The organism is Streptomyces sp. NPDC057438, assembly GCF_042802995.1.
Classification (GTDB): Bacteria; Actinomycetota; Actinomycetes; order Streptomycetales; family Streptomycetaceae; genus Streptomyces.
Genome location: NZ_JBHVDD010000072.1, coordinates 1 through 53221 on the forward strand (window position 1 = coordinate 1; position 53221 = coordinate 53221).

The following is a 53221-nucleotide window of genomic DNA, read 5'->3' on the forward strand; positions in this document are numbered from 1 at the left end:
ACGCGGATCCGCGTACGGGCACGGCAAAAAGCCGGCCCACCTCACGGTGGACCGGCTCTGAGCAGCGAACCAGCAGTGGCCGCGCGCTGGCTGAGCGTCAGCGCGAGACCTTGCCGGCCTTGATGCACGAGGTGCAGGCGTTCACGCGCTTCGGCGTCCCGCCGACCACGGTACGGACGCGCTGGATGTTCGGGTTCCAGCGACGGGACGTACGGCGGTGCGAGTGCGAGATGTTGTTGCCGAAGCCCGGCCCCTTGCCGCAGACGTCGCAGTTGGCAGCCACGGGTCACTCCAAAGACTTCAGATGCACTTACGGTTGATCCCGGCATGCCGGGATCACGATCCCAGGAACTGGAATCTGAGTGGCGGTGCCAGGGGGAGAGTCCGGTCTGGATCAACGATCCGAATCGGACAACCGGAGCAGCATACAACGACTGCGTCCGTACAACGAAACTACCATGGCTGGTCGGGGCCTCGCCCCGGCCCCCTTACCGGCGGTCACCACCGCGGGTCTACGCTGCGTGGCGACGTGCGGCGTCCCCCGGGCCCCCGTCCAGCAGCCAGGCAGCCCATCAGCTCAAGGAGGCACAGGTGCCGCAGGCGCCGCAGACGTTCTTCGATGCTCTCGCGGTACGCACCTGGTGCGCACTCGCGCTGGCGGCACTGGGACGCGCGCGCGAGGAGATCGACGCCATCAACGTGTACCCGGTGGCCGACGGTGACACCGGCACGAACCTGTACCTGACGATGGAGTCGGCGGCGGCGGCCGTGGAGGCGGTCTTCGCGGGCCACGAGACCGGCGCCCCGGCGGGCGCGGGCAGGCCCAGCCTCGCCGAGGCGGCGCGCGCCATGGCACATGGGGCCCTCATCGGGGCCCGGGGCAACTCCGGGACGATCCTCGCCCAGCTCCTGCGGGGCATGGCCCAGGTGCTCTCCGACGACAGTGGGGCGGTGCACACCGACGGCCGGGGCCTGCGGCTCGCGCTGCGGCACGCCGCCGACTCCGCCCGGGACGCGGTCGCCCATCCCGTCGAGGGGACCGTTCTCACGGTCGCCTCCGCGGCGGCCGACGCGGCCACCGGCGCCGAGGGCGACTGCGGCACGGTCGCCCGCGCCGCCTACGAGGGCGCCGGGGCGGCCCTGGCGGCGACGCCGGGCCAGCTGGCGGCCCTGGCCCGCGCCGGCGTCGTGGACGCGGGCGGACGGGGCCTGGTGGCGGTGCTGGCGGCACTGGTCGAGACGTTCACGGGCGAGGCGCCGAGAGCGGTGGCCGGCGGCGTCGGCCACCCGCGCGTGGCCGAGGTCGCCGAGGACGCGGAGGTGTGCGCGGACGACCGGCCCGACGCGGGCGGTCCCGCGTTCGAGGTGATCTACCTCCTGGAGGCGCAGGACGCGGCCGTGGCCCGTCTGCGGAGCCGGCTCGACGCGCTCGGCGACTCGCTCGTGGTGGTCGGCGGGGACGGGCTGTGGAACGTGCACGTGCACGTCGACGACGCCGGCGCCGCCGTCGAGGCGGGCGTCGAGGCCGGGCGGCCGTACCGCATCCGGATCACGCACTTCGGGGCCGAGGACGCCCATGTGACGGGTGAGGTCCGGCGGCCGCCGCGCGAGCGCGCCCAGCGGGCCGTCGTGGCCGTCGTACCGGGGGAGGGACTGGCCGGGCTCTACGCCGAGGCGGGCGCGACCACGGTCCTGGCCCGCCCCGGGGAGCCGCCCGCCAGCGGGGAGCTGGTGGAGGCCGTACGGCGTGCCCACGCGCGCGAGGTGGTGCTGCTGCCCAATGACGCGGACCTCCGCCACACGGCGGCGGCCGCCGCCGAGCAGGCCCGCGCGGAGGGTGTCCGCGTCGCCCTCATCCCCACACGCTCGGCCGTGCAGGGCATCGCCGCCCTCGCCGTCCACGAGCCCGACCGCCGCTTCGACGAGGACGTCGTCTCCATGACGTCCGCCGCCGGCGCCACCCGCTACGCCGAGGTCGTCATCGCCGAACGCCAGTCCTGGACCATGGCCGGCATCTGCCAGGCCGGCGACGTCCTCGGCCTCGTCGACGGCGACGTCGCCGTCATCGGCTCCGACGTCACGCTGACCGCGGCGGCGGTGGTCGACCGGATGCTGGCCGCCGGCGGCGAGATGGTCACCCTGGTCCTGGGCGACGAGGCCCCCGACGACGTCGTCGACCACGTGGAGAGCCGGGTACGGGAGTACCTGGCGGTGGACACGGTGGTGTACCGGGGCGGCCGGCAAGGGGCCCTGCTGCTGATCGGCGTCGAGTAGGCGAGCGGCCGAGCAGCCGGAGGGGCTTCAGCCCTCTCCCCGCACCCGCGACGCCTCCGCCAGCCGCTCCGCCTCGGCCCGCCGGGCCACCGCCGTCTCGTCGTCCCGGTCGCCGCACGCCGCCAGCACCCCCCGCGCCCGGTCCGCGGCGGCACCCGACCGCCCCAGGGCGGCCTCCAGACGGCCCGCGGCCAGTTCGGCGGCGGTCCGGGCGTCCAGGAGGTCCGCCCCCAGGGACGCGTACACCGACACCGCCCGCTCGACGGACCCCAGCGCCTCCTCGAACACCGGCCCGAAGGAGACGCGTTGCGCGTCCTCGGCCACGGAGCGGGCCAGCAGATCGCCGAACTGCAGATACGTCTCGGCGAGTTCCGCGAGGATCCGCCGCCGGTTCTCCTCGCCGTCCACGTCCGACAGGGCCGCCTCGCAGCCCGCCACCGCGTCGCCCATCAGCTCCCGCGCCGCGTCCGGGACGGAGCCCTCCGGCCCCTCGTGTCCCTCTTGCGCCGCGTACCAGGCGCGCGCCCGCAGCGCCCGGACGTACCCGTGGACGTTCCCCAGCTCGCCCCAGAGGTCGACGGCGCGGGCGTACGCCCGGTCGGCCTCGGCGGGCAGCTCCGCGCGCGTGAGCGCTTCCGCGGTGAGATGGGCGAGCAGGGCGTGGTCGTGCTGCTCGGGCCAGTGCCGGGCGATGTCGGCTGCCCGCAGCCACCGCTCGGCGGCCTCGCGGTGCTCGCCCAGCTCGGTGTGGCAGTCGCCGAGCCACCACAGGGTCTGGGCGAGGGCCCCGTCGCCGTGCGTCTCGGCGCTGAGATCGACGAGGGCGGACTCCAGCACCTCGGCGGCCTCCGCCCATCGCCCCAGCCGTAGCAGGAACCCGCCGAGCAGATGCCGGGCCCAGGCACCGAGCGTCGGCCCCTCTCCCGCCTCGTCGGCCCAGTGCGTCGCCTCCAGGGCGTGCGCGAGGGCCGGCTCCACCCGGTCGTCGGCGCCGAGCAGTTCGGCCAGCTGGAGACGGAGCTGGGCGTGGCCCACCGGCTCCAGGTCCGGCCCGCCGTGCTCCAGCGCCGCCAGCGCCGCCCGTTCCGCCGTCGCCAGGTCCCCTAGCTGCTGCGCGACCCCGGCGAGCCGGGCCTCGTACTGCACGGCGAACCACGGCAGCCCGGCCGCCACGTACCGCTCGGCGGCCTCCGCGAACAGATCGGCGGCGGCCGCCGCGTCCCCGCCCCGCGCGGCCAGCTCCCCGAGCATCGCCCGCGCCTCCGCGGCCCGTGAGGCCAGGCGTACGTCCTCCTCGCGGCGCGGTTCGACGAGGGCCGCCAGCTCGCGCACGGCGGCCTCGGCGGGGGGCACCGCGTCGGCGTCCTCGGTCTCGTGCATCCGCTGCACCAGTATCCGGGCCCGCCCCACCAGCACGGACGCCGTCTGCCGCGGACCCGTCCCGCCGGCCGCCCAGAGGGCGAGGATCTTCTCGTACGGCCCGGATATCAGCTCCAGGGCCGTGTCCGAACGGCCCGTCAGGGCGTGCACGTGCGCCTCGCGCGCGCGTGCCGCCAGCGCCTCGCCCGGGTCCCCGGCCTCCTCGTACAGCTCGGCCGCCCGTGCGAACAGGGTGTGGCCCTCCGGTCCGAGACCGATCGCCTCGTGGTCGACGAGCTCCGCGCGGTCCCGGGCGTCCAGCTGCGCGCCCTCGGCCCCGGCGGCCCGCGCCACGGCCGCCCAGGCCCCGACGGAACCGGGATGCAGGCACGCGGAGAGCCGCCGAGCCTCCGCGAGGAGACCGGGCAGGCCTTCCGGCACGGCGGAGCTCTCCGTCCCCTCCACGGCGGCCGGCGGCCGGGGCGCCGGCACCGCGACCGCGGGCCGTGCCGCGCGCACGCCCAGCGGCAGCCGGTCCAGCAGCGGTGCCCGGTCCATCCGCTCCCGGGCGAGGCCGCTGACGTACGACGTGCCGTTGCGCCCGTCGAAGAGGGCGGCCAGCGACAGGGCCTCCTCGCGCGCGTGGGCGGCCAGTTCGCGGGCCGTCCAGGTACGCCCGGCGGGACCGGGAACCGTCTGACCGGCGAACCCACGCGCGACCAGCCGGTCCATGAGCAGCGCCACCACGCTCAGGAAGTCCAGCTTGCTGCGCGGGTCGCCGGAGTCCGTGAAGTACGCCGGACGCTCCGCCAGCAGCTCAAGACCCCGCGCCTCGTTGCCGGTCAGGGCGCAGAACTCCACATGGTCCGCGTACGCGCCCCGCATGCTCTCCATCGCCCGCACCAGCCGGAAACCGCGCAGATGGTGGGCCCGGGCCTCCTCGGGACGCCCCAGCCGCAGCAGCGGCAGCAGGGAGGACGCCAGGACGGTGTGCGGCTCATGGGCGCACGTGTACGCGCCCTCCAGCACCGGCGCCCACAGCTCCAGTGCCTGGGCGTCCTCGCCCCGCCGGGCCCGCCACCAGCCCTGGCCGTGCAGCTCGCACGCGAGACAGTCGGCCATCGCGTCCCGGTCGGCGGCCAGCCACGCCCCGTAGGCCCGCTCGGCCCGCGCCAGGTCGCCGACGTGCGCGGCCACGCTGAACTCGGCAGCGCGCACCGCGCGTTCCGAGTGCCCGGCGAGCCGGTAGCGGCGTTCCATCTCGCCGAGCCACTTCTCGACGGAGGCGAGCGGGACGTGCGGCTGGTTCAGCATGCCGGCCGACATCCACTTGAACACCCAGTGCAGGGAGTGGATCTCGTACTCGTCGAAGTCCTCCGGGTGCTCGTCCCACATGCGCAGCAGGCGCGCGAAGGGGACGAACATCCTGTCCTTCTCGGAGCTGTAGTTGTAGACCTTCAGCTGGTGCCCGAGCGCCTCGATCACGGCGAGCGGCACGTTCAGCCGCTCCGCCTCCGCGAGCAGCACCTCCGCGCGCGCGTTACGGGCGGGCCCCTCCGGCTGCCCGTGGTTCTCCGCCATCGCCCGGCGCAGCTCGTCGAAGTCCATGACGTCTCTCACGGGCGGCCGTCCCCCTCGGTGTGCGTGGCCCACTCCAGCAGGCCGATGAAGGCCCGGTTCAGCAGCGCCGAGTCGGCGGGCCTGAGCGGCCGCTGCGCCCTCAGCAGGGCCTGCCCGTACAGGGACTCCGTGGCCGTGCCGATCAGCTCCCGGTCGGACAGCGAACCGATCCGCCGGACCAGCGGGTTGAGGTGGTTGAGCACCAGCTTCGCGCGCGGGGCACCGCCCCGCAGCGAGCCGAGGATGCCCGCCCACAGGTCGTCCGCCCGCTCCTCCGCCTCCGCGCGCGCCTGCTCGTGCCGCGCGGAGCGGTCGTCCAGGTGCAGCGCGGGCACCGACAGCGGGTGGAAGGCCCGCAGCACGACATCGCACCCCAGGGGGTCGAGCCTGGCCCGCGCCGCCGACAGGAAGCCCGCCAGCGCCAGTTCCTCGTCCGGGTCCGGCGCGTCCAGGTGAGCCGTCACCGTCTCGGCGTCCAGCTCGGCGACCGCCGTCCCCGGCCGCACCGAAGGCAGCGCCTCGACCAGCTCGCTGTCGTACGTGTAACCGCCGTTGACCACCCCGACGCCCTGCGCGGACGCGATCGGCGCGACCTGGCGGTACTCCTCGACCGTCCGCGTGAAGTGCACCACCGGGTGCCGCTGGGCGAACTCCTCCAGGGACAGCCGGCCGTCGGTCGTCTCGAACGGGAGCCACGGCAGCATCGTGCGCAGCATCTCCCGGTCGTGCCGCGCCAGCGACTTCACGCCCAGGTGGTGCACCGACAGGAAGGCCGCCAGCCGCTCCGGATCGCCCGCGGCGAGCCCGGTGAGCCAGCCGCGGATCCGCTCGCCCAGCGCCTCCCGCACGGCCGCCAGGGTCTCGTCCTCGTACAGCGACTCCCGCGACGCCGTCGGCCGCAGACTGTCCGTGTCGAGCACGCACCGCACGAAGAACGCCCAGTCCGGCAGCAGCTGTTCGGCCCGCTCGGTGAGCAGCATGCCCTTCAGGTGCACCCGGTGACCCGCCCGCTGGGCCGGGCTGACGGCGGCCGGCAGCACGTACGCCACCCCCCGGATCCCGGCCAGCGGCACGTTCAGCTCGACGGAGTCCAGCGGGGTGAACCCGAACAGGTCGTGACAGTGCCGGGCCAGGGCCACCCGCCGGCCTGCGGGGGAGGGGTACGCGCGGTCCCAGGGGGCCGGCAGATCGGTGACCGCCTCGTCGCCCACCCGGACGTCGTACGGCAGCAGCGACCCGAAGTCCCGCGCCAGAGTGAGCACGCGCGCGGGGGCGAGCCATTCGGCAGCTCCCGGCCGCGCGACCAGATGCACGGTCGTGCCCGGTTCGGGCCGCGCCTCGTCGGGCAGGGTCCGCACGGTGTACGAGCCGTCGTCGGCCGCCGTCCACTCCACCGGCGGGGCGCCCGGCGTACGGGCGCTGCGGCTGACCACGCGGATGCGCTCGGCGACCACGAAACACGCCAGCAGCCCGATGCCGAACTGCCCCAGGAAGTCCGAGCGGACCTCCTGGATGCCGCCGTCGCCGCGCTTGGAACTGCGCCCGATCGTGGCGAGCAGGTCGTGCACGTCGGCCTCGGTGAGCCCGATGCCCGAATCCTCCACCCGCAGCGCGCCGCCCTCGGCGAACAGCCGGACCCGGGCGGGCGCACCGGGCTGTGCGGCACGGCGGGCGGTGATCGCGTCCACGGCGTTCTGCAGCAGTTCGCGCAGGTAGACCTTGGGACTGGAATAGAGGTGATGCGAGAGCAGATCCACCAGGCCACGCAGATCGACCTGGAACGTATGAGGCGACGGGGACGCCTCGGGAGTCTGGGGTGCCTGGGATGACTGTGAGGTCATTGAATCCATCGTCGCAGCGCCGGGGGGAGGGGATTCTGGCGACGGCGGCGGGGTCGGGCGGTCCCGGAAGACGGTGACCGCGGACGGGAGGCGGTACGGGCCCTGCCGCGGCTGGGTCCGGGAGAGCGTCATCCTAGGCCCGAACGACCCGCCTGACCAGCGGATTTCCAGGACGTCTACGGGATTGTCAGTGCGGTGGTGTGCAATGGATCTCGTGCCCGCGCTCGAAGAACCGCTCAAGAACTCGCTCGGCGCCGCCACCGCGAAGGTGATGGCCGAGCACCTCGGCCTGCACACCGTCGGGGACCTGCTGCACCACTACCCCCGCAGGTACGAGGAGCGCGGCCGGCTCACCCGTCTCGCCGACCTGCCCATGGACGAGCACGTCACGGTGGTCGCCCAGGTCGCCGACGCCCGCCTGCACACCTTCGCCTCCGCCAAGGCCCCCCGGGGCAAGGGCCAGCGCCTCGAAGTGACCATCACGGACGGCAGCGGCCGCCTCCAGCTCGTCTTCTTCGGCCACGGCGTCCACAAACCCCACAAGGACCTCCTCCCCGGCACCCGCGCGCTGTTCGCCGGCAAGGTCTCCGTCTTCAACCGCCGCCTCCAGCTGGCCCATCCGGCCTACGAGCCGCTGCGCGGGGAGGGCGACACCGAGACCGTCGACACCTGGGCCGGCGCCCTCATCCCGATCTACCCGGCCACCGCCAAGATGGAGTCCTGGAAGATCGCCAAAGCAGTCCAGACGATCCTGCCGAGCGCCCAGGAGGCCGTGGACCCCCTGCCCGAGTCGCTGCGGGAGGGCCGGGGTCTGGTCTCGCTCCCGGAGGCCCTGCTGAAGATCCACCGCCCCCACACCACGGCGGACCGGGACAGCGCCCGCGACCGCCTCAAGTGGGACGAGGCCTTCGTGCTCCAGGTCGCCCTCGCCCGCCGCCGGCACGCCGACTCGCAGCTCCCCGCCGTCGCCCGCCGCCCCGCCCCCGACGGCCTTCTCACCGCCTTCGACGCCCGCCTCCCCTTCACCCTCACCGACGGGCAGCGGAAGGTCTCCCGGGAGATCTTCGACGACCTGGCCACCGAGCACCCGATGCACCGGCTGCTGCAGGGCGAGGTGGGCAGCGGAAAGACCATGGTGGCCCTGCGCGCCATGCTCGCCGTCGTCGACGCGGGCGGCCAGGCGGCCATGCTCGCGCCCACCGAGGTCCTCGCCCAGCAGCACCACCGGTCGGTGACCGAGATGATGGGAGAGCTGGCCGAGGGCGGCATGCTCGGCGGATCCGAGCACGCCACCAAGGTGGTGCTCCTCACCGGGTCGATGGGCGCCGCCGGCCGCCGACAGGCCCTGCTGGACCTGGTCACCGGCGAGGCCGGGATCGTCATCGGCACCCACGCGCTGATCGAGGACAAGGTGCAGTTCCACGACCTGGGCCTGGTCGTCGTGGACGAGCAGCACCGCTTCGGCGTCGAGCAGCGCGACGCCCTGCGCGGCAAGGGCAAACAGCCGCCCCACCTCCTGGTCATGACGGCCACCCCCATCCCGCGCACGGTCGCGATGACCGTCTTCGGCGACCTGGACACCTCGGTCCTCGACCAGCTCCCTGCCGGCCGCTCACCCATCGCCAGCCATGTCGTCCCCGCCGCCGACAAACCGCACTTCCTCGCGCGCGCCTGGGAGCGCGTGCGCGAGGAAGTGGAGAACGGCCACCAGGCGTACGTCGTCTGCCCCCGCATCGGGGACGACGCGGACGAACCCGCTGACCCGAGGAAGGGCGGCGGGAAGTCCCCCGAGGACGAGGCCGAGAAGCGCCCGCCCCTCGCCGTCCTCGACGTCGCGGACCAGCTCGCCAAGGGCCCCCTCGCCGGTCTGCGGGTCGAGGTCCTGCACGGCAGGATGCACCCCGACGACAAGGACGCGGTCATGCGCCGCTTCGCCGCCGGCGAGACGCACGTCCTGGTCGCCACCACGGTCATCGAGGTCGGGGTGAACGTCCCGAACGCCACCGCCATGGTGATCATGGACGCCGACCGCTTCGGCGTCTCCCAGCTCCATCAGCTGCGCGGCCGGGTGGGCCGGGGCTCCGCCGCGGGCCTGTGCCTCCTGGTCACCGAGATGCCCGAGGCGAGCCCGGCCCGCCGGCGCCTCGGTGCCGTCGCCGCCACCCTCGACGGCTTCGAACTCTCCCGCATCGACCTCGAACAGCGTCGCGAGGGCGACGTCCTCGGTCAGGCCCAGTCCGGCGCCCGCACCAGCCTGCGCATGCTGACCGTCATCGACGACGAGGAGATCATCGCGGAGGCCCGCGAGGAGGCGGCCGCGGTGGTGGCGGCCGACCCGGACCTGGAGCGCCTGCCGGCGCTGAGGACAGCCCTGGACGCCCTCCTGGACGAGGAGAGGGAGCAGTACCTGGACAAGGGCTGAGCTGCAGCGCGCCCGAAGGGGCGCGGGGAACTGCGCGAGCAACCACGACGGACCCGCGGTCGCTTACGTGGATCGAGAGGCACCCCCACCAGGCGATCCCGCCGCTCCGCAGCCGCCCACGGCAGAACGCGCCCCTCACCTCCGACTGTCAGACTGGACCCACAGTCGCCTCCTCCCCAAGGACCCAAGATGACCCGCGTGATCGCCGGCGCAGCCGGCGGACGCCGCCTCGCCGTCCCGCCGGGCAACGGCACCCGCCCCACCTCCGACCGCGCGCGCGAGGGCCTCTTCTCCACCTGGGAATCCCTCCTCGGCGGCCCGCTGGACGGCGAACGGGTCCTGGACCTGTACGCCGGGTCGGGCGCCGTCGGTCTGGAGGCCCTCTCCCGAGGCGCCGGCCACACCCTCCTCGTCGAGGCCGACGCGCGAGCGGCCCGTACCGTCCGCGACAACGTCCGATCGCTCGGCCTCCCCGGCGCCGAGGTGAGACCGGGCAAAGCGGAGCAGATCATCCAGGGCCCGGCGCCGGACGAGCCGTACGACCTCGTCTTCCTGGACCCCCCGTACGCCGTCCCGGACGACGATCTTCGGGAGATCCTGCTCACACTCCTTACGGGGGGCTGGCTTGGCGACGAGGCCCTCGTCACCGTGGAGCGCAGCACCAGAGGCGGTGAATTCGCCTGGCCGACCGGTTTCGACGCCATCAGGGCCCGTCGCTACGGCGAGGGAACGTTTTGGTACGGTCGCGCCGCCGCTACGTGCGAAGACGCACGATGACCGCCGGACCGGAGAGCGAGGGACCCCAAGTGCGCCGTGCCGTCTGTCCCGGGTCGTTCGACCCCATCACCAACGGACACCTCGACATCATTGGCCGCGCCTCCAAGCTGTACGACGAGGTCTATGTCGCGGTGATGATCAACAAGTCCAAGAAGGGCCTCTTCGAGGTCGAGGAGCGGATGGAACTGATCCGCGAGGTCACCACCGAATACGCGAACGTACGGGTGGAGGCCTTCCACGGTCTGCTCGTGGACTTCTGCAAGCAGCGCGACATCCCGGCCATCGTCAAGGGGCTGCGCGCGGTCAGCGACTTCGACTACGAGCTGCAGATGGCCCAGATGAACATCGGCCTGTCGGGCGTGGAGACCCTCTTCGTCCCCACCAACCCCACCTACAGCTTCCTGTCGTCCTCCCTGGTCAAGGAGGTCGCGACCTGGGGCGGCGACGTCTCCCACCTGGTCCCCCCGCTCGTCCTCGAAGCCCTCGGCGAACGCCTGAAGCGGGACTGAGCGGACGAACCTCCCCCGCTGGCCGTACAGTCGACCCGACCGTCTCCAACACAGTCGTAGAGAGTGGCGAGCACACGGTGGACCACACGGTGGACGTGCAGAAGAAGCTCGACGAGATCGTCTCGGTGGTCTCCGGCGCCCGATCCATGCCCATGTCGGCCTCGTGCGTGGTCAATCGCGCCGAACTGCTCTCCCTGCTCGACGAACTGCGCGCGGCCCTGCCCGACTCCCTCGCCCAGGCGCGGGAGCTGATCGGCGACCGTGACCACATGGTCGAGCGGGCCCGTCAGGAGGCCGAGCGGATCGTGGCGAACGCGCACGCCGAGCGCGGCTCCCTGATCTCCGACACCGAGGTCGCTCGCCGGTCCCAGAACGAGGCCGACCGCATCCTGGGCGAGGCCCGCCAGGAGGCCGAGGACGTCCGCGCCGAGGCCGACGACTACGTCGACTCCAAGCTCGCCAACTTCGAGGTCGTCCTCACCAAGACCCTCGGCTCCGTGGGCCGCGGCCGCGAGAAGCTCCTCGGCACGGGCCCCGGCCTCGACGAGCAGGGCTACGCGGACGAGGACGCCCCCGAGCGCAGCCAGGACCCCGAGACCCTGCGCAAGGACGCCGACGCCTACGTGGACGCCAAGCTCGGCGCCTTCGAGGCGGTGCTCGCCAAGACCCTGGAGGCCGTGGGCCGCGGCCGCCAGAAGCTGCACGGCCGGATCGCCACCGACGACCTCGGTGCCCTCGCCCTCGGCGACGACGGCACCTCCCCGCGGCCCACCAGCGACGCCGACTACCTGGCCGACCTCGCCGCCCTCTCCGACATCCCCGCCGAGCAGTCCCGGCAGGTGCCGGAGCAGCAGCCCTACGGCGGGCAGCAGGACGCGTACCAGGCGACGGCGTACCAGCAGGATCCGTACGGCGGCTACCAGCAGCAGTACACCCAGCCCCAGCAGGCCGCGGACCCCTACGGCTACCAGCAGGCCGACCCGTACGCGGCCGGCTACCCGCAGCAGCCCGCGTACGACCCGCACCAGGGGCACCAGGACCGGGTGCCGCAGGACCAGCAGGGGTACGCGCAGCAGCAGGCGAACGTGCTCGACGAGACCAGTCTCTTCGACACCACCATGATCACGGCGGAGCAGCTGCGCCGGTACGAACAGGGCCGCTGACCGCGGATTGGGCCGAGAGCGAAAGGTCCAGTATCCTGTTTCTTCGGTCGCGCGTGCGTTCATGCTGTCCGCAAAAGACGCCCGCGATCGAGCGCTGCCCGGAACACCAGGGGTGGCGTCCTCCTCCGAGTCCCGAAGACCGAAAGCAGAAATGGCTCTGAACGCCCGCCTCGACCACCGCAACCCCCTCGTGTTCGACACGCACGAGCTGGGCCGGCGGCCCGGTGCGCAACAGCGTCTGACGCGCTCGGTCGACGCTCCCAGGGACCTCGGGATCAAGGGGGTCGTCGGAGTGCCGGAAGGCGCCCCGGTGGAGCTCGGACTCCGTCTGGAGTCGGTCATGGAAGGGGTGCTCGTCACAGGCACCGCCCGTGCCGACGCCAAGGGGGAGTGCGTAAGGTGTCTGGAGCCGGTCGAGCTGGAGCTCGTAGCGGACTTCCAGGAGATGTTCTCGTACCCCGACGCCGATGAGCGGGGCCGCGTGATCGCGGAACCCGACAGCGACGCCGAGGACGACGAGGACAGACTCTTCATCGAGGACGGCCTGTTCGACCTCGAACCCGTGCTGCGCGACGCGGTGGTGCTCGCACTGCCGATGCAGCCGGTGTGCCAGGACGACTGCCCCGGCCTGTGCTCCGAGTGCGGAGCCCGGCTCGCGGACGACCCGGACCACCACCATGACGCCGTCGACATCCGTTGGGCGGCACTGCAGGGACTCGCCGGTTCACTCGAAGACGGCGAGAAGGACGAGATGAGCGGCGCCGAACCCGGTGTCGACGAGAAGCAGGAGAAGTAGCCGTGGCTGTTCCGAAGCGGAAGATGTCGCGCAGCAACACGCGCCACCGCCGGTCGCAGTGGAAGGCTGCGGTCCCCACCCTGGTTGCGTGCGAGCGCTGCCACGAGCCCAAGCTGCAGCACATCGCGTGCCCGTCTTGCGGCACCTACAACAAGCGCCAGGTCCTCGAGGTCTGAGCGGCTGGTGAGAGGCTCTATGTCTGACGCCAAGGCGGAGACCAACGCCAAGAAAAAGGCGGAGAACACAGCCTCGTCCCACACGCTTCTGGAAGGGCGGCTCGGCTACCAGCTCGAGTCCGCCCTTCTGGTGCGTGCGCTGACCCACCGTTCGTACGCGTACGAGAACGGCGGTCTGCCCACCAACGAGCGTCTGGAGTTCCTCGGGGACTCCGTGCTCGGCCTGGTGGTCACGGACACGCTGTACCGCACCCACCCCGACCTGCCCGAAGGCCAACTGGCCAAGCTGCGGGCCGCGGTGGTCAACTCTCGTGCGCTGGCGGAGGTGGGCCGCGGGCTCGACCTCGGCTCCTTCATCCGGCTCGGCCGCGGTGAAGAGGGCACGGGTGGCCGGGACAAGGCATCCATCCTGGCCGACACCCTCGAAGCGGTGATCGGCGCGGTCTATCTCGACCAGGGGCTCGACTCGGCGGCGGAGCTGGTGCATCGCCTGTTCGACCCGTTGATCGAGAAGTCTTCGAACCTCGGAGCCGGCCTGGACTGGAAGACCAGTCTCCAGGAGCTCACCGCGACCGAAGGGCTCGGTGTGCCCGAGTACCTGGTCACGGAGACCGGCCCCGACCATGAGAAGACCTTCACAGCTGCCGCCCGCGTCGGAGGCGTCTCGTACGGCACCGGCACCGGCCGCAGCAAGAAGGAAGCGGAACAGCAGGCGGCCGAGTCCGCCTGGCGTGCGATCCGCTCCGCGGCGGACGAGCGGGCGAAGGCGGCGGCCGAGGCCGCGGCACTCGTACCCGACGACTCCGCCGAGACTCCTTCGGACGCCGCCCCGGCCTGACACCGCGGGCTACCGCTCCCGGACCCCCGCGAGGGGATGCGGGGGCGGTTTCGGCATGTCGGCGAGTGCGGACGCGTGGGGCCCGAAAAGCAAGGGGCGCAGGCCCGGCTCTACAGGGGCGCGGGGAACTGCGCGACCAGTCCCCACCCACCCGCACCCGACGCACGACCTCACCCACCCGCGACCTCACCCCCCACCCAACCTCCGGAGGACCCTGTGCCAGAACTGCCCGAGGTCGAGGTCGTCCGGCGGGGCCTGGAGCGCTGGGTGGCGCACCGCACCGTCGCCGATGTCGAGGTGCTCCACCCCCGGGCGATCCGCCGCCACCTGGCCGGCCCCGAGGACTTCGCTCACCGACTGAAGGGCCACCGCATCGGGGAGCCCAGCCGACGCGGCAAGTACCTGTGGCTGCCCGTCGAGGACACCGGCACAGCCGTCCTCGCGCACCTCGGCATGAGCGGCCAACTGCTCGTGCAGCCGCACGAGACGGCCGACGAGAAGCACCTCAGGATCCGCGTCCGCTTCGCGGACGACCTGCTCACCGAACTCCGCTTCGTCGACCAACGCACCTTCGGCGGGCTGTCGTTGCACGACACCACCCCCGACGGCCTGCCGGACGTCATCGCGCACATCGCCCGCGACCCGCTCGACCCGCTGTTCGACGCGGAGGCGTTCCACCAGGCGCTGCGCCGCAAGCGTACGACCATCAAACGGGCCCTGCTCGACCAGTCGTTGATCAGCGGGGTGGGCAACATCTACGCCGACGAGGCGCTGTGGCGGTCCAGGCTGCACTACGAGCGCCCGACCGCGGGCTTCACCCGCCCCCGTACCACCGAACTCCTGGGCCACGTACGGGACGTGATGAACGCGGCGCTGGCGGTGGGCGGTACGAGCTTCGACAGCCTCTACGTCAACGTGAACGGTGAGTCGGGGTACTTCGACCGGTCGCTGGACGCGTACGGCCGAGAGGGACTGCCCTGCCGACGCTGTGCCACGCCGATGCGGCGACGGCCGTGGATGAACCGCTCCAGCTACTTCTGCCCGACGTGTCAGCGGGCCCCGCGCGTCTCGTCGTAGCGCGCACGGGCCTGGAGCACGTCCTCCATCCGGCCCTCGACGAAGGTGATGAGGGACAGCAGCCGCTCGGAGACCTCGCGGCCGAGCGGGGTGAGGCTGTAGTCGACGCGCGGCGGGTTGGTGGGCTGGGCCTCGCGGTGCACCAGGCCGTCTCGCTCCAGGGCGTGCAGGGTTTGGGAGAGCATCTTCTCGCTGACGCCGTCGACCCGGCGCCGCAGCTCGTTGAAGCGGAGCGAGCTGTCGTGCAGCGCGCCCAGCGTGAGCCCGCCCCAGCGGCCCGTGACGTGTTCCAGGGTGCCCCGTGAGGGGCAGTTCCTGGCGAACACGTCGAAGGCCAGCTCGTCGAGGTTCCAGGCGTCCGCGCCCGCGGCGGCCTGCGCGGGCGTCACGGCACTCTGCGCGGCTGATTCCATACATCGAGCATACTCCGGCGCAGCGCTCACCAGAAGGTTGCACTAACTCCTGGTGAGCGGTGGCGTCCGGGTGATGTCTCAGTGACCGAAGTCCCCTGCGGCCGTCTCAGTAGCCGAAGTCCTGGGTCCACCACGGTCCGCCGTCGCCCAGGTGGACGCCGACGCCGAGGGTCTTGAAGTCGCAGTTCAGGATGTTCGCCTTGTGGCCTGGGCTGTTCATCCAGGCTTCCATGACCGCCTCGGCGGTGGCCTGGCCGCGGGCGATGTTCTCGCCGCCCAGTCCCGTGATCCCGAGGGAGGCCGCACGGTCCCAGGGGTCGGAGCCGTCGGGGTCCGTGTGGTCGAAGAAACTGCGCAGCGCCATGTCCTTGCTGAACGCCTCGGCCAGTTGGGCCAGGTCGCTGTCGGCCGCGACCGGGCTGCAGCCGGCCTTGGCCCGCTCCTCGTTGACGAGCAGGAGGACCGCCGCCTCGGCCTGGGTCTCGGTGGAGATCTCCCCCGGGGAGGTCTTCTCCTTGCCCTTGTCCTTGTCCTTGCCCGTCTCCTTGGTGGGCTTGCCGGACGGCTTCTCGGTCTTCCCGGAACCGGCGCCCTTGCCCGCCTCGTCGGACGGCTTCTCCTCGGAGGGGGTCTTCGAGGGTGCCGGCGCGTCGGACGGTGAGGCCTCGCGCTCGGCGTCACGGCTGGTGGACTCGTCCTCGCGCTGCTCCGGCGCGGCACCGTCCGTACCGCCCTGCTGGGTCGCCGCCCCCGTCGGCGAACCGGCGGGCACCACCGTCGCGTTGCCGGCGCCCTCGCTGACCGCGTACTTGTCACCACCCGGCAGCACCCCGGTGGCCACGGCGACGGTACCGAGGGCCACGGCTGCGGACACGCCGAGCAGGCTGGACTTCACAGGGGTCACGGTCCGCTTCTTGCGGCGGCGCGAGCCTCCGGAGCGCGAGGCGGCGGCCTGGGCGTCGGCCTCCAGGAACGCCGCGAACCCGTACAGGTTCTCCGGGCCGTAATGGGGCTCGTCGGAAGCGAAGCCCATGTCGGTGACCCCGGCGGCGCGGCCCCCCCTGGCGGCGCGGCCGGCGGCGGAGCGTCGGTGGCGTCCCATGTCTTGGCCTTCCTCGTCCTTGCTGTGTCCTGCGTCAACGTTGGGGATGTTGTCAACGTTGTGATCGTGGCCTTCACGAATCTCACACGAAGGAGTGAGTTTCATATGAGATTCATTGGGTCGGGACGGTACAGCATGGCGCCGGGGGAGGGAGAGACCCATGGGACATTGGCCCGTTAGCGTGCAGGCATGAGCGAGGATGTACGGCTGGTCGCCTGGGTGCGTGGACGGGTGCAAGGGGTGGGTTTCCGCTGGTTCACGCGGGCTCGGGCGCTGGAGATCGGCGGACTGAGTGGTTTTGCTCTCAATTTGGCCGACGGACGGGTCCAGGTGGTCGCCGAGGGGTCCCGCGGGGCGTGCGAGGGGCTACTGGAGTGGCTCCTGGGGGACGACACGCCCGGGCGCGTGGACGGCGTCACCGAGATCTGGGACACACCGCGAGGGGGCTACGACGGCTTCGCCATCCGCTGACTCTCTCGCCCGGAGCGTGTGGCGCGGGGGTGAGGGGTGGGCCAACGTCATATGCCAGGAGCATGCACACACCAGAAATGTGCAGGTGATTGCCAAGGCGGCTTTGTCATGGCAGTCTCCGAAGAGACGATGATCCCCTCGCTCCGCCGGCCAGGAGAGGTCCCCGTACCGCCGCAGCGTCGCCCGCTCGGGGCCGCGCGGCACAGGGATGCCCGCCGATGCGGGGCGTGATCGTGTTGACCGTCAAACTTTTTGGTGAGACGCTAAAAGCAACCCCGCGCACCTTAGCTGTTTGGCATGAAGACGGCAGCAAAAACTCAACAGTGCCAAGCAACGCGGGTGCGATTCCCTCACGACCCACACCGCTTCGGTCGGTCACTCAGTGTGGAGGACCATCCATCATGGCAAAGGCGCTTCTCGGTTACGTCGGCGGCTCCGACCCGCGACTCCTCGCCGAGATGCGACGGCTCCAGCAGCGAGTCCAGGACCTGGAATCCGAGCTCGGACGCATCCAGGCGGAGAACGACGCGCTGACGGCTGCCGCTTCTCACGATTCGCTCATGGAGCTCGACGCACGCCAGGCGGAGCCTGCGCTCACCTGATCACTGCATCGCACCACGACAGACAGCAGTGGTTGGGCGGCCTGTAACAACCGCTAAGTTGTCAGATCTGCAAGGGACGCCTTCTCTTTGAGGCGTCCCTTCTTTCTGTCCCCCGTCTCGCCGAACCCCCGGTAGAACCCCCGAACGTCCTCACCCTCCCTAACGTCTGATGTGCCCTGCACGTTCATGTGTGAAACCGCGCGTTCATGGAGTGGGACCAGGCCGGGAGGTAGAGTCCGGCGGCGTGCATCTCAAGGCCCTGACCCTCCGCGGGTTCAAGTCGTTCGCCTCGGCGACCACGCTCCGGTTCGAGCCGGGCATCACGTGTGTCGTCGGACCGAACGGCTCGGGCAAGTCCAACGTCGTCGACGCCCTCAGCTGGGTCATGGGCGAACAGGGCGCGAAGTCGCTGCGCGGCGGCAAGATGGAGGACGTCATTTTCGCCGGCACCACCGGGCGCCCCCCGCTCGGCCGCGCCGAGGTGTCCCTGACCATCGACAACTCCGACGGGGCCCTCCCCATCGAGTACTCCGAGGTCACGATCACGCGGATCATGTTCCGCAACGGTGGCAGCGAGTACCAGATCAACGGTGACACCTGTCGCCTCCTCGACATCCAGGACCTGCTCTCCGACTCCGGCATCGGCCGGGAGATGCACGTCATCGTCGGCCAGGGCCGGCTCGACTCCGTCCTGCACGCCGACCCCATGGGCCGCCGCGCCTTCATCGAGGAGGCGGCCGGCGTCCTCAAGCACCGCAAGCGCAAGGAGAAGGCGCTGCGGAAACTGGACGCCATGCAGGCCAACCTGGCCCGCGTCCAGGACCTCACCGACGAACTCCGCCGTCAGCTCAAGCCCCTCGGCCGACAGGCCGCCGTCGCCCGCCGGGCCGCCGTCATCCAGGCCGACCTGCGGGACGCACGGCTGCGGCTGCTGGCCGACGACCTCGTACGGCTCCGGGCGGCGCTGCGCACCGAGGTCGCCGACGAGGCCGTGCTCAAGCAGCGCAAGGAGGCCGCCGAGACCGAGCTGAAGAAGGCGCTCCAGCGCGAGGCTCACCTGGAGGGAGAGGTGCGCCGGCTGGCCCCGCGCCTCCAGCGGGCCCAGGAGACCTGGTACGAGCTGTCGCAGCTCGCCGAACGGGTGCGCGGCACGGTCTCCCTGGCCGACGCCCGGGTCAAGAGCGCCACCTCCGCGCCTCCCGAGGAGCGGCGCGGCCGTGACCCGGAGGACATGGAGCGCGAGGCGGCCCGCGTCCGCGAACAGGAGGCCGAGCTCGAAGCGGCCCTGGAGGCGGCCGAGCGTGCCCTGGAGGACACGGTCGAGCACCGCGCCGAGCTGGAACGTGAACTGACGGTCGAGGAACGCCGGCTGAAGGACGTCGCCCGGTCCATCGCCGACCGCCGCGAGAGCCTCGCCCGGCTGAACGGCCAGGTCAACGCCGCCCGCTCCCGCGCGGCCTTGGCCCAGGCCGAGATCGACCGGCTCGCCGCGGCCCGCGACGAGGCCCAGGAGCGTGCCGTCGCCGCCCAGGAGGAGTACGAGGCGTTGAAGGCCGAGGTCGACGGTCTCGACGCCGACGACTCCGAACTCGCCGAGCGGCACGACGCCGCGAAGCGCGCCCTGGCCGAGTCCGAGTCCGCCCTCACCGCCGCCCGGGAGGCCGCCACCACCGCCGAACGGCGCCGCGCCGCCACCCAGGCCCGCCACGAGGCCCTCGCGCTGGGCCTGCGCCGCAAGGACGGTACGGGCGCGCTGCTCGCCGCGAAGGACCGGCTGGGCGGGGTGCTGGGTCCGGCGGCCGAGCTGCTGACGATCACCCCCGGGCACGAGGTCGCCCTGGCGGCGGCCTTCGGCGCGGCGGCCGACGCGATCGCCGTGACCAGCCCGGCCGCGGCCGCCGAGGCGATCCGCCTGTTGCGCAAACAGGACGCGGGCCGTGCGGCCCTGCTGCCGGCAGGGGCGCCCGAAGACCCGGTCTCAGCACTCCCGAGGGGCGCGGGGAACGGCGTCACCGGCCACGGCGGGCCTGCGGACGAAAGGCGACCCCTTCCGGCGTCCCCCCTGGCGCACTTCGCCGCGGACCTGGTCCGTGCCCCCTCCGACCTCACACCCGCCGTACGCCGTCTGCTCCACGGCATCGTCGTCGTGGACACTCTCGAAGACGCCGAGAACCTCGTCTACGCGCGCCCCGAACTCACCGCCGTCACCGCCGAGGGCGACCTCCTCGGCGCGCACTTCGCGCACGGCGGCTCCGCCGGGGCACCCAGCCTGCTGGAGGTGCAGGCGTCCGTCGACGAGGCCGCGGCCGAGCTGGAGGAACTGGCCGTACGGTGCGAGGAACTGGCCGAGGTCCAGCGGAGTGCGGTCGAGTCGCGGCGGGACCGGGCCGCGCTCGTGGAGGAGCTGGGCGAGCGGCGCCGGGCGGCCGAGCGGGAGAAGTCCGCGGTCGCGCAGCAGCTCGGGCGGCTGGCCGGGCAGGCGAGGGGCGCCGCCGGGGAGGCCGAGCGGTCGACGGCCGCCGCCGCACGCGCCCAGGACGCGCTCGACAGGGCGGTCGAGGACGCGGAGGAACTGGCCGAACGGCTCGCGGTGGCCGAGGAGATGCCCGTCGAGGAGGAGCCGGACACCTCCGTACGGGACCGGCTCGCTGCGGACGGGGCCAACGCGCGGCAGACGGAGATGGAGGCCCGGCTCCAGGTGCGGACGCACGAGGAGCGGGTGAAGGGCCTCGCGGGGCGCGCGGACTCGCTCGACCGGGCCGCGCGCGCCGAGCGCGAGGCGCGGGCGCGCGCCGAACAGCGCAGGGCGCGACTGCGGCACGAGGCGGCCGTCGCCGAGGCCGTCGCGTCCGGTGCCCGGCAACTGCTCGGCCATGTCGAGGTCTCCCTGGCCCGGGCGGAGGAGGAACGCACCGCCGCCGACGCCGCCAAGGCGCGCCGGGAGCAGGAGCTCGCGCAGGCCCGTGCCGAGGGACGTGATCTCAAGGCCGAGATGGACAAGCTGACCGACTCCGTCCACCGCGGCGAGGTGCTCGGCGCCGAGAAACGGATGCGGATCGAGCAGCTGGAGACCAAGGCGCTGGAGGAGCTGGGTGTCGAACCGGAAGGGCTGATCGCGGAGTACGGGCCGGACCAGCCGGTACCGCCGTCGCCGCCCGCCGAGGGCGAGGAGATGCCGGAGGACCCGGAGCACCCCCGCAACCGGCCGCGGACGTTCCACCGGGCCGAGCAGGAGAAGCGGCTCAGGGCGGCCGAGCGGGCGTACCAGCAGCTCGGCAAGGTCAATCCGCTGGCGCTGGAGGAGTTCGCGGCGCTGGAGGAGCGGCACAAGTTCCTCAGTGAGCAGCTGGAGGACCTGAAGAAGACCCGGGCCGATCTGCTCCAGGTGGTGAAGGACGTCGACGAACGGGTCGAGCAGGTCTTCACCGAGGCGTTCTGGGACACCGCCCGGGAGTTCGAGGGCGTCTTCTCCCGGCTCTTTCCCGGAGGGGAGGGACGGCTGATCCTCACCGACCCGGACAACATGCTCACCACCGGGGTGGACGTCGAGGCCAGGCCGCCGGGCAAGAAGGTCAAGCGGCTGTCACTGCTCTCCGGGGGTGAGCGGTCGCTGACCGCCGTCGCGATGCTGGTGTCGATCTTCAAGGCCCGCCCCAGCCCGTTCTACGTGATGGACGAGGTCGAGGCGGCGCTCGACGACACCAATCTGCAGCGACTGATCCGGATCATGCAGGAGCTGCAGGAAGCGTCCCAGCTGATCGTGATCACCCACCAGAAGCGGACGATGGAGGTCGCCGACGCGCTGTACGGCGTGTCGATGCAGGGCGACGGCGTCTCGAAGGTCATCAGCCAGCGGCTGCGTTAGCCGTTCCGGTCGACGGGTAGACGAGGGCGGTCGCGGGGTTCCGCGCACCCCGTGTCGAGGCCCGCTACATCATCTTCATTACTTGAACTCAATCTCCTACTCCTGTATCGGAAACCTGGCAAACGCCCACTCGACCCGTCTTTTGACTTCGAAACTTGAAGGCATATTCTCTGCGAAGTCGCCTTTACCTTCAAAGCGGAAGGTCCCCCCCACGTGACCAGTACTACGCAGGCATCCACGTCAGGAGCGCGCGAAGGCCACCCCGACCACCTCTCGCACGTGATCTTCATCGCGGCGGCGGCCGCGATGGGCGGCTTCCTCTTCGGCTACGACAGCGCCGTGATCAACGGCGCCGTCGAAGCCATCCGGCACCGCTACGACATCGGTTCCACGGCCCTGGCCCAGGTCATCGCCGTCGCGCTCATCGGCTGCGCCGTCGGCGCGGCAACGGCCGGCCGGATAGCCGACCGCATCGGCCGTATCCGGTGCATGCAGATAGCGGCCGCCCTCTTCACGGTCAGTGCCGTCGGCTCGGCGCTCCCCTTCGCGCTGTACGACCTTGCCTTCTGGCGGATCGTCGGCGGCTTCGCCATCGGCATGGCGTCGGTCATCGGCCCCGCCTACATCGCCGAGGTCGCGCCGCCGGCCTACCGGGGACGGCTCGGTTCGTTCCAGCAGGCCGCGATCGTCGTCGGTATCGCCGTGTCCCAGCTGGTCAACTGGGGCATCCTGAACGCCGCCGACGGCGACCAGCGCGGTGAACTGCTCGGCCTGGAGGCCTGGCAGATCATGCTCGGCGTCATGGTCGTCCCGGCCGTGCTGTACGGCCTGCTCTCCTTCGCCATCCCCGAGTCCCCGCGCTTCCTGATCTCCGTCGGCAAGGACGCGCGCGCCCGTGAGGTGCTCGCCGAGGTCGAGGGCGAGGGCGTCGACCTGGACGCCAGGGTCGCCGAGATCGAGTCGGCCATGCACCGCGAGCACAAGTCGACCTTCAAGGACCTGCTGGGCGGCAGCTTCCTCTTCAAGCCGATCGTCTGGATCGGCATCGGGCTGTCGGTCTTCCAGCAGTTCGTCGGCATCAACGTCGCCTTCTACTACTCCGCGACGTTGTGGCAGTCCGTCGGCGTCGATCCGGCCGAGTCGTTCTTCTACTCGTTCACCACCTCGATCATCAACATCGTCGGCACCGTCATCGCGATGATCTTCGTGGACCGGATCGGCCGCAAGCCGCTCGCGCTCATCGGCTCCGCCGGCATGGTCGTCGGCCTCGCGCTGGAGGCCTGGGCCTTCTCCTTCGACCTCGTCGACGGCAAGCTCCCGGCCACCCAGGGCTGGGTCGCCCTGATCGCCGCCCATGTCTTCGTCCTCTTCTTCGCGCTCTCCTGGGGCGTCGTGGTCTGGGTCATGCTCGGCGAGATGTTCCCCAACCGGCTCCGCGCCGCCGCGCTGGGGGTGGCCGCCTCCGCGCAGTGGATCGCCAACTGGGCCATCACCGCGAGCTTCCCGTCCCTGGCCGACTGGAACCTGTCGGTGACCTACGTGATCTACACGGTCTTCGCCGCGCTCTCCATCCCCTTCGTCCTGAAGTTCGTGAAGGAGACGAAGGGCAAGTCACTGGAGGAGATGGGCTAGGGCCCTCGGGCCCCAGCCCGCCGGCCGCACGCCTCCCCGAGTTCGAGGAGAGGGGCCACGTCCCCGCCGCCCCTCTCCTCGTACCCCCTCCGCCGCCCCGCCCGGGGCGGCGGAGTCGTGTGCGGGCTCACCAGATGAGGACACCGCCGCCGATCTCCAGGGCTTTGCGGATGCTCTCCTCGATGATCCGCAGCCGGGACTCGATCTGGTGCCGGTGCTCCTCGACGGTCCGCGGCCGCCGGGTGCCGTGGGCGACGTCGTCGAGACGGGAGCGCAGCAGCGCCACCTCGCGCCGGAACTCCGGTACGTCCGCGGCCTCGACGCAGAGGTCCTCCTTCGCCGGTACGGGCAGGAAGCGTGCGCCGAGCGAGCGCACGAACTCCGATCCCCACACCGTCGTCCGCCACGACTCGAAGCCGCCGGACCGGTACACGTCGTCGGGCACGTCGAGGATCCTCCGCCTGCCGTCCGGCTCCCTGACGAACACCTCCACCAGCAGACTCATGGGCTCAGTGGAGCAGTGCCGAGGCGGCCTCGGCGAGCGGATTTCGCCCGGCTCAGCCGCGCAGTGCCGGAAGAACCCGTTCCGCGAACAGCCGCAGACTCCGCCAGCCCTCCGCCACCGGCATCCCGCCCGCCAGGGGGTGCAGGACGAGGTTGTCGAGTCCCAGGTCCACGCACTCGTCCGGCGTGACGATCCGGTACACGCCCTCCGCCCGCAGCTCCGCCACCGTCGCGGCCCCCGACCGCACGGCCGACCGGATGCCGGACGACTGCCAGGAGGCGTAGGTGCGCGCCTCGTGCAGGAAGTGCGCGCCGTACTCGGCCCACGTCCGGTCCGGATCCTCCGCCACGTGCAGCAACGGGGTCTCGGCGGCGGGCATCATCGTCCACCCCTCGGTGCCGTACTCCACGAGCCGCTCCTTGTAGTACGCCTCCAGCTCCGGCAGGTGCGCGCTCGGGAAGAAGGGGAGCCCGGTCCGGGCCGCCCTGCGGGCCGCGGCCTTCGACGAGCCGCCGACCAGCAGCAGCGGATGCGGCTCGGTCCCCGGACGCGGGGTGACCCGGACCGTGCGCCCCCGGTACACGAACGGCTCACCCGTCCACGCCCGGAGCAGCGTCTCCAGCACCTCGTCCTGGAGCTTCCCGCGACTCCTCCAGTCGACGTCGAACTGCGCGTACTCCTCCGGCCGGTATCCGATCCCGGCGACCGTCACCAGTCGTCCGCCGCTCACCAGGTCCAGTACGGCGATGTCCTCGGCCAGCCGCAGCGGGTCGTGCAGCGGGCCGATCGCCGCCGACACCGTGACCGCGATCCGCCGGGTGGCCCCGAACACGGCTCCCGCGAAGACGAACGGCGACGGCAGCCAGTTGTTCGCGACCCCGTGGTGCTCCTCCGTCTGCACGGTGGAGACGCCCTGCTCATCGGCGTACGCGGCCATCTCCACGGCGGCCCGGTAGCGGGCCCGGAGCGAGGCGGGCGTGGCGCCGGGCTCGACCAGATTGAAACGGACGACCGTGACGGGCATGGGGGACCCCCTTCGGACGGCTGTGGAGGGGGACGCTAGCTGACGGTTCGTCAGGTAGCCAGGGGTGAGGAAGGACCGTGTGCCCCCGTAAGGCGATCGAACGCCGCGCGGGGTGGTCCCGCATACTGGCCTAGTTATGGAACTCATCCTTGCTGTAGTCATCGCCGTGGTCGTGCTCGGCGTGCTGGGCGGGCTCGTCGTAGGCAGCCGCAGGAAGAAGCCGCTGCCCCCGCCACCCCCCACGACACCCGACATCACCGCCCCCCCGGCCGAGCCGCACGTCGGCGACGAGGCCGAGACGCCGCGCGACGAACCGCGCCGGACGATCGAGGAGGTGGATCTCCCGGACGGTTCGGCGTCGGCGCCCGTGGCCGTCGAGGAACCGCCCGCCGCCCCCGAGATCGAGATCCCCGAACCGACCGCGGGCCGGCTGGTACGGCTGCGCGCCCGGCTCTCCCGCTCGCAGAACGCGCTCGGCAAGGGGCTGCTCACGCTGCTCTCGCGCGAGCACCTCGACGACGACACCTGGGAGGAGATCGAGGACACCCTCCTCACCGCCGACGTCGGCGTCCAGCCCACCCAGGAACTGGTCGAGCGGCTGCGTGAGCGCGTGAAGGTCCTCGGCACCCGCACCCCGGCGGAACTGCGCACACTGCTGCGCGAGGAACTGCTGAAGATCCTCGTCCCCGAGTTCGACCGCGCGGTCAACACCGACTCGCCCCTCGACACCCCGGGCATCGTGATGGTCGTCGGCGTCAACGGCACCGGCAAGACCACCACCACCGGCAAGCTCGCGCGCGTCCTCGTCGCCGACGGCAAGAACGTCGTCCTCGGCGCCGCCGACACCTTCCGCGCCGCCGCCGCCGACCAGCTCCAGACCTGGGGCGAGCGCGTCGGCGCCCGTACCGTGCGCGGCCCCGAGGGCGGCGACCCGGCGTCCATCGCCTTCGACGCCGTCAAGGAGGGCATCGAGGAGGGCGCCGACGTCGTCCTCATCGACACCGCCGGCCGGCTGCACACCAAGACCGGCCTCATGGACGAGCTGGGCAAGGTCAAGCGCGTCGTCGAGAAGCACGCCCCGCTGGACGAGATCCTGCTGGTCCTGGACGCCACCACCGGTCAGAACGGTCTCGTGCAGGCCCGGGTGTTCGCCGAGGTCGTCGACATCACCGGCATCGTCCTCACCAAGCTCGACGGCACCGCCAAGGGCGGCATCGTCATCGCGGTCCAGCGGGAGCTGGGTGTACCCGTCAAGCTCATCGGCCTGGGAGAGGGCGCGGACGACCTGGCGCCGTTCGAGCCCGAGGCGTTCGTAGACGCGCTCATCGGCGAGTGACGCGGCGGACCACTGGCGCGCATCCGTAGGTGCTCGCGGAAGCGCCCGCCCCGAGACTCGGTCGGGGGCGGGCGCTTCGCCGTGTACGGACCAGGGCGGCCGGGTCAGGCCCGTGACCGGTGGGCCACGTACGCCAGGGTCCCCAGCAGCAGGCGCGCGGCCGGCGGCTTCGTCGCGGAGTCGAGGTCGGGGGAGCGGAGCCAGCTGACCGGGCCGAGGCCGCCGCGGTCGGAGGGCGGGGCGGTGACATGGCTGCCGGGGCCGAGGCCGCGCAGATCGAGGGCGGACGGGTCGTCCCAGCCCATGCGGTAGAGCAGGGTGGGCAGCTCGGCGGCGGCCCCCGGGGCGACGAGGAAGTGGGCGCGGCCCTCGGGGGTGGCGATCACGGGGCCGACGGGGAGGCCCATGCGTTCGAGCCGGACGAGCGCATGCCGTCCCGCGGACTCGGCGACCTCGATCACGTCGAAGGAGCGGCCCACCGGCAGCATCACGGCGGAGCCGGGGAACTCGGCCCAGGCCTCGGTCACCTCGTCGAGCGTCGCTCCGGCGCGGACGGGGGGCGCGAAGTCGAGGGGATGCGCGCCCGGCGCGGGGCAGGTGGTCCTGCCGCACGAGCACGCGCCGGAAGCCGTCCGCGCGCCCGGGACGACGTCCCACCCCCAGAGGCCGGTGAACTCGGCCACCGCCGTGCAGTCAGAGGAACGGCCGCGCCGACGTGTGCCGGATCGCATCTCCCGAATGCCGCCGATCGTGAAGCCCATGCCCCCTCCAACGGGTCCAGCGCGCCGGTGGTTACGCGACGGAGTCGGAAGGCGACGCTCTGCTTCCGCCTGGGCGGCGCACTTCGGCGCTCCCGGTGGCGCGACCGTCGACACGCGCCCCCGAATGCTTCCCTCCGCCCACTCCCGGCCGTCTGATGTCAAGTCAATCGCGCGCGGGCGACCGTAGGTTCATTCGAAGGGGTGGCGAATGGTGGCGTTTCTGGAATCGCCGTGGCCGGACGCGTGATCGTAGGATTACTTTGAGTGCACGGCGCCCGGGGTATCTGCGCTCGTGGGTATGCCGGAGGCAAGTCGCCTTTCCGTTCGATGGGTGACGGAGGTCGGACGTACGGCGCGGTAACCGGCATTCTGGTAGGGCTTGGCGCACACAGCGCACAAGTGGTTTCAGGGATGGGGGCGTTCCAGTGGGCGGCAACGGCGGAAGCGGCACGAACGCTGAGAAGCGCCCGAACGAACTCCTGGGCTCATGGTTCGTCCGCAGCGGCTGGTCCAAGGGCGAGCTGGCCCGGCAGGTGAACCGCCGGGCGCGCCAGCTCGGCGCCAACCACATCTCCACCGACACCTCCCGCGTCCGGCGTTGGCTCGACGGGGAGAACCCGCGCGAGCCGATCCCGCGGATCCTGTCCGAGCTGTTCTCCGAGCGCTTCGGCTGCGTGGTCGCCGTGGAGGACCTGGGACTGCGCGCGGCGCATCAGTCGCCTTCCGTCTCCGGGGTCGACCTGCCCTGGACGGGCCCGCAGACCGTGGCGCTGATCAGCGAGTTCTCGCGCAGTGACCTGATGCTGGCGCGGCGCGGCTTCCTCGGGAGCTCGCTCGCCCTCTCCGCGGGCCCGGCCCTCATCGAGCCGATGCAGCGCTGGCTCGTCCCCGCCCCCGCCGCCCCGCGCGCGGAACCCGAGCCCTCGTCCGCCGCGCGCCGCGCCGGCCGGCTCTCCCAGCCGGAGCTGGACCTCCTCGAATCCACCACCGTGATGTTCCGGCAGTGGGACGCCCAGTGCGGCGGCGGTCTGCGCCGCAAGGCGGTCGTCGGCCAGCTCCACGAGGTGACCGACCTCCTCCAGGAGCCCCAGCCCGAGGCCACCACCCGGCGGCTGTTCAAGGTCGCCGCCGAGCTGGCAGAGCTGGCCGGCTGGATGAGCTACGACATCGGCCTCCAGCCGACCGCGCAGAAGTACTTCGTCCTCGCCCTCCACGCGGCCAAGGAGGCCGGCGACAAGCCCCTCGGCTCGTACGTCCTGTCCAGCATGAGCCGGCAGATGATCCACCTCGGCCGGCCCGACGACGCCCTCGAACTGATCCACCTCGCCCAGTACGGCAGCCGTGAGTGCGCGAGCCCGCGGACCCAGTCGATGCTGTATGCGATGGAGGCCCGCGCCTACGCCAACATGGGCCAGCCCGGCAAGTGCAAACGGGCCGTGCGGATGGCCGAGGACGTCTTCGCCGACGCCGAGGAGTGGGACGACCCGGATCCCGACTGGATCCGCTTCTTCACCGAGGCCGAGCTGCACGGCGAGAACTCCCACTCCTACCGCGACCTCGCCTATGTCGCCGGCCGCAGTCCCGCCTACGCCTCCCTCGCCGAGCCCGTGATGCGACGGGCCGTCGAGTTGTTCTCCCAGGACAGCGAGCACCAGCGTTCCTACGCGCTGAACCTCATCGGCATGGCCACGGTGCATCTGCTCCAGCGCGAGCCCGAGCAGGGCGCGGACATGGCCAAGCAGGCCATGGAGACGGCGAGGAAGGTGCGCTCCGAGCGTGTCAACACCCGTATCCGCAAGACCGTCGACACGGCCGTACGCGATTTCGGCGGTCTCGCGGAGGTCGTCGACCTCACCGACCAGCTCGCCGTCCACCTCCCCGAGACCGCCGAGGCGGTCTGACCGGCCCCGCGCTTCGCGGGCCACGCGTACTCCGGCCGCGGCCGGCCATCCCGACTGCCCGACTCGGCTCCCCCATGCCAGGTCATCGGATGGTCTGCCGTGGCCGGTCCGTTCGGGGCGGGTCCGCCGGACGTTCCATCGGAAGTTCCATCGGATACGAAACCGTTATCCGCCGGGGGCCCCGCAGAGGCTGGGCCCCACACGGGATGCATCCGCCGGGATTCACGTTTCACCTGTCTGTAACGTGATGAGTGCCTTCGTCACCTCCGGGAAACATTTCCAAACTCCCGGCGAAACGGTGCTGCGTCAGTCTCCTCAGCACAGTCGGCCCTCCCCGATAGCTCCCCAGCTTCCGCATCCGCACGGGCCGTTCCGACCACGAGGAGATACCGGCATTGAACGGCACAGATACCGGATTCGTATTGATCAGTGCGGCGCTCGTCATGGTGATGACGCCGGGCCTGGCGCTCTTCTACGGCGGCATGGTCCGCGCCAAGAGCGTGCTGAACATGCTGATGATGTCCTTCATCTCGCTGGGCATCGTCAGCATCCTGTGGGTGCTGTACGGCTACTCGCTCGCCTTCAGCGGTGACCAGGGCGGCCTCATCGGCAACCTGGACGCGATCGGCCTCAAGGGCATCGACGTCACCAGCACGGTCGACAGCTTCGTCACCGGCGCCGGCGACAAGCCGCACCAGATCGCCGCGTTCGCCTTCATCCTCTTCCAGATGCTGTTCGCGGTCATCACCCCGGCCCTGATGAGCGGCGCGCTCGCCGACCGCGTCAAGTTCAGCGCCTGGATGATCTTCGTCGCCCTCTGGGTCACCCTCGCGTACTTCCCGGTCGCGCACTGGGTCTGGGCGCCGGGCGGCTGGCTCTTCGAGCTGGGGGTCATCGACTTCGCCGGTGGTACCGCGGTCCACATCAACGCCGGTATCGGCGCGCTCGCCGCGGTCCTCGTCGTCGGCAAGCGGATCGGCTTCAAGAAGGACCCGATGCGGCCGCACAGCCTGCCGCTGGTCCTGATCGGCACCGCCCTGCTGTGGTTCGGCTGGTTCGGCTTCAACGCCGGCTCCTGGCTCGGTGTCGACGGCACCACCGCCCGTATGGCCATCAACACCCAGATCGCGACCGCCGCGGCCATCATCGGCTGGCTGATCTACGAGCGCATCCGCCACGGCGCGTTCACCACCCTCGGCGCCTGCTCCGGCGCGGTCGCCGGTCTCGTCGCGATCACCCCGTCCGGCGGTCACGTCAACGCCTTCGGCGCCATCCTGATCGGCATCGTCGCCGGCGCGGTCTGCTCCTGGGCCGTCAGCCTCAAGTACAAGCTCGGCTACGACGACTCCCTCGACGTCGTCGGCGTCCACCTGGTCGGCGGTGTCCTCGGCACCCTGATGGTCGGCTTCCTCGCCACCGACGGGATCGGCGGCCTCGACCAGTTCGGCAAGCAGGCCACCGGTGCCTTCTCGGTCATGGCCTACACCTTCGTGGTGACCTGGCTCATCGCCTTCGCCATCCAGAAGACGATCGGCTTCCGGGCGTCCGAGGAGGACGAGATCACCGGCGTCGACCAGGCCCTGCACGCCGAGACCGCGTACGACTTCTCCTCGGCCGCCGGTTCGCACATCTCCGCCAGCACCACGAGCAGCGTCGCTGCCCCTCAGAGCAAGAAGGTCGAGGCATGAAGCTGATCACCGCCGTCGTCAAGCCGCACCGGCTCGACGAGATCAAGGAAGCCCTGCAGGCCTTCGGGGTGCACGGCCTTACGGTGACCGAGGCCAGTGGGTACGGTCGACAGCGGGGACACACCGAGGTGTACCGCGGCGCCGAGTACACGGTGGATCTGGTTCCCAAGATCCGTATCGAGGTGCTCGCCGAGGACGACGACGCCGAGCAGCTGATCGACGTCATCGTCAAGGCCGCCCGCACCGGCAAGATCGGTGACGGCAAGGTCTGGTCCCTCCCGGTCGAGACGGCCGTCCGGGTCCGGACCGGCGAGCGCGGCCCGGACGCGCTCTGACCGAAGAGAAGAACAGGAGTCGCTGGGTGACGAGTACGGACGTACGTACGGATGCAGAGGACTCGGGACCCAGCGGCTACGCGGCGGCCCGGCTGCGTCTCCTCCAGGAGGAGACGCAGTCCGGGCCGCCGCGCCGTTCGGCCCTCGCGGAGCTGACCGACGACTGGCTCGCGGGCCTCTTCGGCGCGGGCGCCGCCGAGCCGCGCGGGGTCTCCCTCGTGGCCGTCGGCGGATACGGGCGAGGTGAGCTGTCGCCCCGCAGCGATCTCGATCTGCTGCTCCTGCACGACGGGTCCGACGAACGGGCGGTGGCCGCGCTGGCCGACCGCATCTGGTACCCCGTCTGGGACCTGGGGCTGGCCCTCGACCACTCCGTGCGGACCCCCGCCGAGGCCCGCAGGACCGCCGGTGAGGACCTCAAGGTGCAGCTGGGGCTGCTGGACGCCCGCCACATCGCCGGTGACCTGGGCCTGACCGCCGGGCTGCGGACCGCCGTCCTGGCCGACTGGCGCAACCAGGCCCCCAAACGCCTCCCGGAGCTCCAGGAGCTGTGCGTCGAGCGGGCCGAGCGGCAGGGGGAGCTGCAGTACCTGCTGGAACCCGACCTCAAGGAGGCGCGCGGCGGGCTGCGCGACGCCACCGCCCTGCGCGCCGTCGCCGCCTCCTGGCTCGCCGACGCCCCGCGTGAGGGGCTCGCGGACGCCCGGCGCCGGCTTCTCGACGTGCGGGACGCGCTGCATCTCACCACAGGGCGCGCGACCGACCGTCTCGCGCTCCAGGAACAGGACCAGGTCGCCGCCGAGCTGGGGCTGCTGGACGCCGACACCCTGCTGCGCCAGGTGTACGAGGCCGCCCGCGTGATCTCGTACGCCAGTGATGTGACCTGGCGTGAAGTGGGGCGCGTGCTGCGGTCGCGCGCCGTGCGGCCACGGCTGCGCGCCATGCTGGGCGGCGGGAAGCCCGCCCCCGAGCGGTCACCGCTGGCCGAGGGCGTCGTCGAGCAGGACGGCGAGGTCGTCCTCGCCCGGGCGGCCAAGCCCGACCGGGACCCCGTGCTGCCCCTGCGCGCGGCCGCCGCGGCCGCCCAGGCCGGACTGCCGCTCTCCCTGCACGCCGTACGACGCCTGGCGGCCGCCGCCAAGCCGCTGCCGACGCCCTGGCCCGCCGAGGCACGCGAGCAGCTCGTCACCCTGCTGGGGTCCGGGCGCCCGACCGTCGACGTCTGGGAGGCGCTGGAGGCCGAGGGCCTCATCACGCACCTGCTGCCCGACTGGGAGCGGGTCCGCTGCCGGCCGCAGCGCAACGCCGTGCACATCTGGACCGTCGACCGGCACCTCATCGAGACCGCGGTCCAGGCGTCCGAGAGGACCCGCCGGGTCCACCGGCCCGACCTCCTGCTGGTCGCCGCGCTGCTGCACGACATCGGCAAGGGCTGGCCCGGCGACCACTCCGTCGCCGGCGAGATCATCGCCCGGGACGTGGCCGCCAGGATCGGCTTCGACCGCGAGGACGTGGCGGTGCTCGCCACCCTCGTACGCCATCACCTGCTGCTCGTCGACACCGCCACCCGACGCGACCTGGAGGATCCGGCCACCGTCCGGTCCGTGGCCGACGCCGTCGGATCGCCCGGCACGCTCGAACTGCTGCACGCGCTGACCGAGTCGGACGCGCTGGCCACCGGGCCCGCCGCCTGGTCGTCGTGGCGTGCCTCGCTCGTGTCCGAACTGGTGCAGCGGGTCGACGCGCTGTTCGCCGGGGACGCCCCGCAGGAGCCGGAACCCGGGGAGACCAGCGCCGAGCAGGAGCGGCTCGCCATCGAGGCGTTCCGCACGGGCGGGCCGGTGCTCTCGCTGCGCGCGCAGACGGAGGCCCCCGCCGGCGACAAGGACGAGAAGGCCGACCCCGAGCCGCTCGGCGTGGAACTCCTCATCGCCGTACCCGACCAGGCGGGCGTCCTGCCCGCGGTCGCCGGCGTGCTCGCCATGCACCGGCTGACCGTGCGCACGGCCGAACTCGGCACCTTCGACCTCCCGGACGGCGTCGAGGGCTCGGTGCTGCTGCTGAACTGGCGGGTGGCCGCCGAGTACGGCTCACTGCCCCAGGCCGCCCGGCTCCGCGCGGACCTCGTGCGGGCCCTGGACGGCTCGCTCGACATCGCCGGACGGCTGGCCGAGCGGGACGCGGCCTACCCCCGGCGGCGGGGCGTCGTCGCACCGCCGCCCCGCGTCACGGTGGCCGCGGCCGCCTCCCGGCACGCCACGGTCATCGAGGTCCGCGCCCAGGACGCCCCCGGGCTGCTGCACCGGATCGGGCGCGCCCTGGAGGACGCGCACCTGCGGGTGCGCAGCGCGCACGTCAGCACGTTGGGCGCCAACGCCGTGGACGCCTTCTACGTGACCGGGGCGCAGGGCACTCCGCTGCCGGGCGACGAGGCGGCGTCCGTGGCGCGGAAGCTGGAGGAGATGCTGCGCGGGTGAGCGTCGGGGCCGGGGCCGCCCCAGGCCCCGGCCCCCGCGATCCCGTGGGCCCCCCGGCGCGGGCTCCGTCACGACTATCCACAGGGGTGGAGACCCGACCACACCCAGACAGATACCCTGGAGGGCAGCCCACCCTGCCCCCGACTCCGAGGACCGACACCGCCGTGTTCGATACGCTCTCCGATCGCCTCTCAGCGACGTTCAAGAACCTGCGCGGCAAGGGGCGCCTCTCCGAGGCGGACATCGACGCCACGGCGCGCGAGATCCGTATCGCGCTCCTCGAGGCGGACGTCGCGCTGCCCGTCGTCCGGGCGTTCATCAAGAACGTCAAGGAGAGGGCACTCGGCAGCGACGTCTCCAAGGCCCTCAACCCGGCCCAGCAGGTCCTCAAGATCGTCAACGAGGAGCTGGTCGGGATCCTCGGCGGCGAGACCCGCCGTCTGCGGTTCGCCAAGAACCCGCCGACCGTGATCATGCTCGCGGGTCTGCAGGGTGCCGGTAAGACGACCCTCGCGGGCAAGCTGGGCCGCTGGCTGAAGGAGCAGGGCCACTCGCCCCTCCTCGTCGCCTGCGACCTCCAGCGCCCGAACGCCGTGAACCAGCTCAGCGTCGTCGCCGAGCGCGCCGGCGTCGCGGTCTACGCCCCCGAGCCGGGCAACGGCGTGGGTGACCCGGTCAAGGTCGCCAAGGACTCCATCGAGTTCGCGAAGTCGAAGGTCCACGACATCGTGGTCGTCGACACCGCGGGCCGCCTGGGCATCGACCAGGAGATGATGCAGCAGGCCGCCGACATCCGGGACGCGGTCTCCCCGGACGAGATCCTCTTCGTCGTCGACGCGATGATCGGTCAGGACGCCGTCAACACGGCGGAGGCCTTCCGGGACGGCGTCGGCTTCGACGGCGTGGTCCTCTCCAAGCTCGACGGTGACGCCCGCGGTGGTGCCGCCCTGTCGATCGCCTCGGTCACCGGCAAGCCGATCATGTTCGCGTCGAACGGCGAGAAGCTCGACGAGTTCGACGCGTTCCACCCCGACCGGATGGCCTCCCGCATCCTCGACATGGGTGACCTGCTCACCCTGATCGAGCAGGCGGAGAAGACCTTCAGCCAGGAAGAGGCCGCCAAGATGGCCTCCAAGCTGGCGTCCAAGAAGGGGCAGGACTTCACGCTCGACGACTTCCTGGCCCAGATGGAGCAGGTCAGGAAGATGGGCAGCATCAGCAAGCTGCTCGGCATGCTGCCCGGCATGGGGCAGATCAAGGACCAGATCAACAACATCGACGAGCGTGACGTCGACCGTACGGCGGCGATCATCAAGTCGATGACCCCGGCCGAGCGCCAGGAGCCGACGATCATCAACGGCTCGCGCCGCGCCCGTATCGCCAAGGGTTCCGGTGTCGAGGTCAGCGCGGTGAAGAACCTCGTGGAGCGGTTCTTCGAGGCCCGCAAGATGATGTCCCGCATGGCCCAGGGCGGCGGCATGCCCGGGATGCCGGGCATGCCCGGCATGGGCGGCGGCCCCGGCCGCAGCAAGAAGCAGCCCAAGCAGGCCAAGGGCAAGCAGCGTTCGGGCAACCCGATGAAGCGTAAGCAGCAGGAGCAGGAGGAGGCCGCCCGCCGGGCCGCCGCCGCGCAGGGCGGCGCCCTCGGGCTGCCGGGCCAGCAGGCTCCTCAGGACTTCGAGCTGCCGGACGAGTTCAAGAAGTTCATGGGCTGACCCGCCTCATGGCGGACGCCGCGTGCCGGCCGGGGGGTGTGGCCGGGCGCGCGGCGCCGGATGCCGTGCGTGGACGGCGTGGGTGTGGTGTCGCTCGTGGTGCTTCTCGCTGGCAACCCCCGTACGCGGCTGTGTTGTTCCCCTGGACGATGCGTCAGGCTATGGGTGCCGTACGGCACTTGGCCAAGGCCGATGCGCTACCGACCCGCTTTCTTCACACCCTCCACACCCCTGCCGGAAGACGCCACGAAGACCTTCCCAGGTCGTCGCCCGAGCGCTCATGTCGGTCCCCGAACGCTCAGGGCGTCCGCGCGATCAGGTAGCGGAACACGTTCGGCATCCACACCGTGCCGTCCCGGCGGCGGTGCGGGTGCAGAGCCTCGGTGATCTCCTTGTCCACCTGCACCTGGTCGGTGGCGCCGATCGCCGCGTCGAAGAGTCCGGTCGACAGCAGCCCCCGGACCGCGTTGTCCACATTGGCGTACCCGAAGGGGCAGGCCACACGGCCGGAGCCGTCCGGCCGGAGCCCGGCCCGTTGGGCCACGTCCTCCAGGTCGTCCCTGAGCGCCGGGCGCCAACTGCCCGAGCCACGCAGGGGATCGGCCAGCTTCGCGGCCACGCGGAGCACGGTGGACGTGGCGCAGCGCTCGGGAGGGCCCCAGCCGACGAGGACCACGGGGGTGCCGCGTTCCGTGAGCGGGGTCGCCGAGGCGAGCAGTTCACCGAGGCCCTCGGAGTCCCCGTCCAGACAGCCGATCGGCTCGAAGGCGGTCACCAGGTTGTACAGCGGGTCGCCAGGGGCGCGCGCCACGTCCGCGGGAGCCCCCTCGACGATACGGGCGCCGGCGCGTGCGGGTGTGCCCCACGCCTCCGGCCGCAGCCGCTCCCGCGCGAGTGCCGCCCTCTCGGGCTCCCCCGAGTCCACGCCGGTGACCGACGCGCCCCGCGACGCCGCCATCAGCAGCGCGAGCCCCGAGCCGCAGCCGAGCCCGAGCAGGCGCGTGCCGGTGCCGACGTCGAGCCGCCGGTGGACGGCCTCGTACAGCGGTACCAGCATCCGTTCCTGGATCTCGGCCCAGTCACGCGCGCGTGCACACCGGTCCACGCGGGGTAAGGCCCCCGCGCGAGGCAGTTGCTGCCGCACGAGCGTAGGTGTCATATCGAAAGCGCCCCAATCCGCCGTGAGTTGCCGTTGCCGGATTTACTGGCCCCCGTGGCAGTGCGCGCTCGCACACCCCCCGTATGCCAGGTAACTCCGCGTCCGGCGCCTCGTCCAGAGGTCTCGGACATCGGTTTTGCGGACTGTCACGCCCGGCGAAAAGAATTCACATCGCCGCAATATGCCCCCGTACTATCGCGCCATGGCAAAGGCACCCGTACTCACCCCCCGGGCGGACGATTTCCCCCGCTGGTACCAGGATCTGATCACCAAGGCCGAGCTGGCCGACAACGGCCCGGTGCGCGGCACCATGGTGATCCGACCGTACGGGTACGGACTGTGGGAGCGGATGCAGCAGGAGATGGACGCCCGGATCAAGGAGACGGGCACGCAGAACGCGTACTTCCCGCTCCTGATCCCGCAGTCGTACCTCGCGCGCGAGGCCGAGCACGTCGAGGGCTTCGCGCCCGAGCTGGCCGTGGTGACGCACGGCGGCGGCAAGGACCTGGAGGAGCCCGCAGTCGTCCGCCCCACCTCCGAGATGATCATCAACGAGTACTTCTCGAAGTGGGTCCAGAGCTACCGCGATCTGCCGCTGCTGATCAACCAGTGGGCGAACGTGGTCCGCTGGGAACTGCGCCCCCGGCTGTTCCTGCGTACCTCCGAATTCCTCTGGCAGGAGGGCCACACGGCGCACGCGACCTACGAGGAGGCGCGCGACTTCGCCGCGCACATCCATCGGGAGGTCTACGAGGACTTCATGGTGAACGTCCTCGCGATGGACGTCGTCCCCGGCCGCAAGACCGTGAAGGAGCGCTTCGCGGGCGCCGTCAACACCCTCACCCTCGAAGGCATGATGGGCGACGGCAAGGCCCTCCAGATGGCCACCAGCCACGAGCTGGGCCAGAACTTCGCCAGGGCGTTCAACACCCGGTACCTGTCGAAGGAGGGCGGTCAGGAACTCGTCTGGCAGACCTCCTGGGGCTCCACCACCCGCATGATCGGGGCCCTGGTGATGATGCACGGCGACGACGACGGGCTGAGGGTCCCGCCCCGGCTGGCCCAGATCCAGGTGGTCGTCCTCGCGATCAAGGGCGACGAAGCGGTTCTGGCCAAGGTCCGCGAGCTGGGCGACCGGCTGAAGGCCGCGGGTGTCCGGGTGCGGGTGGACGACCGCACGGACGTCCCGTTCGGCCGCAGGGCCGTCGACTGGGAACTCAAGGGCGTCCCCGTACGCGTCGAGGTCGGCCCCCGTGACCTGGAGAACGGCACCGCGATGCTGGCCCGTCGCATCCCCGGCGGCAAGGAATCCGTCGCGCTCGACTCGCTCGTGGCCCGGCTGCCCGCGCTGCTGGAAGAGGACCAGGCGCTCCTTCTGCAGCAGTCCCGCGAGCGCCGTGAGTCCCGGACGAGCGAGGTGTCCACGCCCGAGGAGGCGATCGAGGCCGCCGCGGCCGGCGGCTGGGCGCGTATCCCCTGGTCGGCGCTGGGGGAGGAGGGCGAGGCCGGGCTCGGCGAGCACGGGGTGACCGTACGGTGTCTGGTCGGCGAGGACGGGTCGGTGCCCGACTCCTACGACGCACCCGGTAACGTCGCGGTCGTGGCGCGCGCTTACTAGAGCACTCCGTTCCGCCGGGAGCGCGACCGAAAGGTCCCTTGCGCATCCGAGGATCACAGATGCCCCGGCGCGCGGACCTTGTCTACGCGCCGGGGCGTACGTGTTACTACGTACCGCCTTGTGGGGGCCTGCGAGGCTTCTCCGCAGATCAGCGCACCCGCCCTCGTCAGGACGCACTAGTGGCAACTGACGGGTACGTGCAAATTATTTGGGATGGCCCGGAATCGGAACACACGGGCACTCCGGCTCGTTGTCATTACGTGAGCACGACACAGACACCACCCGTTCTCGCCGCAGAACTGGCACAGGCGTGGGCCGACATCCAACGGCACCACCCCGAGCTGCCGGATCTTGCCGCTCCCGAGTCCCTGATCGGGGAGTCGTCGTCCGCCTGCGGGCACGCACTCTCCTTCGAGCGACTGCTCCATGAGGCAGTCCATGGCATCGCCGCCGCCCGCGGAGTCCGCGACACCTCCCGGGCCGGTCGGTACCACAACCGCAGATTCCTCGCGATCGCCGAGGAACTCGGCCTCGATCACCCGGAGGAACCTCACCCCAGCAGCGGTTTCTCGCTGGTCACGCTCAATCCCGAGGCCAAGCGTCGCTACCGCCCGACCATCGAGAGACTGCAGCGCGCTCTCAAGGCACACACCGCGGCGACCTCCGCGGACACGGCCCGCAGCTTCCGGGGCCCGGCGGCCCGCCACGGTTCCTCCGGCGGCGGCGTCCGCGTCAAGGCCGTGTGTGACTGCGGCCGCAACGTCCGGGTCGTCCCGTCCGTCCTCGCCCAGGCCCCCATCGTCTGCGGCGGCTGCGGCAAGCCCTTCCGGATCCCGGAGGTCATGGGCGCGGCGTGAGACGAGGGCGAGCCGGGAAGACGGCGAGCCGGCACGGACGGCTGCTCGTGGCAGCCGTATCCGGTTCGTGGTCGACGGGTCCGCCCCCGCCGAGGGCAGTGCCGCCGGAGCGACGGGGAAACGGCGGGCGCAGGCGGCACCCGGTGAACGCCGGCGGGCGAAGGCCCCCGGCGCCGGGTGTCGCCTCGGCATGGGTTCGTGCAGGCCGGGTGAGAGACGAACCCCGGCGTGTGGCACAATGGCTAGCTGTACTCGACAGTCGCACAGGACCCCTCTCTCCTCCGGCTGACGCGTCCATCGGGCACTCGGGTACCGCAACCCCACGCGGCTCTCTCGCCGTGCCCAATCACGTCAAAACCAGGAGAACCCACTCCCGTGGCAGTCAAGATCAAGCTGAAGCGTCTGGGCAAGATCCGTTCGCCTCACTACCGCATCGTCGTCGCCGACTCCCGCACTCGCCGTGACGGCCGTGCGATCGAGGAGATCGGCAAGTACCACCCGACGTACAACCCGTCGGTCATCGAGGTGGACGCCGAGCGCGCCGCGTACTGGCTGGGTGTCGGCGCGCAGCCGACCGAGCCCGTGCTCGCCATCCTCAAGAAGACCGGCGACTGGCAGAAGTTCAAGGGCGAGCCCGCTCCGGCGCCGCTCCTCGTGGCTCAGCCGAAGTCCGCGCGCCCGTCGTTCGAGGCCCTGGGCGGCGACGACGAGGGCAAGGGTGAGGCGATCACCCAGAAGAAGAAGGCCGACAAGAAGGACGAGGCCGCGGCCGAGTCCGAGTCGACCGAGGCCTGAGCATGCTCGAGGAGGCTCTCGAGCACCTCGTCAAGGGCATCGTCGACTACCCCGACGACGTGCAGGTCGCTTCCCGCGACCTGCGCCGCGGGCGTGTACTCGAGGTCCGGGTCCACCCCGACGACCTCGGCAAGGTGATCGGCCGTAACGGCCGTACCGCCCGCGCCCTGCGTACCGTCGTGGGTGCCATCGGCGGCCGCGGTGTCCGTGTCGACCTGGTCGACGTGGATCACGTCCGCTGACGAACATGCGCAGCACCGGCTCGGGCCGGGGAGGGCCACTGGGCCGTCCCCGGCCCGTAGTCGTATGACAGGAGATCAAGCACAGTGCAGCTCGTAGTCGCACGGATCGGCCGCGCCCACGGCATCAAGGGCGAGGTCACCGTCGAGGTCCGCACCGACGAGCCGGAACTCCGGCTCGGCCCCGGCGCCGTCCTGCTCACGGACCCCGCCTCGACGGGCCCGCTCACCATCGAGACCGGCCGTGTCCACAGCGGCCGGCTGCTGCTGCGCTTCGAGGGTGTGCGCGACCGCAACGCCGCCGAGGCCCTCCGCAACACCCTGCTGATCGCGGAGGTGGACCCGGAGGAGCTGCCCGAGGAAGAGGACGAGTACTACGACCACCAGCTGATGGACCTGGACGTGGTCACCCGGGACGGGGTCGAGGTCGGCCGGATCACGGAGATCTCGCACCTGCCCTCCCAGGACCTCTTCATCGTCGAGCGGCCGGACGGCAGCGAGGTGATGATCCCGTTCGTGGAGAGCATCGTCACCGAGATCGACCTGACCGAACAGCGGGCGGTCATCGACCCGCCGCCGGGACTGATCGACGACCGGGCGGAGATCGCGTCCGCCCGGGACGCCGCTGAGGAGGCCGCCGCGGACTCCGCCGGACCGGCCGGGGACGAGGCCTGATGCGGCTCGACGTCGTCACGATCTTCCCCGGGTACCTCGAACCTCTGAACGTCTCACTCGTCGGCAAGGCACGCGCGCGGGGACAGCTCGACGTGCACGTCCACGACCTGCGGGAATGGACGTACGACCGGCACAACACGGTCGACGACACCCCCTACGGCGGCGGCCCCGGCATGGTCATGAAGACCGACCCCTGGGGCGACGCCCTGGACGCGGTCCTCGCCGACGGCTACGAGACCGGGGCCCGCCAGCCCGCGCTCATCGTGCCCACCCCGAGCGGCCGCCCGTTCGACCAGGCACTCGCCGTCGAACTCTCCGAGCGCCCCTGGCTGGTCTTCACGCCGGCGCGCTACGAGGGCATCGACCGGCGTGTGATCGACGAGTACGCGACCCGGATGCCCGTGTACGAGGTGTCCATCGGCGACTACGTCCTCGCCGGCGGCGAAGCGGCCGTGCTCGTCGTCACCGAGGCCGTGGCACGGCTGCTCCCCGGCGTCCTCGGCAACGCCGAGTCCCACCGGGACGACTCCTTCGCGCCCGGCGTCATGGCCAATCTCCTGGAGGGGCCGGTCTACACGAAGCCCCCTGAGTGGCGCGGCCGCGCCATCCCCGAGGTGCTGCTCAGCGGCCACCACGGCAAGATCGCGCGCTGGCGGCGCGACGAGGCCCTGAAGCGTACGGCGGCCAACCGGCCCGACCTGATCGAGCGTTGCCACCCCAAGGCCTTCGACAAGAAGGACCGCGAGATGCTCTCCATCCTGGGCTGGGCCCCGGACCCGGCGGGGGAGCCGCACGGCCGATTTTGGCGGCGGCCCGACGGCGTGGAACAATAGGCCGCTGTTGTGCGTCGTCCGGCGCGCGCCCCTGCCGCAGGGGGACACGACGCCCGCCCCGACACGGACAGCATCCTCACGAAAACCTAGCTCCCGCTCATGACCTGTGGCATGGGCGAAGAAAGCAGACGAAATGTCTCACCTGCTCGACTCCGTCGACTCCGCGTCGCTGCGCAGCGACATCCCGGCCTTCCGCCCGGGTGACACCGTCAACGTCCACGTGCGCGTCATCGAGGGCAACCGCTCCCGTGTGCAGCAGTTCAAGGGCGTGGTGATCCGTCGCCAGGGCGCCGGTGTCCGTGAGACCTTCACGGTCCGCAAGGTCTCGTTCTCCGTCGGCGTCGAGCGCACCTTCCCGGTGCACACCCCGATCGTCGAGAAGATCGAGCTCGTCACCCGCGGTGACGTCCGTCGCGCGAAGCTGTACTACCTGCGCGAGCTGCGCGGCAAGGCCGCGAAGATCAAGGAGAAGCGCGACAACTGATCGCGCGCACGAGTCACACAAGGTCGTCACATCGGGGCCGGATACGATCTGGCCCCGATGGACACCGCAGCACGGCAGCACATGGAGCGCGACCGTTCCCCTCGCCCTTCCGGCGACGAGGTCTCCGAGGAGATCTCCGGCACAGGAGGGCGTGCGGAGCGGTCGCGTTTCGCGTGGGTGGACCGGGCCACCGCGTGGGTACCCGGTGGGGGATACACCCTGACCGTGCTGATCTGCCTGCTTTTTCTGGCGCTGTTCAGCAACTTCGTGATGCAGCCGTTCCAGATTCCCAGCAGCTCCATGGCCGACTCATTGAGGATCGGGGACCGCGTTCTCGTAAATAAGTTGGCGTACCGTTTCGGATCTGATCCGCAGCGCGGTGACGTCGTCGTGTTCGACGGCACCGGCTATTTCGGGAACGCCGACTACGTCAAGCGCGTTGTCGGCGTGGGGGGAGACCGGGTGGTCTGCTGCGACCAGGAGGGGAGGCTTGAGGTGAACGGCCGGTGGGTCGACGAGTCGTCGTTTCTGTACCCGGGCGACAGTCCGTCGAACGTGCCCTTCGACGTGGTCGTCCCCGAGGGCAGACTGTTCCTCCTCGGCGACCACCGCAGTGACTCCAGTGACTCCCGCGACCGTCTGGGGGCGCCCGGTGGCGGCATGGTCCCCCTCGACTCCGTGATCGGCAGGGCCGACTGGATCGCCTGGCCCGCCGGCCACTGGGCGCGTCTGGACCGTCCGGACGCCTACGCCCGGGTGCCCGCCGCCGGCGGTGCGCATGGGTAACCGCGGCAGGCCGCGCGGTGCCGCTCCCGTCACCGCCGCCGAGAACCTGCTGCCCACCGGACTGCGGCGGTCCGGCGGGGCCGCCCGGCCGAGCCGGGTCGAACGGCGCAGGCTCGCCCGCAAGATCAAGCGGCGCAGGCGTCGTTCCGCGGTCAAGGAGATCCCGCTCCTCGTCGGGGTCGCCGTCCTCATAGCCCTGGTCCTCAAGACCTTCCTCGTCCAGGCGTTCGTGATCCCGTCGGGGTCCATGGAGCAGACGATCCAGATCGGCGACCGCGTCCTGGTCGACAAGCTCACGCCCTGGTTCGGTTCCGAGCCCACCCGCGGTGACGTCGTCGTCTTCAAGGATCCGGGCGGCTGGCTGGAGGACGAGCAGACGACGGCCGCCGGCGAGGACCCCGTGGTCATCAAGCAGATCAAGGAAGGCCTGCAGTTCATCGGCCTCCTTCCGTCCGACGACGAGCAGGACCTGATCAAGCGGGTCGTCGCGGTCGGCGGTGACACCGTCAAGTGCTGCGACGTCCAGGGGCGCGTCACCGTCAACGGCATGCCGCTGGACGAGACGGCGTACATCCACCCCGGCAACCAGCCCTCGACGCAGCAGTTCCAGGTGACCGTGCCCCAGGGCCGCCTGTGGGTGATGGGCGACCACCGGGAGAACTCCGCGGACTCGCGCGCCCACCAGAACGACGATTCGAAAACGGCGCAGTTCGGCGGTACGGTCCCCCAGGACGCCGTCGTGGGCCGTGCCGTGGTCATCGCCTGGCCGGTGGGCCACTGGGGCCAGTTGGAGGAGCCGGACACGTTCTCGGCCGTGCCGGGCGGGTCGACCACGGCCCTCGGCGCTTCGCATAGGGTGGCGTCCGCGGATCGAAACGGATCGATCCCTCTCCCGACCCCTGCGGAACTCCCGCTCGTTATGGGAGTGGTGGGCCTGCACCGGCTGTGGCGCGGGCGGCGGTACGGAGTGAGGAGTGGATGTGGGGGATTTGGCGGTCGGCGCACGGTCCGGACACGGTGGTTCCGAAGATCGGCCGGAGCGATCCGACGAGGCGGCTTCCCCGGCCGCGGAGAACGTGGAGGGCACCGAGGACCCCGAGGGTTCCGCCGGCTCCGGGAATGACTCCCCGGGCGGCGCCGAGGGCGCCGGGACCCCGGCCGACGACGGCGACCAGCACGCCAGGCCCAAGAAGAAGCAGCGTTCCTTCTGGAAGGAGCTGCCGATCCTGGTCGGTATCGCGCTGGTGCTCGCGCTGCTGATCAAGACCTTCCTGGTGCAGGCGTTCTCCATCCCGTCCGACTCGATGCAGAACACGCTGCAGGAGGGCGACCGGGTCCTGGTCGACAAGCTCACCCCGTGGTTCGGTTCCGAGCCCGAGCGCGGCGAGGTCGTCGTCTTCCACGACCCGGACGGCTGGCTGAGGGGCGAGCCCACGCTGGAGCCCAACGCCGTGCAGCGCGTCCTCGGCTGGATCGGCCTGATGCCGTCAGCCGAGGAGAAGGACCTCATCAAGCGGGTCATCGGCGTCGCCGGCGACACGGTCGAGTGCAACGGCACGGGTCCGCTCAAGGTCAACGGCAAGGCGCTCAACGAGCCGTACGTGTACCCGGGCAACACCCCCTGCACCGTCGACGACACCGGCGGCCAGTTCAAGGTGAAGGTACCCGAGGGCAAAATCTGGGTCATGGGTGATCACCGGCAGAACTCGCTGGACTCCCGCTACCACCAGAACGACAGCAACAAGGGCATGGTCCCCGTGAACCAGGTCGTGGGCCGCGCCATCGTGGTCGCCTGGCCGCCGACCCGCTGGTCCACGCTGCCGATCCCCGACACCTTCGACCAGAACCTGAGCGCCGCCGCCCCCGGCGTGCTCGGCCTCGCGGGCGCGGTGCCGCTGGTGCTGTGGCGTCGCCGCCGCCTGTCGGCCGCCGAAAGCCCGAGGGTTACCGGCACGGGTACCGCCGGGTAGGGTGCCGTCCCAGATCGCCGATCTTCCACGGCCCGCACGGGGCCCGGACGGTCGATTCACCGACCTGGGAGCACTGGAATGAGCGGGACGGCACGTCGTACGGACGAGGGCCACGGACGGCTCGGCAGCAAGCTGTCGGGACTGGCCGTGGCCCTCGGCTGTGTGCTCTTCATGGGCGGCTTCGTGTGGGGAGCGATCCTCTACGCGCCCTACACCGTGCCCACCGACTCCATGTCCCCCACCATCACCTCCGGGGACCGCATCCTCGCCGAGCGGGTCGACGGCACCGAGATCAAGCGCGGTGACGTGGTCGTCTTCCGGCAGGAGACCTGGGGCAACACCCCCATGGTCAAGCGGGTCGTCGCGGTCGGCGGGGACACGGTCGCCTGCTGCACCGAGGGCAAGCTGACCGTCAACGGCAAGAAGATCGACGAGGGCTATCTGCCCCCGGGCGAGGACGCCGAGCTGACCGGCATCCCCGAGATCACCGTCCCCAAGGGCCGGCTGTTCCTCCTCGGCGACGAGCGCAGCGGCTCGCTGGACTCCACCGCCCACCTCACGGAGGCCGGCAACGGCACCGTGCCGAGGGCCCACGTGGACGCGCGCGTGGATGCCGTCGTGTGGCCCATGGAAGGCATGCTGGCCCGCCCCACGGGCTTCGAGAAGCTCGGCGCGCTCTCCTCTCCCGGCCCGCTGCGGCTGATCACCGCCGCGCTGGTGGTGGGCATGGTGCTGGTCCTGGGCGGCGGGGCCTACGGGCCCGTCGCCAAGCGGCTCGGCAACCGCCGCAGCGGGGCACGCTCGGAGCCGGCCGTTGTCGGCTGAGGACACCTACGAGGGCGGGCTGCGCCGGGTGGCCCGGGTGATCCTGCTGGACCCCCGGGATCGCATCCTGCTGCTGCACGGGCACGAGCCGGACGATCCGGCCGACGACTGGTGGTTCACGCCCGGGGGCGGCGTGGAGGGCACGGAGACCCGCGAGGAGGCCGCCCTGCGGGAACTCGTGGAGGAGACCGGGATCACGGACGTGGAGCTGGGTCCCGTGCTCTGGCGGCGCCGGTGCTCCTTCCCCTTCGCCGGACGGCGCTGGGACCAGGACGAGTGGTACTACCTGGCCCGCACCACCGACACGCGCCCGGTGGTGCCCCTCGACGCGGGTCTCACGGAGCTGGAACGGCGCAGTGTCGCCGGAGCGCGCTGGTGGACGTGCGGGGAACTGGCCCGGGCGCATGAGACGGTGTACCCGACCAGACTCGCCGAACTGCTTCGCACACTGCTCGACGAGGGTCCCCCGGCCAGACCCGTGGTCCTCGACACCGAAATCGTCTAGGGGCTCGCGGGACTGGCGCACAATGGTGGGATCGCACGGCTGAAGGGGAACATGCCATGAGCGCCGAGGACCTCGAGAAGTACGAGACCGAGATGGAGCTGAAGCTCTACCGGGAGTACCGCGATGTCGTCGGTCTGTTCAAATACGTGATCGAGACCGAGCGGCGTTTCTACCTGACCAACGACTACGAGATGCAGGTGCACTCGGTCCAGGGTGAGGTGTTCTTCGAGGTGTCGATGGCGGATGCCTGGGTGTGGGACATGTACCGGCCGGCTCGGTTCGTGAAGCAGGTGCGGGTGCTCACGTTCAAGGACGTGAACATCGAGGAGCTGAACAAGAGCGATCTGGAGCTGCCGGGCAGCTGAACGCCGGCGTCCGGAGCCGTCGGCGGCTGACGGGTCCTCGGGGGCGGCGGCCCGGGGAGGGGCCGTGGGCCGCGGTCGTCATTCGTGTGGGTGATGGAGTTATCCACAATCGGCCGCTTGTCCACCAAGATCAACTCATGGTCTGAGCTGCCCTCAGTGTTGGCGCCGGAGGTGGTGCCGACATGAGCAGGGCACGAGGTGCACTCGGCAGGTACGGCGAGGAGCTGGCCGCGCGGCGGCTGGCGGACGCCGGGATGACGGTCCTGGAGCGCAACTGGCGCTGCGGCAGGACCGGTGAGATCGACATCGTGGCCCGTGACGGGGACGCACTGGTCGTCTGCGAGGTGAAGACCCGCAGGGCCGGCCCCTTCGAACACCCGATGGCGGCCGTCACGGCCACCAAGGCGCAGCGACTGCGGGGCCTCGCCGAACGCTGGCTCCAGGAACACGGAGGGAGCCCACCGGGCGGCGTCCGCATCGACGTCGTCGGTGTCGTCCTCCCCGACCGCGGCGCCGCCCTCGTGGAACACGTGCGGGGGGTGGCGTGATGGGATTCGCCCGCACGTGCTCCGTGGCCCTCGTGGGGGTCGAAGGCGTCGTCGTCGAGGTGCAGGCAGACCTGGAACCGGGTGTGGCGGCCTTCACCCTGGTGGGCCTGCCGGACAAGAGCCTGACGGAGAGCAGGGACCGGGTCAGGGCCGCGGTGGTCAACTCGGGCGCCGAGTGGCCGCAGAAGAAGCTGACGGTGGGACTCAGTCCCGCCTCGGTCCCGAAGGCGGGCAGCGGGTTCGACCTGGCTGTCGCCTGCGCGGTGCTCGGAGCCTCCGAGCGGATCGACCCGCGGGTGCTCTCCGACATCGTGATGATCGGAGAGCTGGGGCTCGACGGCCGGGTCAGGCCGGTACGGGGCATCCTGCCCGCCGTGCTGGCCGCCGCCGAGGCCGGATACGAGCAGGTGGTGGTGCCGGAGTGCGCCGCCCCGGAAGCCTCGCTGGTGCCCGGTGTCTCCGTTCTGGGCGTGCGCACCCTGCGGCAGCTGATCGCCGTGCTGGCGGATGAACCGGTGCCGGACGAGGAACCCGACGAGGGCCGCCCGGACCCCCTCCTGGCCGGCCTTCGGCTGCCCGGCACCGGGGCCGCGACCGGGATGCACACCGCGGGAGCGGCGCAACAGGACCTGGGTCACGACCTCGCCGACGTCGTCGGACAGCTCACCGCCCGGACCGCCGTGGAGGTGGCGGCGGCCGGCGGGCACCACCTCTTCCTGGAGGGTCCGCCGGGCGCGGGCAAGACGATGCTCGCCGAGCGCCTGCCGGCCATCCTGCCCAAGCTGGCCAGGGCGGAGTCGCTGGAGGTCACGGCCGTCCACTCGATCGCCGGCCTCCTGCCGGTGGGAAAGCCACTGGTGGACGTGGCGCCCTACTGCGCCCCGCACCACTCGGCCACGATGCAGGCCCTCGTCGGCGGTGGCCAGGGCGTCGCCCGGCCGGGCGCGGTCTCCCTCGCCCACCGTGGAGTCCTCTTCCTCGACGAGACGCCCGAGTTCGGCAGTCAGGCCCTGGACGCCCTGCGCCAGCCGCTGGAGGCGGGGCACGTCGTGATCGCGCGCAGCGCCGGAGTGGTCCGCTTCCCGGCGAAGTTCCTGATGGTGCTCGCCGCGAATCCCTGTCCCTGCGGTCGCTTCTCACGGACGGACGACCTGTGCGAGTGTCCGCCCGCGGCCGTTCGCCGCTACCAGGCACGGCTCTCCGGCCCGCTGCTGGACCGGGTCGATCTGAGGGTCGAGATCGACCGCGTCACCCGGTCCGAACTGACCCGGCGCGGGGCCCGGGGCGAGTCCACGGCGACCGTGGCCGACCGTGTGCGCGCGGCCAGGGAGCGGGCGGCCGCCCGTCTGCTCGGGACGCCCTGGCGCACGAACAGCGAGGTACCGGGGCGCGAACTGCGCAGCCGGTGGCACGCGACCCCGGGAGCCATGGACGAGGCCGAGCGCTGCCTGGAGCGGGGCGTGCTGACCGCCCGGGGCCTGGACCGGGTGCTCCGCGTGGCCTGGACCGTCGCCGACCTCGTCGGCCACGACCGCCCGGACGCGACGGACGTCAACCTGGCCCTGCAGCTGCGCACCGGAGTCCCCCGCGGTGTGCCGATGGCGATCGGGGCACTGACGTGAGGGCCGCGCACCGGGGCTCCCCGGCGGGGGAGCCATGAGCGCCGGCGCGTCGGACGCCGAGCGGCGCGACCGGGCGTTCCTGGCCCGTGTCCTCGAACCCGGGGACGAACTCGGCGGGCGGTGGCTGCGGGAGTTCGGGGCGAGTGAGGTGGCGCGCAGGATCGCCGGCGGCGGGCGACCGCTGCCGGACGCCTCGGAGAAGCGGTGGGCGGGACTGCGCGTCCGTTCCGGTCGCGCCGACCCCGAGGGGGACCTGGCCACCGCGCGGGAGCGCGGAGTCCGGTTCCTGGTGCCGGGGGACACCGAGTGGCCCGGACAGCTCGACGACCTCGGGGACGCGCGGCCCGTCGGGCTGTGGGTGCGGGGCAGGGCCAATGCGCGGATGTGGGCGCTGCGCTCCGTGGCCGTGGTCGGGGCGCGGGCGTGCACGGAGTACGGGGCCCACATGGCGGCCACGCTGGGGGCGGGGCTGGCCGAGCGGGGGTGGGTGGTGGTGTCCGGCGGCGCGTACGGCGTGGACGGGGCCGCGCACCGGGGGGCGCTCGGGGCCGGCGGGGCGACGGTCGCCGTGCTGGCCTGCGGAGTGGACCGGCCCTACCCCAGGGGGCATGTGCAGTTGATCAGCCGGATCGCCGAACAGGGACTGGTGGTGGGGGAGTTGCCGCCGGGCGAGCATCCGACGCCGAGCCGGTTCATCCTGCGCAACCGCGTCATCGCCGCCCTCACCAGGGGGACCGTGGTGGTGGAGGCCGCCTACCGCAGCGGCGCCCTGGTCACGGCACGGGCGGCGCAGCGGCTGGGCCGGTTCGCGATGGGGGTGCCGGGCCCGGCGACCTCGGCCCTGTCGACAGGAGTGCACGAACTGCTGAGGGGTGATGCGGTGCTCGTGTCCGACGCCGCCGAAGTCGTCGAGCTCGTCGGTGACATGGGAGAGCTGGCGCCCGACCGGCGGGGACCCGTGCTCCCCCGCGACCTGCTGGAACCCGGAGCGCGGCAGGTGCTCGCCGGGCTGCCGGGGCGGGGACCCGCGGCCGCGGAGGAGATCGCCCGGGACGCGGGCACGACCGTGGACGACGCGGTCGGGAGGCTGTACGAACTCCGCGCACTCGGATACGTCGAACGACACGGCGACGGCTGGAAGTTGACACGCCAGGCGATGATCTCCGTCTCACCGGATCGGAGGCGGGGTTGACCGAGGGGGTTCGGCCGTCCGGGGGAACGCCGACACCCTTGTGGTTCCCGGCAGTTGGCGCGCCGCTCCGGTCACTCAGTGCGATCACCCGGGCCCGGCGCGTCGACCAGCAAAACGTATCTGCGCACCGGTGATCAGCCGACCTTTGCGCACTGCGACTCTCCAGTCACGCTACGCTCACGAGGATTCCGACTCAGGACAGGCAACTCGACATCGGACCGACAGCTCACCCAGACATCCCCAGTTCACGGCAGAACGGCACAAGGCGACGAATGCCCCAGCACACCTCCGGGTCTGACCGGGCGGCGGTACCCGCCGCCGCTCGCGGCAGCGTGCGCCCCGCCCCCTCGACACTCGACGAGCTGTGGCGGACGTACAAGACGAGCGGCGACGAGCGGCTGCGCGAGCAGCTGATCCTGCACTACTCGCCGCTGGTGAAGTACGTCGCGGGACGGGTGAGCGTCGGGCTGCCGGCCAACGTCGAGCAGGCCGACTTCGTCTCCTCCGGGGTCTTCGGGCTCATCGATGCGATCGAGAAGTTCGACATCGACCGCGAGATCAAGTTCGAGACGTACGCGATCACCCGGATCCGGGGCGCCATGATCGACGAGCTGCGCGCGCTGGACTGGATCCCCCGGTCGGTGCGGCAGAAGGCGCGCAACGTCGAGCGGGCCTACGCCACCCTGGAGTCCCGGCTCAGACGCACCCCGAGCGAGGGGGAGGTCGCCGCCGAGATGGGGATCGCGGTCGACGAACTGCACGCGGTGTTCAGCCAGTTGTCGCTGGCCAACGTGGTGGCGTTGGAGGAGCTGCTGCACGCCGGGGGCGAGGGCGGCGACCGGCTGAGCCTGATGGACACGCTGGAGGACACCGCCGCGGACAACCCGGTCGAGGTCGCCGAGGACCGCGAGCTGCGCCGCTTCCTGGCACGGGCCATCAACACGCTGCCGGAGCGGGAGAAGACCGTCGTGACGCTGTACTACTACGAGGGACTCACCCTCGCCGAGATCGGGAACGTGCTGGGGGTCACCGAGAGCCGGGTGAGTCAGATCCACACGAAGTCGGTGCTGCAGCTGAGGGCGAAGCTGGCGAGCTTCGGCCGGTGACCCGGCTCGGCCGGTGACCCGGCTCGGCCGGTGACCCGCCGGGCCGGGCCCGCCGCGGTGCCGGCGTCCGCCGGGCTGATGGCCGGTGACCGGCGTCCCGCCGCCGTGAGGGTGTCGGTGGCGGTCCCGTCGGGGCCGGGCCGGGGAAGGCACTCCCGTGCGTGGCGGTCCGTCCGTAGAGTGGTCGACGTGCCAAGGATTCGAGCGGCCTCCGTGGCCGAGCACCGGTCGATGCAGCGAGCCGCCCTGCTGGACGCGGCGCGATGCCTGCTGTCCGAGGGCGGGACGGAGGCGCTGACGTTCCCGGCGCTCGCCGAGCGCACGGGGCTGGCGCGGTCCTCCGTGTACGAGTACTTCCGGTCGCGCGCCGCCGTGGTCGAGGAACTGTGCGAGGCCGACCTCCCCGTCTGGGCGGCGGAGGTCGAGGCGGCGATGGCCGCGGTCGAGCGGCCCGAGGGCAAGGTCGAGGCGTACGTCCGCAAGCAGTTGGAGCTGGTCGGGGACCGGCGGCACCGCGCGGTGGTGGCCATCTCGGCGAGCGAGCTGGACGCCGGGGCACGGGAGAAGATCCGCGCCGCGCACGGCGGGCTCGTCGCGATGATCGTGGAGGCGCTCGCGGCGCTCGGGCAGCGGGAGCCCCGGCTGGCCGCGATGCTGTTGCAGGGGGTCGTGGACGCGGCTGTGCGGCGTATCGAACTGGGGGCCGCCGAGGATCCCTCCGCGATCACCGAGGCGGCCGTGGGGATGGCTCTGCGGGGTGTGCGGGGCTGAACCCCGCCCTTCGGCGCGCCCTCCGGCGCCGGGCCGACCTCATCGAGCAGGGCTCGCCTGGGGTCTCGCGGGGTGGCGCCTGTGGGGTGCCGCCCGGCCGGTCCGCGCCCGCCGGCCCGTCCGCCGCGGCGGACATGATCGCCGGACAGCCGGACAGCCGGACAGCCGGGCGTGGTGCACGGCCGGGCGTGGTGCACGGCTCCCCGGAGTCGAGGGCGAGGCACGGACCCGCCGTCCCTGACAGCAGGTCTCGGAGGGGTTGCCGGGGGCAGGGCGGCCCTACCGGGGCACCGGCAGGAGGCGGGACGGGCCCCTGCGCAGCAGCCATGGCGGCAGCAGCGACAAAGGGTCCAGGTAGGTGTCACCTCTGCGCAGGCCCCAGTGGAGGCAGGCCGTCGGGCAGTGGGAGGGAGCCGGTTCCAGCGTGCCCAGGAGGGCGCCCGCGGTCACCTCGTCGCCCTTGCGCACCGCGGTCCGGACGGGTTCGTAGGTCGTGCGCAGAGGCGGGTCGCCGGTGCCGGTCAGCTCGACCGTGACGACGCCCCGGCCCGCCACCCGTCCCGCGAAGGCGACGCGGCCCGCCGCCACCGCCCGTACCCCGGAGCCCGCCGGGGCGGACAGATCGACACCACGGTGGCCCCGCGCGTAAGGGGTGGGCGGCGGCTCCCAGGCGCGTACCACCGGAGGGCGCAGACCCACCGGCCAGGCGCGGCCGACCGCCGGCACGGACCCTCCGGGAACGGGCGGCGCCGGGGCGGCGCGCGGCGGCGTCGTCCAGGCCGTGGCCAGGAGAGCCGTCGTCAGGCAGAGCAGCAGAGCTGTCCACGCGGCCGTGGGCCGGCGGACCGTTCGCCTGCGTGCCGTCTCGTGGGTCGTCTCGTCGGACATGGGGAAAGCGTCCCGCGCGGCGGGCGATCATGGCCGGGATCTGTGGAGTACCGGCCGGTTGTGGATATCGGCGTCACCCGGGGCCTCGCGGGTCCCGTACACTTCTGGTGGCGATCCGGGTCACCGGGTCGACTTCGCACGCCCCGGTACGAGGCCCTTCTGTGGTCTGTATCAGCGCCCCTCGGTCCTTCGTGGCAACGGCGCAACGCGGGCGTCAGGCGCGGGAGCCGTCCGGTTCCCGCGGCACAACCGAGCAAATCAAGGAGAACGGCCATGGCCGTCGTCACGATGCGGGAGCTGCTGGAAAGCGGCGTCCACTTCGGTCACCAGACCCGTCGCTGGAACCCGAAGATGAAGCGCTTCATCTTCACCGAGCGCAACGGCATCTACATCATCGACCTGCTCCAGTCGCTGTCGTACATCGACCGCGCCTACGAGTTCGTCAAGGAGACCGTCGCCCACGGCGGCACGGTCATGTTCGTCGGCACGAAGAAGCAGGCGCAGGAGGCGATCGCCGAGCAGGCGACCCGCGTCGGCATGCCCTACGTCAACCAGCGCTGGCTGGGCGGCATGCTCACCAACTTCTCGACCGTCTACAAGCGTCTGCAGCGCCTCAAGGAGCTCGAGCAGATCGACTTCGAGGACGTCGCCGCGTCGGGTCTCACCAAGAAGGAGCTTCTCGTGCTCTCGCGCGAGAAGGCCAAGCTGGAGAAGACCCTCGGTGGTATCCGCGAGATGCAGAAGGTGCCCAGCGCCGTCTGGATCGTGGACACCAAGAAGGAGCACATCGCGGTCGGCGAGGCCCGGAAGCTCAACATCCCGGTCGTCGCCATCCTCGACACCAACTGCGACCCCGACGAGGTCGACTACAAGATCCCGGGCAACGACGACGCGATCCGCTCCGTCACGCTGCTCACCCGTGTGATCGCCGACGCGGTCGCCGAGGGCCTCATCTCCCGCTCCCGCGTCGCCACCGAGGGCAAGGGCGACAAGGCCGCCGGCGAGCCGCTGGCCGCCTGGGAGCGCGACCTGCTCGAGGGCGAGAAGAAGGCCGACGAGGCTCCCGCCGCCGCTGAGGCTCCCGCCGCCGCTGAGGCTCCGGCCGCCGCCGAGGCCCCCGCCGCGGAGGAGGCCCCGGCCGCCGCCGAGGCTCCGGCTGAGGCTCCGGCCGCGGACGCCGAGCAGGCCTGACCTTCACGGTCGTAGCGCTGTAGGGACGACGGCGGGTGGCGCCCAGCGCGCCACCCGCCCGTCACCCACACCCCCTAGATCTTAGGCGGGCGCCCGGCCAACGAGCGGCGGCG

At 71.7% G+C, this 53221-nt stretch carries 48 protein-coding genes; 38 read left to right on the forward strand and 10 right to left on the reverse strand.

Annotated elements, in window-relative coordinates:
- Positions 1 to 97 precede the first annotated feature (97 nt).
- A complete protein-coding gene (gene rpmB, locus ACFU5F_RS30655) occupies positions 98 to 283 on the reverse strand; it encodes a 50S ribosomal protein L28 (protein WP_003993230.1) in 186 nt (61 codons plus the stop codon).
- Positions 284 to 591: 308 nt separating this feature from the next.
- On the opposite strand from rpmB, the gene ACFU5F_RS30660 reads away from it, so the two are divergent.
- Positions 592 to 2274, forward strand: coding sequence for a DAK2 domain-containing protein (locus tag ACFU5F_RS30660; protein WP_383894178.1), 1683 nt, complete (start codon positions 592 to 594; stop codon positions 2272 to 2274).
- 27 nt (positions 2275 to 2301) lie between these two features.
- On the opposite strand, the gene ACFU5F_RS30665 is transcribed toward ACFU5F_RS30660, so the two are convergent.
- Together ACFU5F_RS30665 and ACFU5F_RS30670 are read right to left on the reverse strand one after the other, a co-directional pair.
- On the reverse strand, positions 2302 to 5241 hold the full coding sequence (locus ACFU5F_RS30665) for a tetratricopeptide repeat protein (protein WP_383894277.1): 2940 nt from the start codon (positions 5239 to 5241) through the stop codon (positions 2302 to 2304).
- A gap of 8 nt (positions 5242 to 5249) precedes the next feature.
- The gene (locus tag ACFU5F_RS30670; RefSeq protein ID WP_383894181.1) at positions 5250 to 7103 is read right to left on the reverse strand and encodes an HSP90 family protein; all 1854 of its coding nucleotides are present in this window, start codon (positions 7101 to 7103) and stop codon (positions 5250 to 5252) included.
- A gap of 196 nt (positions 7104 to 7299) precedes the next feature.
- Between ACFU5F_RS30670 and recG the strand changes: the two genes are divergently transcribed.
- From recG to mutM, 8 genes are all read left to right on the forward strand, one after another.
- Positions 7300 to 9516: an ATP-dependent DNA helicase RecG gene (gene recG / locus ACFU5F_RS30675; protein ID WP_383894183.1), complete on the forward strand. Its 2217-nt coding sequence runs from the start codon at positions 7300 to 7302 to the stop codon at positions 9514 to 9516.
- A gap of 189 nt (positions 9517 to 9705) precedes the next feature.
- Positions 9706 to 10293 (forward strand): 16S rRNA (guanine(966)-N(2))-methyltransferase RsmD, encoded by a 588-nt coding sequence (gene rsmD / locus ACFU5F_RS30680; RefSeq protein ID WP_383894186.1) that lies wholly within the window; start codon positions 9706 to 9708, stop codon positions 10291 to 10293.
- 29 nt (positions 10294 to 10322) lie between these two features.
- Positions 10323 to 10802 (forward strand): pantetheine-phosphate adenylyltransferase, encoded by a 480-nt coding sequence (coaD, locus tag ACFU5F_RS30685; protein ID WP_383894279.1) that lies wholly within the window; start codon positions 10323 to 10325, stop codon positions 10800 to 10802.
- Between the two features lie 89 nt (positions 10803 to 10891).
- Positions 10892 to 11965 carry a cell division initiation protein gene (locus ACFU5F_RS30690; protein ID WP_383894280.1) on the forward strand — a complete coding sequence of 358 codons (1074 nt, stop codon included), beginning with the start codon at positions 10892 to 10894 and terminating at the stop codon, positions 11963 to 11965.
- A gap of 151 nt (positions 11966 to 12116) precedes the next feature.
- Positions 12117 to 12761, forward strand: a complete 645-nt coding sequence (locus ACFU5F_RS30695; RefSeq protein WP_383894189.1) for a YceD family protein — start codon at positions 12117 to 12119, stop codon at positions 12759 to 12761.
- Positions 12762 to 12763: 2 nt separating this feature from the next.
- Positions 12764 to 12937 carry a 50S ribosomal protein L32 gene (gene rpmF, locus ACFU5F_RS30700; protein ID WP_007493396.1) on the forward strand — a complete coding sequence of 58 codons (174 nt, stop codon included), beginning with the start codon at positions 12764 to 12766 and terminating at the stop codon, positions 12935 to 12937.
- A gap of 19 nt (positions 12938 to 12956) precedes the next feature.
- Positions 12957 to 13775 carry a ribonuclease III gene (rnc, locus tag ACFU5F_RS30705; RefSeq protein ID WP_383894191.1) on the forward strand — a complete coding sequence of 273 codons (819 nt, stop codon included), beginning with the start codon at positions 12957 to 12959 and terminating at the stop codon, positions 13773 to 13775.
- A gap of 216 nt (positions 13776 to 13991) precedes the next feature.
- Positions 13992 to 14852: a bifunctional DNA-formamidopyrimidine glycosylase/DNA-(apurinic or apyrimidinic site) lyase gene (gene mutM / locus ACFU5F_RS30710; RefSeq protein WP_383894194.1), complete on the forward strand. Its 861-nt coding sequence runs from the start codon at positions 13992 to 13994 to the stop codon at positions 14850 to 14852.
- On the opposite strand, the gene ACFU5F_RS30715 is transcribed toward mutM, so the two are convergent.
- The gene (locus ACFU5F_RS30715) at positions 14825 to 15265 is read right to left on the reverse strand and encodes a winged helix-turn-helix transcriptional regulator (protein WP_383894197.1); all 441 of its coding nucleotides are present in this window, start codon (positions 15263 to 15265) and stop codon (positions 14825 to 14827) included. The two genes, mutM and ACFU5F_RS30715, sit on opposite strands and share 28 nt — an antisense overlap.
- 106 nt (positions 15266 to 15371) lie before the next feature.
- Positions 15372 to 16367: a CAP domain-containing protein gene (locus ACFU5F_RS30720; protein WP_383894199.1), complete on the reverse strand. Its 996-nt coding sequence runs from the start codon at positions 16365 to 16367 to the stop codon at positions 15372 to 15374.
- A gap of 189 nt (positions 16368 to 16556) precedes the next feature.
- On the opposite strand from ACFU5F_RS30720, the gene ACFU5F_RS30725 reads away from it, so the two are divergent.
- The 4 genes from ACFU5F_RS30725 (at position 16557) to ACFU5F_RS30740 (ending at position 22937) form a co-directional block, all read left to right on the forward strand.
- On the forward strand, positions 16557 to 16838 hold the full coding sequence (locus ACFU5F_RS30725) for an acylphosphatase (RefSeq protein WP_383894202.1): 282 nt from the start codon (positions 16557 to 16559) through the stop codon (positions 16836 to 16838).
- 401 nt (positions 16839 to 17239) lie between these two features.
- On the forward strand, positions 17240 to 17440 hold the full coding sequence (locus ACFU5F_RS30730; protein WP_005479841.1) for a hypothetical protein: 201 nt from the start codon (positions 17240 to 17242) through the stop codon (positions 17438 to 17440).
- Between the two features lie 244 nt (positions 17441 to 17684).
- Positions 17685 to 21305: a chromosome segregation protein SMC gene (gene smc / locus ACFU5F_RS30735; RefSeq protein WP_383894206.1), complete on the forward strand. Its 3621-nt coding sequence runs from the start codon at positions 17685 to 17687 to the stop codon at positions 21303 to 21305.
- Positions 21306 to 21518: 213 nt separating this feature from the next.
- Entirely contained in the window at positions 21519 to 22937 is a 1419-nt protein-coding gene (locus tag ACFU5F_RS30740; RefSeq protein ID WP_383894209.1) for a sugar porter family MFS transporter, read from the forward strand.
- A 127-nt stretch (positions 22938 to 23064) separates the two neighbouring features.
- On the opposite strand, the gene ACFU5F_RS30745 is transcribed toward ACFU5F_RS30740, so the two are convergent.
- Together ACFU5F_RS30745 and ACFU5F_RS30750 are read right to left on the reverse strand one after the other, a co-directional pair.
- Complete coding sequence (locus ACFU5F_RS30745) at positions 23065 to 23442, reverse strand: hypothetical protein (protein WP_383894211.1); 378 nt, start codon at positions 23440 to 23442, stop codon at positions 23065 to 23067.
- Positions 23443 to 23494: 52 nt separating this feature from the next.
- A complete protein-coding gene (locus tag ACFU5F_RS30750) occupies positions 23495 to 24466 on the reverse strand; it encodes an LLM class flavin-dependent oxidoreductase (RefSeq protein ID WP_383894214.1) in 972 nt (323 codons plus the stop codon).
- A 136-nt stretch (positions 24467 to 24602) separates the two neighbouring features.
- Between ACFU5F_RS30750 and ftsY the strand changes: the two genes are divergently transcribed.
- Positions 24603 to 25802 carry a signal recognition particle-docking protein FtsY gene (gene ftsY, locus ACFU5F_RS30755; RefSeq protein ID WP_383894217.1) on the forward strand — a complete coding sequence of 400 codons (1200 nt, stop codon included), beginning with the start codon at positions 24603 to 24605 and terminating at the stop codon, positions 25800 to 25802.
- A gap of 104 nt (positions 25803 to 25906) precedes the next feature.
- Here ftsY and ACFU5F_RS30760 read toward each other — a convergent pair whose 3' ends face one another.
- The gene (locus ACFU5F_RS30760) at positions 25907 to 26563 is read right to left on the reverse strand and encodes a bifunctional DNA primase/polymerase (protein WP_383894220.1); all 657 of its coding nucleotides are present in this window, start codon (positions 26561 to 26563) and stop codon (positions 25907 to 25909) included.
- 425 nt (positions 26564 to 26988) lie between these two features.
- On the opposite strand from ACFU5F_RS30760, the gene ACFU5F_RS30765 reads away from it, so the two are divergent.
- The 5 genes from ACFU5F_RS30765 to ffh all read left to right on the forward strand — a co-directional run bounded on the left by ACFU5F_RS30765 (position 26989) and on the right by ffh (position 34679).
- Positions 26989 to 28464: a hypothetical protein gene (locus ACFU5F_RS30765; RefSeq protein WP_383894223.1), complete on the forward strand. Its 1476-nt coding sequence runs from the start codon at positions 26989 to 26991 to the stop codon at positions 28462 to 28464.
- A 395-nt stretch (positions 28465 to 28859) separates the two neighbouring features.
- Positions 28860 to 30152: an ammonium transporter gene (locus ACFU5F_RS30770; RefSeq protein ID WP_383894226.1), complete on the forward strand. Its 1293-nt coding sequence runs from the start codon at positions 28860 to 28862 to the stop codon at positions 30150 to 30152.
- On the forward strand, positions 30149 to 30487 hold the full coding sequence (locus ACFU5F_RS30775; RefSeq protein ID WP_003997576.1) for a P-II family nitrogen regulator: 339 nt from the start codon (positions 30149 to 30151) through the stop codon (positions 30485 to 30487). The genes ACFU5F_RS30770 and ACFU5F_RS30775 overlap by 4 nt, the downstream gene beginning before the upstream one ends.
- A gap of 26 nt (positions 30488 to 30513) precedes the next feature.
- Complete coding sequence (locus ACFU5F_RS30780) at positions 30514 to 32964, forward strand: [protein-PII] uridylyltransferase (protein ID WP_383894228.1); 2451 nt, start codon at positions 30514 to 30516, stop codon at positions 32962 to 32964.
- Between the two features lie 164 nt (positions 32965 to 33128).
- Complete coding sequence (ffh, locus tag ACFU5F_RS30785; RefSeq protein ID WP_383894231.1) at positions 33129 to 34679, forward strand: signal recognition particle protein; 1551 nt, start codon at positions 33129 to 33131, stop codon at positions 34677 to 34679.
- A gap of 298 nt (positions 34680 to 34977) precedes the next feature.
- Here ffh and ACFU5F_RS30790 read toward each other — a convergent pair whose 3' ends face one another.
- Positions 34978 to 35736, reverse strand: a complete 759-nt coding sequence (locus ACFU5F_RS30790; protein ID WP_383894234.1) for an SAM-dependent methyltransferase — start codon at positions 35734 to 35736, stop codon at positions 34978 to 34980.
- 304 nt (positions 35737 to 36040) lie between these two features.
- Here ACFU5F_RS30790 and proS point away from each other — a divergent pair, with 304 nt between their 5' ends.
- The 18 genes from proS (at position 36041) to ACFU5F_RS30880 (ending at position 51029) form a co-directional block, all read left to right on the forward strand.
- Entirely contained in the window at positions 36041 to 37456 is a 1416-nt protein-coding gene (proS, locus tag ACFU5F_RS30795) for a proline--tRNA ligase (protein ID WP_383894236.1), read from the forward strand.
- Between the two features lie 260 nt (positions 37457 to 37716).
- Positions 37717 to 38313: a hypothetical protein gene (locus ACFU5F_RS30800; RefSeq protein WP_371576661.1), complete on the forward strand. Its 597-nt coding sequence runs from the start codon at positions 37717 to 37719 to the stop codon at positions 38311 to 38313.
- A 375-nt stretch (positions 38314 to 38688) separates the two neighbouring features.
- Positions 38689 to 39108: a 30S ribosomal protein S16 gene (gene rpsP, locus ACFU5F_RS30805; RefSeq protein ID WP_383894239.1), complete on the forward strand. Its 420-nt coding sequence runs from the start codon at positions 38689 to 38691 to the stop codon at positions 39106 to 39108.
- Positions 39109 to 39110: 2 nt separating this feature from the next.
- Positions 39111 to 39350: an RNA-binding protein gene (locus ACFU5F_RS30810; protein ID WP_013000410.1), complete on the forward strand. Its 240-nt coding sequence runs from the start codon at positions 39111 to 39113 to the stop codon at positions 39348 to 39350.
- An 84-nt stretch (positions 39351 to 39434) separates the two neighbouring features.
- Complete coding sequence (gene rimM, locus ACFU5F_RS30815; protein ID WP_383894242.1) at positions 39435 to 40022, forward strand: ribosome maturation factor RimM; 588 nt, start codon at positions 39435 to 39437, stop codon at positions 40020 to 40022.
- Positions 40022 to 40855 carry a tRNA (guanosine(37)-N1)-methyltransferase TrmD gene (gene trmD, locus ACFU5F_RS30820; protein ID WP_383894245.1) on the forward strand — a complete coding sequence of 278 codons (834 nt, stop codon included), beginning with the start codon at positions 40022 to 40024 and terminating at the stop codon, positions 40853 to 40855. Before rimM ends, trmD begins: the two co-directional genes overlap by 1 nt.
- A gap of 133 nt (positions 40856 to 40988) precedes the next feature.
- Complete coding sequence (rplS, locus tag ACFU5F_RS30825) at positions 40989 to 41339, forward strand: 50S ribosomal protein L19 (protein WP_013000407.1); 351 nt, start codon at positions 40989 to 40991, stop codon at positions 41337 to 41339.
- Between the two features lie 57 nt (positions 41340 to 41396).
- A complete protein-coding gene (gene lepB, locus ACFU5F_RS30830) occupies positions 41397 to 42125 on the forward strand; it encodes a signal peptidase I (RefSeq protein ID WP_383894249.1) in 729 nt (242 codons plus the stop codon).
- The gene (gene lepB, locus ACFU5F_RS30835; RefSeq protein WP_383894283.1) at positions 42118 to 43248 is read left to right on the forward strand and encodes a signal peptidase I; all 1131 of its coding nucleotides are present in this window, start codon (positions 42118 to 42120) and stop codon (positions 43246 to 43248) included. Before lepB (ACFU5F_RS30830) ends, lepB (ACFU5F_RS30835) begins: the two co-directional genes overlap by 8 nt.
- Positions 43202 to 44095 (forward strand): signal peptidase I, encoded by an 894-nt coding sequence (gene lepB, locus ACFU5F_RS30840; RefSeq protein ID WP_383894253.1) that lies wholly within the window; start codon positions 43202 to 43204, stop codon positions 44093 to 44095. The genes lepB (ACFU5F_RS30835) and lepB (ACFU5F_RS30840) overlap by 47 nt, the downstream gene beginning before the upstream one ends.
- A 78-nt stretch (positions 44096 to 44173) precedes the next feature.
- A complete protein-coding gene (gene lepB, locus ACFU5F_RS30845) occupies positions 44174 to 44920 on the forward strand; it encodes a signal peptidase I (protein WP_383894256.1) in 747 nt (248 codons plus the stop codon).
- Complete coding sequence (locus tag ACFU5F_RS30850; RefSeq protein WP_383894259.1) at positions 44910 to 45425, forward strand: NUDIX hydrolase; 516 nt, start codon at positions 44910 to 44912, stop codon at positions 45423 to 45425. Before lepB (ACFU5F_RS30845) ends, ACFU5F_RS30850 begins: the two co-directional genes overlap by 11 nt.
- Positions 45426 to 45481: 56 nt before the next feature.
- Positions 45482 to 45790 carry a DUF2469 domain-containing protein gene (locus ACFU5F_RS30855; protein WP_005311352.1) on the forward strand — a complete coding sequence of 103 codons (309 nt, stop codon included), beginning with the start codon at positions 45482 to 45484 and terminating at the stop codon, positions 45788 to 45790.
- Between the two features lie 182 nt (positions 45791 to 45972).
- Positions 45973 to 46338 (forward strand): YraN family protein, encoded by a 366-nt coding sequence (locus tag ACFU5F_RS30860; protein ID WP_383894261.1) that lies wholly within the window; start codon positions 45973 to 45975, stop codon positions 46336 to 46338.
- The gene (locus ACFU5F_RS30865) at positions 46338 to 47960 is read left to right on the forward strand and encodes a YifB family Mg chelatase-like AAA ATPase (protein ID WP_383894263.1); all 1623 of its coding nucleotides are present in this window, start codon (positions 46338 to 46340) and stop codon (positions 47958 to 47960) included. The genes ACFU5F_RS30860 and ACFU5F_RS30865 overlap by 1 nt, the downstream gene beginning before the upstream one ends.
- 34 nt (positions 47961 to 47994) lie before the next feature.
- Complete coding sequence (gene dprA / locus ACFU5F_RS30870) at positions 47995 to 49152, forward strand: DNA-processing protein DprA (RefSeq protein WP_383894265.1); 1158 nt, start codon at positions 47995 to 47997, stop codon at positions 49150 to 49152.
- 272 nt (positions 49153 to 49424) lie between these two features.
- Positions 49425 to 50258, forward strand: a complete 834-nt coding sequence (whiG, locus tag ACFU5F_RS30875; protein WP_383894268.1) for an RNA polymerase sigma factor WhiG — start codon at positions 49425 to 49427, stop codon at positions 50256 to 50258.
- A gap of 213 nt (positions 50259 to 50471) precedes the next feature.
- A complete protein-coding gene (locus ACFU5F_RS30880; protein WP_383894286.1) occupies positions 50472 to 51029 on the forward strand; it encodes a TetR/AcrR family transcriptional regulator in 558 nt (185 codons plus the stop codon).
- A 279-nt stretch (positions 51030 to 51308) separates the two neighbouring features.
- On the opposite strand, the gene ACFU5F_RS30885 is transcribed toward ACFU5F_RS30880, so the two are convergent.
- Complete coding sequence (locus ACFU5F_RS30885) at positions 51309 to 51917, reverse strand: peptidoglycan DD-metalloendopeptidase family protein (protein ID WP_383894271.1); 609 nt, start codon at positions 51915 to 51917, stop codon at positions 51309 to 51311.
- Positions 51918 to 52190: 273 nt separating this feature from the next.
- Between ACFU5F_RS30885 and rpsB the strand changes: the two genes are divergently transcribed.
- Positions 52191 to 53108, forward strand: coding sequence for a 30S ribosomal protein S2 (gene rpsB / locus ACFU5F_RS30890; protein ID WP_383894274.1), 918 nt, complete (start codon positions 52191 to 52193; stop codon positions 53106 to 53108).
- Positions 53109 to 53221 lie beyond the last annotated feature (113 nt).

What these genes read in the sequence shown, in the direction of transcription:
- ACFU5F_RS30790 (WP_383894234.1), bottom strand. Translation starts at nt 35,736, where the DNA reads ATGCTGGTACCGCTGTACGAGGCCGTCCACCGGCGGCTCGACGTCGGC.
- ACFU5F_RS30885 (WP_383894271.1), bottom strand. Translation starts at nt 51,917, where the DNA reads ATGTCCGACGAGACGACCCACGAGACGGCACGCAGGCGAACGGTCCGC.
- ftsY (WP_383894217.1), top strand. Translation starts at nt 24,603, where the DNA reads ATGGAACTCATCCTTGCTGTAGTCATCGCCGTGGTCGTGCTCGGCGTG.
- ACFU5F_RS30720 (WP_383894199.1), bottom strand. Translation starts at nt 16,367, where the DNA reads ATGGGACGCCACCGACGCTCCGCCGCCGGCCGCGCCGCCAGGGGGGGC.
- ACFU5F_RS30695 (WP_383894189.1), top strand. Translation starts at nt 12,117, where the DNA reads ATGGCTCTGAACGCCCGCCTCGACCACCGCAACCCCCTCGTGTTCGAC.
- lepB (WP_383894256.1), top strand. Translation starts at nt 44,174, where the DNA reads ATGAGCGGGACGGCACGTCGTACGGACGAGGGCCACGGACGGCTCGGC.
- dprA (WP_383894265.1), top strand. Translation starts at nt 47,995, where the DNA reads ATGAGCGCCGGCGCGTCGGACGCCGAGCGGCGCGACCGGGCGTTCCTG.
- lepB (WP_383894283.1), top strand. Translation starts at nt 42,118, where the DNA reads ATGGGTAACCGCGGCAGGCCGCGCGGTGCCGCTCCCGTCACCGCCGCC.
- ACFU5F_RS30725 (WP_383894202.1), top strand. Translation starts at nt 16,557, where the DNA reads ATGAGCGAGGATGTACGGCTGGTCGCCTGGGTGCGTGGACGGGTGCAA.
- ACFU5F_RS30760 (WP_383894220.1), bottom strand. Translation starts at nt 26,563, where the DNA reads ATGGGCTTCACGATCGGCGGCATTCGGGAGATGCGATCCGGCACACGT.
- ACFU5F_RS30730 (WP_005479841.1), top strand. Translation starts at nt 17,240, where the DNA reads ATGGCAAAGGCGCTTCTCGGTTACGTCGGCGGCTCCGACCCGCGACTC.
- ACFU5F_RS30745 (WP_383894211.1), bottom strand. Translation starts at nt 23,442, where the DNA reads ATGAGTCTGCTGGTGGAGGTGTTCGTCAGGGAGCCGGACGGCAGGCGG.
- ACFU5F_RS30750 (WP_383894214.1), bottom strand. Translation starts at nt 24,466, where the DNA reads ATGCCCGTCACGGTCGTCCGTTTCAATCTGGTCGAGCCCGGCGCCACG.
- recG (WP_383894183.1), top strand. Translation starts at nt 7,300, where the DNA reads ATGGATCTCGTGCCCGCGCTCGAAGAACCGCTCAAGAACTCGCTCGGC.
- rplS (WP_013000407.1), top strand. Translation starts at nt 40,989, where the DNA reads ATGTCTCACCTGCTCGACTCCGTCGACTCCGCGTCGCTGCGCAGCGAC.
- ACFU5F_RS30670 (WP_383894181.1), bottom strand. Translation starts at nt 7,103, where the DNA reads ATGGATTCAATGACCTCACAGTCATCCCAGGCACCCCAGACTCCCGAG.
- ACFU5F_RS30860 (WP_383894261.1), top strand. Translation starts at nt 45,973, where the DNA reads ATGAGCAGGGCACGAGGTGCACTCGGCAGGTACGGCGAGGAGCTGGCC.
- lepB (WP_383894249.1), top strand. Translation starts at nt 41,397, where the DNA reads ATGGACACCGCAGCACGGCAGCACATGGAGCGCGACCGTTCCCCTCGC.
- ACFU5F_RS30715 (WP_383894197.1), bottom strand. Translation starts at nt 15,265, where the DNA reads ATGGAATCAGCCGCGCAGAGTGCCGTGACGCCCGCGCAGGCCGCCGCG.
- ACFU5F_RS30865 (WP_383894263.1), top strand. Translation starts at nt 46,338, where the DNA reads ATGGGATTCGCCCGCACGTGCTCCGTGGCCCTCGTGGGGGTCGAAGGC.
- rsmD (WP_383894186.1), top strand. Translation starts at nt 9,706, where the DNA reads ATGACCCGCGTGATCGCCGGCGCAGCCGGCGGACGCCGCCTCGCCGTC.
- ACFU5F_RS30665 (WP_383894277.1), bottom strand. Translation starts at nt 5,241, where the DNA reads ATGGACTTCGACGAGCTGCGCCGGGCGATGGCGGAGAACCACGGGCAG.
- ACFU5F_RS30855 (WP_005311352.1), top strand. Translation starts at nt 45,482, where the DNA reads ATGAGCGCCGAGGACCTCGAGAAGTACGAGACCGAGATGGAGCTGAAG.
- ACFU5F_RS30775 (WP_003997576.1), top strand. Translation starts at nt 30,149, where the DNA reads ATGAAGCTGATCACCGCCGTCGTCAAGCCGCACCGGCTCGACGAGATC.
- rnc (WP_383894191.1), top strand. Translation starts at nt 12,957, where the DNA reads ATGTCTGACGCCAAGGCGGAGACCAACGCCAAGAAAAAGGCGGAGAAC.
- proS (WP_383894236.1), top strand. Translation starts at nt 36,041, where the DNA reads ATGGCAAAGGCACCCGTACTCACCCCCCGGGCGGACGATTTCCCCCGC.
- whiG (WP_383894268.1), top strand. Translation starts at nt 49,425, where the DNA reads ATGCCCCAGCACACCTCCGGGTCTGACCGGGCGGCGGTACCCGCCGCC.
- rpsB (WP_383894274.1), top strand. Translation starts at nt 52,191, where the DNA reads ATGGCCGTCGTCACGATGCGGGAGCTGCTGGAAAGCGGCGTCCACTTC.
- ACFU5F_RS30810 (WP_013000410.1), top strand. Translation starts at nt 39,111, where the DNA reads ATGCTCGAGGAGGCTCTCGAGCACCTCGTCAAGGGCATCGTCGACTAC.
- trmD (WP_383894245.1), top strand. Translation starts at nt 40,022, where the DNA reads ATGCGGCTCGACGTCGTCACGATCTTCCCCGGGTACCTCGAACCTCTG.